General features: G+C 62.5%; 43 protein-coding genes and 1 pseudogene (1 of these 44 running past the window's edge). 14 read left to right on the top strand and 30 right to left on the bottom strand.

The window, feature by feature from the left end; translation table 11 throughout:
• Positions 1–256: the 3' end of a quinone oxidoreductase gene (locus tag BLS26_RS00220; protein ID WP_092507377.1), read on the top strand. Its footprint begins 719 nt before the window's first position; 256 of the gene's 975 nt are visible here — the last part of the coding sequence; the start codon falls outside the window, past its left edge; it ends in the stop codon at positions 254–256.
• Positions 257–354: 98 nt separating this feature from the next.
• Here the strand turns inward: BLS26_RS00220 and BLS26_RS00215 are convergent, their stop codons facing one another.
• From BLS26_RS00215 to BLS26_RS00200, 4 genes are all read right to left on the bottom strand, one after another.
• Positions 355–1551 carry an acetylornithine transaminase gene (locus tag BLS26_RS00215; RefSeq protein ID WP_092507375.1) on the bottom strand — a complete coding sequence of 399 codons (1197 nt, stop codon included), beginning with the start codon at positions 1549–1551 and terminating at the stop codon, positions 355–357.
• Positions 1552–1815: 264 nt separating this feature from the next.
• Positions 1816–2220: a PaaI family thioesterase gene (locus tag BLS26_RS00210; protein WP_092507373.1), complete on the bottom strand. Its 405-nt coding sequence runs from the start codon at positions 2218–2220 to the stop codon at positions 1816–1818.
• Positions 2221–2236: 16 nt separating this feature from the next.
• The gene (rimO, locus tag BLS26_RS00205; protein ID WP_092507371.1) at positions 2237–3562 is read right to left on the bottom strand and encodes a 30S ribosomal protein S12 methylthiotransferase RimO; all 1326 of its coding nucleotides are present in this window, start codon (positions 3560–3562) and stop codon (positions 2237–2239) included.
• A gap of 59 nt (positions 3563–3621) precedes the next feature.
• On the bottom strand, positions 3622–4521 hold the full coding sequence (locus BLS26_RS00200; RefSeq protein WP_092507369.1) for a DUF4238 domain-containing protein: 900 nt from the start codon (positions 4519–4521) through the stop codon (positions 3622–3624).
• Between the two features lie 180 nt (positions 4522–4701).
• Between BLS26_RS00200 and BLS26_RS00195 the strand changes: the two genes are divergently transcribed.
• The 5 genes from BLS26_RS00195 (at position 4702) to BLS26_RS00175 (ending at position 10571) form a co-directional block, all read left to right on the top strand.
• Positions 4702–5292, top strand: coding sequence for an ANTAR domain-containing response regulator (locus BLS26_RS00195; protein WP_092507367.1), 591 nt, complete (start codon positions 4702–4704; stop codon positions 5290–5292).
• Complete coding sequence (locus BLS26_RS00190; RefSeq protein ID WP_092507365.1) at positions 5289–6458, top strand: CmpA/NrtA family ABC transporter substrate-binding protein; 1170 nt, start codon at positions 5289–5291, stop codon at positions 6456–6458. Before BLS26_RS00195 ends, BLS26_RS00190 begins: the two co-directional genes overlap by 4 nt.
• Positions 6459–6817: 359 nt before the next feature.
• Positions 6818–8596, top strand: a complete 1779-nt coding sequence (locus tag BLS26_RS00185) for a NirA family protein (protein WP_092507363.1) — start codon at positions 6818–6820, stop codon at positions 8594–8596.
• Positions 8593–10188 (top strand): sulfite reductase subunit alpha, encoded by a 1596-nt coding sequence (locus tag BLS26_RS00180; protein ID WP_092507362.1) that lies wholly within the window; start codon positions 8593–8595, stop codon positions 10186–10188. Before BLS26_RS00185 ends, BLS26_RS00180 begins: the two co-directional genes overlap by 4 nt.
• Positions 10189–10418: 230 nt before the next feature.
• Positions 10419–10571, top strand: a complete 153-nt coding sequence (locus tag BLS26_RS00175; RefSeq protein WP_172804513.1) for a hypothetical protein — start codon at positions 10419–10421, stop codon at positions 10569–10571.
• A 65-nt stretch (positions 10572–10636) separates the two neighbouring features.
• Here BLS26_RS00175 and BLS26_RS00170 read toward each other — a convergent pair whose 3' ends face one another.
• From BLS26_RS00170 to pxpB, 3 genes are read right to left on the bottom strand one after another with little or no spacing between them, the layout of a single operon-like run.
• Entirely contained in the window at positions 10637–11407 is a 771-nt protein-coding gene (locus BLS26_RS00170; RefSeq protein WP_092507360.1) for a LamB/YcsF family protein, read from the bottom strand.
• Positions 11408–11445: 38 nt separating this feature from the next.
• Positions 11446–12489, bottom strand: a complete 1044-nt coding sequence (locus BLS26_RS00165) for a biotin-dependent carboxyltransferase family protein (protein ID WP_092507358.1) — start codon at positions 12487–12489, stop codon at positions 11446–11448.
• A complete protein-coding gene (gene pxpB, locus BLS26_RS00160) occupies positions 12486–13217 on the bottom strand; it encodes a 5-oxoprolinase subunit PxpB (protein WP_092507356.1) in 732 nt (243 codons plus the stop codon). The genes BLS26_RS00165 and pxpB overlap by 4 nt, the downstream gene beginning before the upstream one ends.
• A 228-nt stretch (positions 13218–13445) precedes the next feature.
• Between pxpB and BLS26_RS00155 the strand changes: the two genes are divergently transcribed.
• The 3 genes from BLS26_RS00155 to BLS26_RS00145 are packed head-to-tail and all read left to right on the top strand — an operon-like array spanning position 13446 to position 15058.
• A complete protein-coding gene (locus BLS26_RS00155; protein ID WP_092507354.1) occupies positions 13446–14144 on the top strand; it encodes a ribonuclease activity regulator RraA in 699 nt (232 codons plus the stop codon).
• 32 nt (positions 14145–14176) lie between these two features.
• Positions 14177–14581, top strand: coding sequence for a cupin domain-containing protein (locus BLS26_RS00150; protein ID WP_092507352.1), 405 nt, complete (start codon positions 14177–14179; stop codon positions 14579–14581).
• A gap of 30 nt (positions 14582–14611) precedes the next feature.
• Entirely contained in the window at positions 14612–15058 is a 447-nt protein-coding gene (locus tag BLS26_RS00145; protein WP_092507350.1) for a hypothetical protein, read from the top strand.
• Between the two features lie 14 nt (positions 15059–15072).
• On the opposite strand, the gene BLS26_RS00140 is transcribed toward BLS26_RS00145, so the two are convergent.
• The 3 genes from BLS26_RS00140 to BLS26_RS00130 form a co-directional block, all read right to left on the bottom strand.
• Positions 15073–15420, bottom strand: coding sequence for a hypothetical protein (locus tag BLS26_RS00140; RefSeq protein ID WP_092507348.1), 348 nt, complete (start codon positions 15418–15420; stop codon positions 15073–15075).
• Between the two features lie 190 nt (positions 15421–15610).
• Positions 15611–16456: a DUF2147 domain-containing protein gene (locus BLS26_RS00135; protein WP_092507346.1), complete on the bottom strand. Its 846-nt coding sequence runs from the start codon at positions 16454–16456 to the stop codon at positions 15611–15613.
• A 305-nt stretch (positions 16457–16761) separates the two neighbouring features.
• On the bottom strand, positions 16762–17544 hold the full coding sequence (locus BLS26_RS00130) for a transporter substrate-binding domain-containing protein (protein ID WP_172804512.1): 783 nt from the start codon (positions 17542–17544) through the stop codon (positions 16762–16764).
• Between the two features lie 89 nt (positions 17545–17633).
• Here BLS26_RS00130 and BLS26_RS00125 point away from each other — a divergent pair, with 89 nt between their 5' ends.
• Positions 17634–18146, top strand: a complete 513-nt coding sequence (locus BLS26_RS00125) for a DUF1993 family protein (RefSeq protein ID WP_092517443.1) — start codon at positions 17634–17636, stop codon at positions 18144–18146.
• A 17-nt stretch (positions 18147–18163) separates the two neighbouring features.
• Here the strand turns inward: BLS26_RS00125 and BLS26_RS00120 are convergent, their stop codons facing one another.
• From BLS26_RS00120 to BLS26_RS00090, 7 genes are all read right to left on the bottom strand, one after another.
• Complete coding sequence (locus tag BLS26_RS00120) at positions 18164–18628, bottom strand: hypothetical protein (RefSeq protein ID WP_092507342.1); 465 nt, start codon at positions 18626–18628, stop codon at positions 18164–18166.
• Between the two features lie 121 nt (positions 18629–18749).
• Positions 18750–20174, bottom strand: a complete 1425-nt coding sequence (locus tag BLS26_RS00115; RefSeq protein ID WP_092507340.1) for an amidase — start codon at positions 20172–20174, stop codon at positions 18750–18752.
• Positions 20175–20260: 86 nt separating this feature from the next.
• Positions 20261–21250 (bottom strand): hydroxyacid dehydrogenase, encoded by a 990-nt coding sequence (locus BLS26_RS00110; RefSeq protein ID WP_092507338.1) that lies wholly within the window; start codon positions 21248–21250, stop codon positions 20261–20263.
• 31 nt (positions 21251–21281) lie between these two features.
• Positions 21282–22382: an ABC transporter ATP-binding protein gene (locus BLS26_RS00105; RefSeq protein ID WP_092507336.1), complete on the bottom strand. Its 1101-nt coding sequence runs from the start codon at positions 22380–22382 to the stop codon at positions 21282–21284.
• Between the two features lie 21 nt (positions 22383–22403).
• Positions 22404–23315 (bottom strand): carbohydrate ABC transporter permease, encoded by a 912-nt coding sequence (locus tag BLS26_RS00100; protein ID WP_092507335.1) that lies wholly within the window; start codon positions 23313–23315, stop codon positions 22404–22406.
• Entirely contained in the window at positions 23315–24253 is a 939-nt protein-coding gene (locus BLS26_RS00095) for a carbohydrate ABC transporter permease (RefSeq protein WP_092507334.1), read from the bottom strand. Before BLS26_RS00095 ends, BLS26_RS00100 begins: the two co-directional genes overlap by 1 nt.
• Positions 24254–24431: 178 nt before the next feature.
• Positions 24432–25772 (bottom strand): ABC transporter substrate-binding protein, encoded by a 1341-nt coding sequence (locus tag BLS26_RS00090; RefSeq protein ID WP_092507333.1) that lies wholly within the window; start codon positions 25770–25772, stop codon positions 24432–24434.
• Between the two features lie 467 nt (positions 25773–26239).
• Between BLS26_RS00090 and BLS26_RS00085 the strand changes: the two genes are divergently transcribed.
• Entirely contained in the window at positions 26240–26974 is a 735-nt protein-coding gene (locus tag BLS26_RS00085; RefSeq protein WP_092507331.1) for a Spy/CpxP family protein refolding chaperone, read from the top strand.
• A 317-nt stretch (positions 26975–27291) separates the two neighbouring features.
• Here BLS26_RS00085 and BLS26_RS00080 read toward each other — a convergent pair whose 3' ends face one another.
• From BLS26_RS00080 to BLS26_RS00070, 3 genes are read right to left on the bottom strand one after another with little or no spacing between them, the layout of a single operon-like run.
• Complete coding sequence (locus BLS26_RS00080; RefSeq protein ID WP_092507329.1) at positions 27292–27693, bottom strand: VOC family protein; 402 nt, start codon at positions 27691–27693, stop codon at positions 27292–27294.
• A gap of 44 nt (positions 27694–27737) precedes the next feature.
• A complete protein-coding gene (locus tag BLS26_RS00075; protein WP_092507327.1) occupies positions 27738–28934 on the bottom strand; it encodes an acyl-CoA dehydrogenase family protein in 1197 nt (398 codons plus the stop codon).
• Positions 28935–28951: 17 nt separating this feature from the next.
• Entirely contained in the window at positions 28952–30355 is a 1404-nt protein-coding gene (locus BLS26_RS00070) for an MFS transporter (RefSeq protein ID WP_092507325.1), read from the bottom strand.
• 311 nt (positions 30356–30666) lie between these two features.
• Between BLS26_RS00070 and BLS26_RS00065 the strand changes: the two genes are divergently transcribed.
• Entirely contained in the window at positions 30667–30918 is a 252-nt protein-coding gene (locus BLS26_RS00065) for a PilZ domain-containing protein (RefSeq protein ID WP_092507323.1), read from the top strand.
• A 149-nt stretch (positions 30919–31067) separates the two neighbouring features.
• On the opposite strand, the gene BLS26_RS00060 is transcribed toward BLS26_RS00065, so the two are convergent.
• The 3 genes from BLS26_RS00060 to BLS26_RS00050 form a co-directional block, all read right to left on the bottom strand.
• Positions 31068–32036, bottom strand: coding sequence for a tripartite tricarboxylate transporter substrate binding protein (locus BLS26_RS00060; RefSeq protein WP_197681299.1), 969 nt, complete (start codon positions 32034–32036; stop codon positions 31068–31070).
• A gap of 100 nt (positions 32037–32136) precedes the next feature.
• Positions 32137–32793, bottom strand: a complete 657-nt coding sequence (locus BLS26_RS00055; protein WP_092507321.1) for a DsbA family protein — start codon at positions 32791–32793, stop codon at positions 32137–32139.
• Positions 32794–32876: 83 nt separating this feature from the next.
• Positions 32877–35123, bottom strand: coding sequence for a BTAD domain-containing putative transcriptional regulator (locus BLS26_RS00050; protein WP_092507319.1), 2247 nt, complete (start codon positions 35121–35123; stop codon positions 32877–32879).
• A gap of 263 nt (positions 35124–35386) precedes the next feature.
• On the opposite strand from BLS26_RS00050, the gene BLS26_RS00045 reads away from it, so the two are divergent.
• Entirely contained in the window at positions 35387–49417 is a 14031-nt protein-coding gene (locus BLS26_RS00045) for a VCBS domain-containing protein (RefSeq protein WP_092507317.1), read from the top strand.
• Between the two features lie 45 nt (positions 49418–49462).
• On the opposite strand, the gene BLS26_RS00040 is transcribed toward BLS26_RS00045, so the two are convergent.
• From BLS26_RS00040 to BLS26_RS00025, 4 genes are read right to left on the bottom strand one after another with little or no spacing between them, the layout of a single operon-like run.
• Entirely contained in the window at positions 49463–51097 is a 1635-nt protein-coding gene (locus BLS26_RS00040; RefSeq protein WP_092507315.1) for an ABC transporter ATP-binding protein, read from the bottom strand.
• A 1-nt stretch (position 51098) separates the two neighbouring features.
• Complete coding sequence (locus BLS26_RS00035) at positions 51099–51938, bottom strand: ABC transporter permease (protein ID WP_092507313.1); 840 nt, start codon at positions 51936–51938, stop codon at positions 51099–51101.
• Positions 51935–52906: an ABC transporter permease gene (locus BLS26_RS00030; protein WP_092507311.1), complete on the bottom strand. Its 972-nt coding sequence runs from the start codon at positions 52904–52906 to the stop codon at positions 51935–51937. The genes BLS26_RS00035 and BLS26_RS00030 overlap by 4 nt, the downstream gene beginning before the upstream one ends.
• A gap of 42 nt (positions 52907–52948) precedes the next feature.
• Positions 52949–54499, bottom strand: a complete 1551-nt coding sequence (locus tag BLS26_RS00025) for an ABC transporter substrate-binding protein (RefSeq protein WP_092507309.1) — start codon at positions 54497–54499, stop codon at positions 52949–52951.
• 270 nt (positions 54500–54769) lie between these two features.
• Here BLS26_RS00025 and BLS26_RS00020 point away from each other — a divergent pair, with 270 nt between their 5' ends.
• The gene (locus tag BLS26_RS00020; protein WP_092507307.1) at positions 54770–55795 is read left to right on the top strand and encodes a histone deacetylase family protein; all 1026 of its coding nucleotides are present in this window, start codon (positions 54770–54772) and stop codon (positions 55793–55795) included.
• An 86-nt stretch (positions 55796–55881) separates the two neighbouring features.
• On the opposite strand, the gene BLS26_RS00015 is transcribed toward BLS26_RS00020, so the two are convergent.
• From BLS26_RS00015 to BLS26_RS36595, 3 genes and pseudogenes are all read right to left on the bottom strand, one after another.
• Entirely contained in the window at positions 55882–56298 is a 417-nt protein-coding gene (locus BLS26_RS00015; RefSeq protein ID WP_157676236.1) for a hypothetical protein, read from the bottom strand.
• A gap of 115 nt (positions 56299–56413) precedes the next feature.
• Positions 56414–56636, bottom strand: a pseudogene (locus BLS26_RS36600) (integrase); the annotation flags it as partial.
• 755 nt (positions 56637–57391) lie between these two features.
• Positions 57392–57671: transposase (locus tag BLS26_RS36595; protein ID WP_244541797.1), on the bottom strand; the 280-nt coding region annotated here is incomplete at its 5' end.

Genomic DNA, 57671 nt, shown 5'->3' with positions numbered 1-57671 from the left:
GTCGGGCCCGGTGCCGCCGTTCGCGCTCGCCGAACTCAACAACCACGGTTCGCTGTTCGCGACGCGGCCGAAGCTCAACGACTATGTCGGCACCCGCAAGGAATTGCTCGAAGGCGCCGACACGCTGTTCGCCGCCGTCATCAACGGCAAGCTCCATGTGCCGATCAATCACGCCTACGCGCTGAAGGATGCGGCGAAGGCGCATATCGAGCTCGAGGGCAGGGCGACCACGGGGGCCGCGATTTTAAGGCCGTAGGTTTGGGCAGGTCATTCCGGGGCGATGCGTAGCATCGAACCCGGAATCTCGAACTTCCGGGTCTGGTCCTTCGGACCATCCCGGAATGACGAACTCAACTACGCCACCATCCGCGCCGCACCCGCCTTGGTCAGGATCGTATCCAGACATCCGATCATGTCCGCGATCTCCTCCTTGGAGACATTGAGCGCCGGCATGAAGCGCAGCGCATCCGGCTGAGGCGAGTTCAACAGCACGCCCTCCGCAAACGCTTGTGCCACGATCGAGGCGCCGATCGGCAGCTTGAGATCGAGTGCCAGCAACAGGCCGCGGCCACGCACTTCGCCGAGACCATGCCGCGCCGACAACTTTTGCAACTCGCTTTCCAGAAATAGCCCGGCTTCGACAGCCGATTTCAAGAACGCCGGCGCGGCGACATGTTCGAGCACCGCCAGTCCCGCCGCGCACATCAGCGGATTGCCGTTAAACGTGCCACCCTGGTCGCCATGTTCGAAACAGGACGCATATTCGGTGGCCAGCAACGCCGCCAGCGGCACGCCACCGCCGATGCCTTTGCCGAGCGTCATGATGTCGGGCTCGATGCCGGCATGTTCGTAGTGAAACAGCTTGCCGGTCCGGCCCATGCCGGTCTGGATCTCGTCGACGATCAGCAGCAAGCCGCGCTCCTGGGTCAGCGCGCGCAACTGCCGCAGGAATTGATCGGTCGCCGCCCAGACGCCGGCTTCGCCCTGGATCGGCTCCAGCATCACGGCCACCGTCTTGGTCGATATCAGTCGCTTGACGGACTCGATATCGTTGAGCTGCGCCTTCGGGAAGCCTGACACCTTGGGTTCGAACAGCGGTTCGAACGCCTTCTTGCCCGATGCCGACATGGTCGCCAGCGTACGGCCGTGGAAGCCACCGACAAAGGTGATGATTTCATGCGCGCCGCCCTTGTAAAGCGTACCGAATTTGCGCGCCAGCTTGATCGCGCCTTCATTAGCTTCGGCGCCGGAATTGGCAAAGAACACCTGGTCGAAACAGCTGTTGGCGACCAGCGCATTGGCGAGTTTCAGGCTCGGTCCGTTGAAGAAGGCCGGGCTGGGGGTCAGCAGTTGCTTCGCCTGCGCTGCCAGCGCGTCGGCGACGATGGCCGGCGAGTGGCCGAGGCAATTGACGGCCCACCCCTGCATGAAATCGAGATAGCGCTTGCCGCTATCGTCCCAGAGATAGGCGCCGTCTCCCTTGACGAAGACGGTCGGCGGTCGCGCGGTGATGTTCATCAGCGCGTCATACGGATGGATGGCGTTGGTCATGTTGGTCTCCTGTCGAGGTCTGGTGAAGAGGCGGGCTTGAACGCAAGAAGGCCGCACTTTTTGGGTGCGGCCTTCTCGAAAAGTTGCTGATCTAGTTAATCAGCTGTCTCGTCGGACACGGCGCAACCCATCATCGTCGCTGGAGCGACGACGGAAAGATGCGCGGCGGTTGGTCCGGTTGAGGTTCATGGGCGAGGGCCATACAGCCGAACGGCTGATGATGTCAAGCGGCTTTGCAAGGTGACGGATCGTTTCGGGCTGATGTCAGGATACCTTGCGCTCGCGAAGGCGCAATTCGGCGCGGGCGGTTGCGACGACGATGCCGTTGCCGTCGGTGAGTTCACCCTGCACCTCGGCGTTGCGTTCGTCCTGGCGAATGAGGCGCGCGGTCGCCGTGATCGGGCCGAGCGCAGCCGGCTTCAGAAACTGCGTGTCGAGGCGGGTCGTGACCGCCGTCAAATGCGACGGTAATCTCGCCATCATCGCATTGCCGGTCGCGGAATCCAGCATCGCCGCCAGCATGCCACCTTGCACGGTGCCGTGGCGGTTGGCGAATTCCTCTTTCGCCGTGAATCGCAGTGTCACCTCGCCGGATTGTGGATCGACCGAAATGATTTCCCGACCGAGCAACTGGGCTGCGGGCGGAATTTCTTTCAGGTGATCGGACATCTGGATGAGACTACTTTCAGAATCCCGCGACGCTGCCGTGCAGATCGTATTGGTCGGCGCGTTCGATCTTGGCAGTGACGATTTCGCCGACTTTGAGTGGGCGACGGCTCGACAGATAGACCGAACCGTCGATCTGCGGCGCATCGGCCTTGGAGCGGCCTTTCGAGACGGTCGGACCGACCTCGTCGATGATGACCTGCTGCCGCGTGCCGACCTTGCGCTTGAGGCGCCGCGCGGAGATTTTCTGCTGCCGCGCCATCAGCGCGTTCCAGCGCTCCTGCTTGAGTTCGTCAGGCACCGGATTGCCGATCGCATTCGACGGCGCGCCCGCGACCGGCTCATACTTGAAGCAACCGAGACGATCGATCTCGGCCTCTTCCAGCCAGTCGAGAAGATACGCAAAATCGGAATCGGTCTCGCCGGGAAAACCGACGATGAAGGTCGAGCGCAGCGTCAGGTCGGGGCATTCCTCGCGCCACTTCTTGATCCGCGCCAGCGTCTTTTCCTGCGCGGCGGGGCGCTTCATCGCTTTCAGAACTTCCGGGCTCGCATGCTGGAACGGAATGTCGAGGTAGGGCAGAACCTTGCCTTCGGTCATCAGGCCGATGACCTCGTCGACATGCGGGTAGGGGTAGACATATTGCAGCCGTACCCAGGCGCCGAGCTCGCCGAGCTCCTTGGCGAGATCGAAGAATTTGGCGCGGACCTGGCGGTCTTTCCACGGGCTCTCGGCATATTTGATATCGACGCCGTAGGCCGAGGTATCCTGCGAGATAACGAGCAGTTCCTTGACGCCGGCGGTGACCAGCTTTTCCGCTTCGCGCAGCACGTCACCCGCCGGGCGTGACACCAGGTCGCCGCGCAGTTTCGGAATGATGCAGAAGCTGCAGCGGTTGTTGCAGCCCTCGGAAATCTTCAAATAGGCGTAGTGCCTGGGCGTCAGCTTGATGCCCTGCGGCGGCACCAGGTCGAGATGCGGGTTGTGGACCGGCGGCAGCGCGCGGTGCACGGCCTCCAGCACGCTCTCATATTGCTGCGGACCCGTGATCGAGAGCACGCCGGGATAGGCCGCCTCGATCTGCTCGGGTTCGGCGCCCATGCAGCCGGTGACGATGACCTTGCCGTTCTCGGCCATGGCCTCGCCGATGGCGCCGAGCGATTCCTGCTTGGCGCTGTCGAGGAAGCCGCAGGTGTTGACGATGACGATGTCGGCGCCGTCATGCTTGCGTGCGAGCTCATAGCCTTCGGCGCGCAGCCGCGTGATGATGCGCTCGGAATCCACCAGCGCCTTGGGGCATCCCAGCGATACAAAGCTGACTTTGGGCGCGGCGGCCTGTTGCATGTCACATCTGCCTGATTGATAGGCACGAGCTAGTCCTATTTTCTCGCAATTACAAGGCTTTATCCCTTCATCAGGCTCTCCATCAGCCTTGGCTGCGGCGCTTTTCCGAAATGATTCTGCACAAAGCGAAATTGTTTGTCGTCGACACCGTAGACAAACCTAGTGGCGCTCTCGACAATTTGCCGGTTAACCTCTTTCACTAGCTTTAGCTGGCCTACTTTAAGGAGCTGCTTTAGGAAATCGGTGTCGGCTGACGCAATGAAGAGCAGCCTTGGACCTATAGGAAGAGCAATATGCCCCTCGGGCCTTTTGAGGTTCCTGGTTCGCATGATGGGGCGGTCTGAGGTCAGCAATGTCGGGGCGTCGGCCGGTGTCTGCAGCACGCGCCAATACATGTTGTTCATTTCTTGGCCGATTTCCCCATGGTCGATCAGCTTGAGCAGAACCTTGAATTGATACCGCTCTTTCAAACTCAATGGCTGACGATCGAGGAATTCTGCAAACGTGTCTGGGTCGCCGTCTTTCCGCGCACCTCGATACTTCGCCTCGGCAGCTTCATCGGTTTGACCAAAATCTCCGTGCCACCGTTCCCGAAACAGAGCGATATCTTCGGGGCAACGCAGTAGCAGTGAAAGGATGAAGCGCGTCCATGCGGATCGACTGTCGGCGTCCCAAGGAGCGTTGTGGCCATAGCGCTCGAGCATATCGAGCGCGTTAGATGCCCAAGTGTCGAGAGGCTTGAAGAAGCTTTCCTCGATCTGCTGTGCAAGCTCTGGCTCGTAGCCCTTCAGCTCATACAGCCTTTCTTGATAACCAGTCCTCTCGGGTACGATCGGCTTAACGACGATGTCGTGATACGGCTTGGTGAATTCGATTACCTTGCCATCAGAACCAAGCCAACGCCTCAAGTAGAAGGCAGGGATGTAATGATGCTTGGTTGGAGGATTTGCAGCGTTCATGCTGGGAATATATTGGCCGGCCGCGCGCTAAGAGCATCCTAGGTGAGAAAGTTGTGCGTTGGACGTTTGCGACTTGCGGGAAGCAGGTTTCCCCGAGCTAGTCCCAATTGCTCATAATTACAAGGCTTTGCGGCCGGCCTTGACGTGCTATGGATGCCCGACCGGGTAAAGAGTTGATCGATGAGCGCTGAGTCGTCACCGAAGATCGTCATAGTCGACGAAAGCCCGATCCGCGCGGCCATCCTGGAAGAGGGGTTGCGGGAGGCGGGCTTTACCGGCGTCGTCCATATCCGCGAAATGCAGAGCCTTTTGGCGCGCATTTACGCGCTCGATCCTGATGTCATCCTGATCGACCTCGAAAACCCCAGCCGCGACGTTCTGGAACAGATGTTCCAGGTCAGCCGCGCGGTTCGGCGGCCGATTGCCATGTTCGTCGACCAGAGCGATGCGGCCTCGATCCAGGCCTCCGTCGATGCCGGCGTTTCCGCCTATATCGTCGACGGCCTGAAGAAGGAGCGGATCAAGCCGATCCTCGACCTCTGCATCTCCCGCTTCAATGCGTTCTCGAAGCTGCAGGACGAACTCGACCGCACCAAATCCGCGCTCGAGGAACGCAAGGTGATCGATCGCGCCAAGGGAATCCTGATGAAGGTGAAGGGCCTCACCGAGGACGAGGCCTATGTGCTGATGCGCTCCACCGCGATGCGCGAGAAAAAGAAGATCGGCGAGATCGCGCAGTCGATCCTGACCGCGTCGGAGTTGCTGAAATGACCACACCGCTCCACATCGGCTTCATTCCGCTGGTTGACGCCTCCGCGCTGATTATCGCCGTCGACAAGGGGTTTGCCGCGGCCGAAGGGCTCGATGTCACGTTGGTGCGGGAAGTGTCGTGGTCCAACGTCCGCGACAAGCTCAACATCGGCCTGTTCGATGCCGCGCATCTGCTGGCGCCGGTGGCGATTGCCTCGAGCCTCGGGCTCGGGCACGTCAAGGTTCCCATTGTGGCGCCGTTCAATCTCGGGCTGAACGGCAATGCCATTACGGTATCGCCGGCGCTGCACGCGGCGATCATGGGCGAACTCGAGGGTGAGGCCACAAATCCGATGGCGACCGCGCTGGCGCTGTCCCGGGTCGTCGCCAAACGGCGCGCCAGCGGTGCGGAGCCGCTGACCTTCGGCATGACATTCCCGTTCTCCACCCATAACTACCAGCTTCGTTTCTGGATGGCCGCGGGCGGGGTCGATCCCGATGAGGACGTTCGCCTCGTGGTGCTGCCGCCGCCCTACATGGTGGACAGCCTCGCCAATGGACATGTCGACGCGTTCTGCGTCGGCGCGCCCTGGAACTCGGTCGCCGTCGATCTCGGCATCGGTCACATCCTGCATTTTGTGTCCGATATCCTGCAGCGTGCCGTGGAGAAGGTGCTCGCGGTTCGGCAGAGCTGGTCGGAAAAGAATCCGGAGGTGCTGGCAGCCCTGATCCGGGCGGCCGCGCGCGCCGCTGTATTCATCGAGCAGCCTGAAAACCGCGCCGAGGCCGCGCGCATCCTGGCGCAGCCGGAGCGGATTGGGGTCGATGCGGAAGTGATCCAACGGACCCTCGACGGCCGCCTGAAGGTTTCGCCCGACGGCGCGCGGCGCGAGAGCAGCCGTTATCTCCTGGTCGGACGCGAGGGCGCGGCCCGGCCGGATCCGGTGCAGGCTGCCTGGCTCTACGCCCAGATGGTGCGATGGGGGCAGACCGCGATGCGCCCGGAGGCGCTGAAGACCGCGATGGACGTGTTCCGGCCGGATCTCTACGACACCGCCATGGGGCAGCAACAGGCGAAAGCGGCCGGCCCCTCGGACGCTGTCGGCGCGTTTGCCGGGCCTGCCTTTGACCCGGCCGACATCGCCGGGCATCTGGCGGCGTTCAAGATCGGCCACTGGAAGCCGTAACGCCTGATCTCTTCTTCTGATAAGAAATTGGGCGTCGAGCATAGTTGCCTAATTTATGCGCATATTGCTTGCATACAGCAATGAATTTGTCTTCATTGTTTCCCAAGCCATCCCATAACCATCTGAAATAACTGCGTATTCAAATCGACTCAGTGTGGCACGCAACTTGTATGTTGCAGTGCAGCCAGACGTCGGAGAAGCCGGCTGGCCTACGTCCAAGATGGATTTTCGCAGCAACGAAGCTGGTCGGATCGTCTCCCGGAAATGGCCCAGCGTAACCGCTGAGCCGGGTTCGAAGCGGTCGCCCCACCAACTTCGTTCTGCCACCGATCGTGGCCGCAGGAGCTTCGTCGCGCACCATGAAAATCGAAACACTTTCAGTCGACTTTTCGGACGAGCAGAAGCGCTATCTCGAAGGCTTCACCACGGGCTTGCAGATCAGCCGCGTTGGGCGTGGTCTCGGCGGCGGCAGCAAGGCGAACGCCGAGCCGACCGGACCGGAAGCCGCGCATATCAAGGCCCAGGACAAGGTCGTTGCAGCGGGCAAGAAGCTCGCCGACATGGAGAAGGTAAAGCGCGAAGAGCATCCGTTCGATGCCTATCCGCGGTTACGGCAGCAGGCGCTCGACGACAAGCCGCCGTCGCCTGCGGATAATTTTCGCTGGCGCTATTACGGCCTGTTCTACGTCGCGCCGGCGCAAGACTCCTACATGTGCCGGTTGCGGATTCCGAACGGGATCGTGAAGCACTGGCAGTTCGCGGGCCTCGCCGATCTCGCCGAACAGCTTTGCGGGCCGTTCTGTCACGTCACCACGCGCGCCAATTTGCAGGTGCGCGAGATACCCTTCAAGAATTCGGCGGCGTTGATCGAGGGTATTCAGGACCTCGGCCTGTGCTCGCGCGGCTCCGGCGCCGACAACATCCGCAACGTCACGGGCACGCCGACGGCGGGGATCGATCCGCAGGAAATACTCGACACCCGCGCCTATGCCCGCGAGTGGCACTACCACATCCTCAACGATCGCTCGCTGACGGGATTGCCGCGCAAGTTCAATGTCGCCTTCGACGGCGCCGGCAAGATCGCGGTGCTGGAAGACACCAACGACATCGCGTTTTCGGCTGTCGAGGTGAAGGACGGTTTCGGCGTCGAGCCCGGCGTCTGGTTTCGCCTCGGCCTCGGCGGCATCACCGGTCACCGCGATTTCGCCAAATACGGCGACATCATCGTCAAGCCGGCCGACGCAACCAAAGTGTCGGACGCGATCGTCCGCGCCTATATCGACACCGGCGACCGCACCAACCGGCAGAAGTCGCGCCTGAAGTATGTCCTCGACGCGATGGGGCACGACAAGTTTCTCGAACTGGTCGAAGCGCGGCTCGGGCAGGCCTTTACGCGGGTGCCGGCGGAAGCGTTGGCGCCGCGACCGGCGTTCGACCGCATGGCCCATATCGGCGTTCACATGCAGAAGCAGCAAGGCCTGAACTGGATCGGCGTCGCGCTGCCGCTCGGCAAGGTTACCTGCGAGCAGATGCGCGGATTGGCCAAGATTGCGCAGGACCTCGGCGACGGCGATATCCGTCTGACGGTCTGGCAGAACCTGCTGATCCCTGGCGTGCGCGACGAAAATGTCGAACTCGCGATCGCGGCGATCAAGGCGGTTGGTTTGGCGGTCGAGGCCTCGCAGATTCGTGCCGGCCTGATCGCCTGCACCGGCAATGCCGGCTGCAAGTTCGCGGCGTCCAATACCAAGCTGCACGCCGCCGCAATCGGCGACTGGTGCGAGCCGCGGGTCAATATCGAGACGCCGCTCAACATCCATCTCACCGGTTGCCACCATTCCTGCGCCCAGCACTACATCAGCGATATCGGGTTGATCGGGGCGCGGGTGCCAGTCGGCGAGGAGGACACCGTCGAAGGGTATCATCTGTTCGCAGGCGGCGGCTTCGGTCCCAACGCGGATGTCGGGCAGGAGGTCTTCCACGATCTCAAGGCCGAGGATGCGCCGCAGGCGGTCGAGCGGCTGCTGAAAGCGTATCTCGCACATCGCTCATCGCCCGATGAAACCTTCCTTTCGTTTGCGCGCCGCCATGACGGCGAGACGCTGCGCAGGCTCGCCGATGCCGAGGTGTCCTCATGAACCAGATCACGCCCCCGCCGAAGATCGAGATCATTCCGGGCAGCGCGCCGTTTTCGGAAGCGCAGCGGTCATGGCTGAACGGCTTCTTTGCCGGCCTGTTGTCGGACGCACCGACGCCGTTGTCGGCCGAAGAGGGTGCCGCCGTCATGGCCGGCGGCGATGGCGACGACGGCGAAGCGCCCTGGCACGACCAGACCATGCCGATCGCCGATCGCATGAAGCTCGCCGAAGGCCGCCCGTTGCGACGAAAGTTCATGGCGGCGATGGCGCAGCAGGATTGCGGCCAGTGCGGCTACGACTGCCATAACTATTCCGAAGCGATCGCCAGCAAGAGCGAAGCGCGCCTCAATCTCTGCGTCCCCGGCGGCAAGGAAACCGCGCGGATGCTGAAGTCGCTCTATGAGGAGATCGACAAAGCGCCACCATCGCCGTCGTCGGCAACGGCAGCCGCGCCCGTGGCACCGGCCGTGGTCGCGGAAGCGGGACGCTCGCGAGACAATCCGGCGCCGGCAAAATTCCTGTCGCGCCGGTTGCTGAACGGCAAGGGTTCGGAAAAGGAAACCTGGCATATTGAATTTGACTTGTCCGGCTGCGGACTCGATTACGTCGTCGGAGATTCCTTCGGCATCTTTGCCCGCAACGATCTCGGCCTGGTGGACCAGGTCATCGCGCTGCTCGGCGCGTCGCATACCACGGCGGTGAGGGGCAAGACATTGCGCGAGGTCTTGCTCGACGATGTCTCGTTGTCTCCGGCGCCGGACTCGCTGTTCGAGCTGATCTCGTACCTCACCGGCGGCGCGCTGCGCGAGAAGGCGCGCGCGCTGGCGCAAGGCGAAGACCCCGATGGCGACGCCGCCACGCTGGACGTGATGGCGGTGTTGCAGAAGTTTTCGCGCGTCCGTCCGCACCCCGAGGCCTTTGTCGAGGCGCTGGAACCTCTGCAGCCCAGGCTTTATTCGATCTCGTCGTCGCACAATGCGACACCGGGAAAGCTGTCGCTGACGGTCGACTGCGTGCGTTACGTGATCAACAAGCGCCAGCGTCTCGGACTTGCATCGACATTCCTTTCGGAGCGGATCAATCCGGGCGACGAACTCAAGGTCTACGTCCAGAAGGCCCATGGCTTCGCGCTGCCGGAAGATACGAAGACGCCGATCATCATGGTCGGTCCGGGCACCGGCATTGCGCCGTTCCGCGCCTTCCTGCACGACCGCCGCGCCACCGGGGCGCCCGGCAAGAACTGGTTGTTCTTCGGCCACCAGCGCAGCGACTGCGATTTCTTCTATGCCGACGAACTGAATGGGATGAAGACCTCAGGTCTATTGACCCGATTGTCGCTGGCGTGGTCGCGCGACGGCGACAAGAAGTTCTACGTCCAGGATCGCATGCGCGAGGTCGGCCGCGAGGTCTGGACGTGGCTCGCCGAAGGCGCCCACGTCTACATCTGCGGCGATGCCAAGCGGATGGCCAAGGACGTCGAGCGGGCGCTGGTCGACATCGTCGCCCAGTTCGGCGCACGCTCGACCGACGAGGCCATCCTGTTTGTCGCGGACCTGAAGAAGAGGGGCCGGTTCCAGCAGGACGTGTACTAGCGCGTAGCGCTTTCGGGCGAAGCGGTCCCCATTCACCCGCCAAAATAGTAAATTCGGGTTCCGATTAGCTCAAATCGGCCCGAATAAAATTCTCACGGGAATCCCGACCGGAGAATTTTCATCCGAAAAGCGAGTCCGGGGAAGCATCCGCATCGCTATTTTTCCGGCCGGCTTGAATCCGGGCGCAAACGATATTCCATATGCATCCCATGCTGCGTTGGAGATCCACCATGCGCGAAATATCGGCGGAAGCCCGCCTGCACCTGTATGCGCGCTCGCTGTCGCGAAAGACCGGAACCGGATTTCACACCGCCGCGCTGTACAGCGCGCTTGCGGTCATCGCAGCCGTCGTGTTCGGCACGTTTTCGGTACATCCGTTCTAGGGATTGGTGGTCTATATCTGACGCGTTTTCTTTGCGCGGACCGGATCCAACTTCGCTCGAAAACGCTACGCGCCCGTCCTGAACGGCGCCACCTTGATCCCGGCTTTATCCAATGCCTGACGAACCCCGCGGGCGATCTCGACCGCGGTCGGGTTGTCGCCATGGATGCAGACCGTGTCGGTGCGCATCTTGATGACCTTGCCGGTAACCGAGACCACGGCACCGTCCTGCACCATCCGCACCACCCGATCGGCAATTTCCCTGGCGTCGTGCAGCACGGCGCCGGGCTTCTTGCGCGAGACCAGATTGCCGTTGTCCTCGTAGGCGCGGTCGGCGAATACCTCGTGCACCATCGGCAGATTGGCCGCTTCGCCGGCCGTCACCAGTTTTGAGTTGGCCAGCACCACGAAGATCAGATTGGGATCGACCGCCTTGATGGCGTTGGCGATGGCCCGTGCCGTCATGTCGTCCTCGCAGGCGACGTTGGAGATGGCGCCGTGCGCCTTGACGTGGGTCACCTTGTGGCCGGCCGCGGTTGCGATCGCCTGCAAGGCGCCGATCTGGTAGGCGATCAGGTTCTCGATCTCGGACGACGTCAGACCCGGCACCGGTCGCCGGCCGAAACCATGCAGATCGCGATAGCCGGGGTGCGCGCCGACGCTGACGCCGCGCGCTTTCGCCAGTTCGACCGTTTTGCGCATGATGTCGGCATCGCCGGCATGAAAGCCGCAGGCGACGTTGACCGATGTCGCGAGTTCGATCATGGCGGCATCATTGCCCATTTCCCACGGGCCAAAGCTTTCGCCGAGATCGCAATTGAGGTCGATCGTTGTCATGATGTCCGTCCGCTTTTCTTCTCTGGATGCTGTGGCGGCTAGTCCGGCCCCGTTATCTCGGCCTGCCAGGTACCGGCGTCGATCGCGCTGACGGCATAGCCTGCGACATTGGCATCGTGCAGCGCGTCGAGGTTGAGATCAACGCTTTCGATGGCACGCAGCCGGTCCGGCAGGGAGCGCAGCAGCTCGGCAAACCTGCGCGCTTCGGCGTGGGCCTCGGCCATGCTGACCGCCTGGAAGCGAAACGGCCGCCCGGCCGGGGTCTGCGCGAACCGGCCGAAATCGGCTGATATCACGGTCGCGATCTTGGGATAGCCGCCGCTGGTGCCGCGGTCCGGCATCAGCACGATCGGCTGGCCATTGCCGGGCACCTGCAGGCTGCCGTTCACGGTGCCGTCGGAAACGATGTTGTGGCCGTGCAGATGTTTGAGAACAGGGCCTTCGAGCCGGTAACCCATGCGGTCGCTGGTAGCCGATATCTTCCACTCGCTGTCGACGAACAGCTTCTTGGTGTCGTCGGCGAATTCGTCGTCCTGCGGTCCCCACACCACCCGGATCGGCGCGTCCGATGTGGCCGGCAGTTCGATCCGCCGCTCGGCCGCGCCGCTGGCGGCCTTGGTCTGCAATTCGTCGCCCGACTGCAGCGGACGCGGATAGGGGCTGCCGAGGCCGGCGCGCGCGTTGACGGCAAGACTGCCGAAGGTCGGCTCGCCGGCAATGCTGCCTTCGATGGCGAGGTAGCTGAACGAACCGCTGCGGGCAAAGCCGAGCGTCAGCGTTTCGCCATCGGCCAGCGTCGCGGACGTATCCGGCGCCACCGGGCGCCCGGCGATATCGGCATTTCGTGAGGCACCGGCGAGTGCGATCCGGACCGCGCTGCCGCGCGCCGTAAGCGCCGCCCCGAACGGGCCGATTTCGACGCAGGCGGCAAATGGCGCGTTTCCGACCAGCGTATTCGCCGTCGCCAGCGCCAGGCGATCCATCGCGCCGCTCGGCACCAGGCCATAGCGCTGGGAGCCGGGACGTCCGTTGTCCTGGATCGAGCTTGCCGGACCGATCGATGCGATGACGAGCTTGCTCATGAGGCCAATAACTCGGCAATGAATTCGCCGGCATCAGCAGCGCGATCCTGCTCCGCGAAGGTTTTGGCGTCGACAGCGGCAAAGGTAATTTGGTCGCCCGGCTCCAAGAGGAAGATCGGATCGCGGTGGAGCTGATAGGTGCGGACCGCGGTTTGTCCGAGCAGATGCCAGCCGCTGGGCCCGGCGAGGCATTGCACGCCGGTTTGCACGCCGCCGATGGAAATCGTGCCGGCGGGGGTGAGCAGCCGCGGGTTCTGACGTCGCGGCAGGTGCAGGAAATCCGCCAGCCCGCTGAGGTAGGACCAGCCCGGCGTAAAGCCGATCATCGCGACGCGGTAGTGGCCGGCCGTGTGCCGTGCCACGATGTCGTCGGGCGTGGTGTCGAGGGTTTTTGCAACATCCTCGAGGTCGATGCCATGCTCGCCGCCATAGACGACGGGAATGCGCCAGCGTCGGGCCGCCGCTGTCTCCGGAACAGGCCGTTGTGCGAGCGCCAGAAGTTTTTCGCCGAGATCGTCGAAACCGACCTGCAGGGGATCGTAATGCACCAGCAGCGACCGGTAGGTCGGCACGGCCTCGGTCACGCCGGCGATCGGCTCGGCTGCCAACGCGCGGTCGAGCGCCAGCACCCGCTGGTTGGCGGCATCGTCGATGGTGCGGCTGAATTCCACCGTGATGGCGCTGTCGCCACTGGGCAAAAGGCGGGGCGGGGATAGCGGCGCGGCCATGGCCTCGTAACTGCCTCGTAGCTTCTGGGCGAGAGCCAACCTGTAGCGTGTTTTGCGGCGAAGTGGAATTCGCTTCGTGCGAAATCAGCCTGCAAGTTCAATAAATTAATCTGCATTGCGTCGATAAGATGTTGTGATCGGCGCATATCCAGCAGACCCTTGACGCGATGCTCGCGCCCCGCAAGATGCGCTGCCTTCATCAATTCCCTCCCGGAGCCCGCATTCCAGATGTCCCTGTCCCCCGAAGCCGTCGCAACCCTGTCCAAAGTCTCCACCGGCACCATCACCACCGTTCTGCTCAAGAAGGGCCTGCGGAACGTCTGGATGCGCGGCGCCAAACCGCTGCGCCCGGGATTGCCGCGGCTGGTCGGACCGGCCTTTACGCTGCGCTTCGTGCCCGCGCGCGAAGACCTGGCGACACCCGAGTCATGGTCGTCACCGATTTCGACCCGCACCGCGATCGAAGCGATGCCGGCAGGCTGCATCTGCGTCACCGACGCCATGGGCATCACCGACGCCGGCATCTTCGGCGACATTCTCTGCGCCCGCATGGTCAAGCGCGGGGTGGCCGCGCTGATCACCGACGGCGTGGTGCGCGACGTCGAAGGCGTGCTCGGCACCAACCTTCCGGTCTGGTGCGACGGTTTTGCGGCGCCGCCGTCGGTGGCGGGCCTTACCTTCGTCGGTTGGGGCGAGCCGATCGGCTGCGGCGGCGTGGCCGTATTTCCCAACGACATCGTGGTCGCGGACCAGGACGGCGCGGTGCTGATCCCGCAGGCGCTGCTCGACCACGTGCTGGCCGAGGGGCCGGAGCAGGAGCGGATGGAAGCCTGGATCGTCAACGAGGTGAATAACGGCGCGGCATTGCCGGGCCTTTATCCGATGAACGCCGAGACCAAGGCGCGCTACGCGGCGAGCAAGAAGTAACAAGAACAAAGATCAACGAAGAGAGGTAACCCATGGATTTCCATCCCGCCGGCTCGCGGCCAACCCGCGTCGCGCCGCCTGAATATTTCACCGGCAACGTGATGCAGGACCCGATCATCGCGACCTCCGCCCCGGCGCGGCTGGTGGCGAATTCCGTCTCGTTCCAGGCGGGCGCCCGCACCGCATGGCACACGCATCCGCTCGGCCAGACGCTTTATGTGATCGCAGGGCTCGGCCGGATCCAGGCCAAGGGCGGACCGATCCGCGAACTTCGCCCCGGCGACGTGGTCTGGATTCCGCCGGGTGAAAAGCACTGGCACGGCGCTTCGCCAACCAACGGCATGACGCATCTGGCGATGCAGGAAGCGCAAGACGGCAATGCCGTGACCTGGATGGAAAAGGTCACGGACGAGGAATATTCGGCCAAGGTCGGCTAACCCCTGTCACAGGAAAACCATCCGATCCCGGTGGGCACGATCATTCTGATCGTGCTCGCGTCGGCGCTTTACGTCGCGATGCTCTCCACCGTCTCTTTTTCGGCAGGCGGTGGCGATGCTGCGATGGGCGAGGCGATCGCGAGCTTCATGTTCACGGTCGCGCTCTGGATCGTGCTGGCACTGCTGGTCGCCGTTGCCGCGATGATGGGCGAAATGCCGCGCCGGATCGTGGTGATCAGCGCCTTGCTGGTACCGCTCGCCGGCGTGACAACCTTTGTCGCCATCGACGCGTGCTCACGCCATATCAAATGGGCTGTCATCGGACCGGTTTTGCTGCCGCTGCTGGTGGTGTCCATTGCAGCGGTGGCGCGTTTTCCAAAACTCCAGGCGGCATTTCCCGGCGATCGTGTCAACATTGCGATCTGCAGTTCGGTCGCCGTCTTGTCGCTGGTGCTTCTGGTGGCAGCAGCAATGTGATCAGGGGACGCGGTCTAAATCCGCTGTGCGGTCCAGGTGCCCGAGCACAGCGCGGCACGCCAGGTACCCGATCCGGAGGTGCCGTTGAGGCGACCCGAACCGACCGCGCGTTTGATGCCGCTAGCCAGCGTCACCTGAATGGCGCCGGCTTCGGCGACGCGGCCGGACGCCGTCACGACCGCATTGGTCGAGGCGACCTGGCCGTTGCTGATCCCGATCGAAACCGACGTGCCGTTGGTGCAGGCGGCGTTCGACGAGGCGATCTGCACATTCCATTCGCCATCGAAGGTCGCGGCGGTAGCTGGTGTTGCGAGCGCAGCAATCACGATCGCGGCGATAGTTGAATTCTGAAATTGTCCCATGACGAGCCCCCTGGTTTGAACATGACCAAGCTCACACGGTGGATCGGGGGCGACTGTGACTGACATCACGCCGGTAACGGCCGAACGTGAACCCCAATGACGTCCAGTGCGACGAGAAGCCGGCACGCCCCCCAAACAAAAGCCCCGCCGATCAGGCGAGGCTTTCGTCAAGTGCCTGATGGCGGGTGCGTCAGTTGACGCGGGTCCAGGTCTGGCCGCCGCAGAACACGCCGCCGAAGGCGCAACCCTGGACGCGCAGGCTGTCGGAGCCCTTCAGCGCGATCGTCGAATCATAGGTGCTGCCGGTGTTCGGATCGAGGATCCGGCCGCTCCATTTGGCGTCCTTGGCAGGCTTCATGTTGATCAGAACCTGTTCGCCGTTCTGGTTCGATTTCTTGTCGACCGAATAGCCGCAGAGATTGGCGCCGCATTGCTCGATCCTGACCTTGCCTTCCTTCTCTTCCGTCAGCCACAGGCCAAGCGGTGAGTTGGCGGCCTGAACCGCTGCCGGCGCCGGAGCAGGGGCTGCTGCAGGCGGCGCGGCGGCGACGACCGGTGCGGGTGCGGGTTTTGCGACCGGAGCCGCTTCCTGCTGAACCGGTGGGGCCGGCGGCGCGGGCGGAGTTGCGGTTGCGCTATCCGCAGGCGTTGCGGCTGCTGTTGTGGTCGATGGTTCAGGCGTCGTTGCTGCCGCAGGCGCGGTCGGCGCTGGAGCCGCGGGAACGGGAGCGGTCGCTGCAGGCGCCGCGGCCTGGTCGGATGGCGCCGGCGTCGTGGCGGCTGGCGCCGGAGCGTCGGGAGCGGGCGGCTGCGGATCGGTCTTGGCCTGTTGCGGCGATTGCTTGCGCGAACGGTCGCTGTCTTCATTCCGCGAACGCTTGGCCTTGCGGCCGGTATTGTCGTAGACGCCGGGAATCGAGACGGTCCCGCGGTCGGGATCGACGCGAATGGTGCGGCCGCCATATTCGAAGGAGTACTGGGCCTGAGCCGCGGTGCTTGCGAGCAACAGGGCAGCAATAGCCAGAAGCTTCTTCATAACGACCTCCTGAACAGGGAATCCCAGTCCCCGAAGCTACGCGTCGGCAGCTTCACGCAACGTGATCCAGATCACTTTCAAACTATGAGTCGTATACTAGCGGCTTTGGTTCAAAGATGGTCCGGCCAGTCTAATTTGCGGCCGATCAGCGGTCAATTTCCCGGGAAAATCGATTCCAGAGCCTTGTCGGTTCTGATGATTCAGAACCGGGCTCTGGTTTTTCGTTTTGACGCGTTTTCTTCACGCGAACCGGCATCCACCCACGGATCAAGTCCGAGGGCATGCTTCGCTCGAAAACGCTATGTTCAATCGAACCAGGCGGCGTAGATCTTCCGGTAGCTGCCGTCCTCGGTGGCGATGTGCAGCCACTGATCGACGAACGCTTTCAATGCGACATCGCGTTGCAGCCAGTAGGCCTTCTCGGCGAAGTCGAACGGCTTGTCCGGATGCACTGCGCAGAGCACGCCAGCGTGCTGCTTCTGCTGGTAGCGGGTCTCGGCGGCATCGGTCATCATCAGGTCGGCATTGCCCTTGGCGATTTCGTCGAAGATGGTGACGTTGTCGTTCCAGACCTTGATCTCGGCGCTCTTGATATTGGCCTTGGCGAAGCGCTCATTGGTGCCGCCAGGATTGACGATCACGCGGGTGCCGGCCTTGTCGATATCGGCAATGGTTTCAAATTTGCCCTTGTCGGCGCAGCGCGCGATCGGGGTCTTGCCCTCACGCATGATCGGCGTCGAGAACATTCCCTTTTTCTGCCGGTCGAGCGTGATCGAGACGCCGCCCATCGCGACGTCGAAATTGTCGGCTTCAAAATCCTTCATCATTTGCGGCCATGCGGTCTGAACGAACTCGACCTTGACGCCGAGCGCCTTGCCGAGCGCTTCGGCCATGTCGACGTCGAAGCCGCGGAATTTGGCGGTCGCCTTGTCGAAATAGGTGAACGGCAGATAGTCGCCGGTCATGCCGACACGCAGCGTGCCGCGCTTGATGATGTCGTCGAGGCGCGAGGAGGCCGCGGGCTGCTGGGCTGACGCTGATACGATCCACAGAGCAGCCATGACGAGGCCGGCCAGCATTCGAAACATCACGTCTTCTCCCCGGGCGAATTCTATTGCACTTTGGCGCCGGATTTAGACCAGATGCCCGCGCAGTGCCAGCCGGAGAAACCGAAATCGTGACCATCCCGCTTTACGACGCCTCCGTCGGCGTTTTCGTCCCCTATCTCGGCAATCTGTCAGCGCTTCTCGACCACGCCGCAGCCCATGCCAAGACCCGCAACATCGATCCCGCAGTGCTGCTCAACATGCGGCTCTATCCCAACATGTACAGCCTGAAACAGCAGGTCGGCGAGGCCAACCGCCATGCGGTCGTTGCCGGCGCGCTGCTGGCCGGTCACGCGCCTCACGTCTTTCCAACGACGGACCCTGACATCCCAGAGCTCAAGTTGCGGATTTCAGCGGCGATCGATTTCGTGCAGGGCTTGCCGCGTGCGGCGATCGATACCGCAGCGGACAAGGAAGTCGTGTTCACCTTCAAGAGCGGCGCGACGCGTGCCTTCACCGGAAAGTCACTGCTGCTGACGTTCAGCGTTCCGCAGTTCTTCTTTCACATCACGACGGCCTACGACATCCTGCGTCACGCTGGCGTCGATCTCGTCAAGAAGGATTTTCTGGGGCCGCCGCGATAGACGCAAAAGTCGGCGGACTATGCTTCGCCGCCGTCCCGGCGGACCAGGTTGGCGGCGGCGCCGCGACCGGTCATCTCGCTCTTCAACTGCTCGAAGCGGCGGTGCGCTTCGGCTTCGCGGTCGTGAACCATCTGGACTGCGGCATCCCGGCTCATCGGGCCGGAGACGACGGGATTTGAATTCTCGCCGATGGTCTCATCGACATAGTACTCGCCATTGTCGGCGCGGACGGTCCACCGGAAGCGGATTGCAGCCATCGGCCCGGGTCCGACCCTGGAGTAGCCGTGCGCCTCGATCGGCGCGCGGACCTCCGCGGATGCGAGGGGCTGGATCGGGGCTTGCACCTCAGAGGCAGGCAGCGGCGGAGGCGTAACCGGCCGCTCGTCAGCCGCCGGCCGGACCGGCTCGCGATGGGTTTCCGGTTGATCGAGAATGCTGGCGATCGCCGCCAGCGCATTATCGGTCGGGTCGCCTTGACTCACGATTCAGCCTCCGGATCGAACTCCGTCTGCGGAAGCGGTGGTCCCGTTGCCGCCCGGATTGCTGTCCTCGTCTCCGATTAAGGCTGAGTTTTGTCTTTGCCCAGCGTTTTCGAGCCTGACCTTAAGCGGATACCGGCGGCAGTTTGCTTCGCCACGGCCGCGCTTGTTCAAGCTGGCCCGCGACACGGAATAAGGTTCCTTCGTCGCCGAACTTGGCCGAGAACATCATGCCGAGCGGTAAACCGGCCTTGTTCCATGCCAGCGGCACCGACATCGCCGGCTGGCCGGACATGTTGAACATCGCGGTCGCGGGCATGTAGCGGCGCAGGATCGGCGCGATATGCGACAGATCGCTCGACATCGTGTTGAGTTCGCCGATCCGCAGCGGCGGTGAGCACAGCGTCGGACACAGGAAGACGTCGCAGGTCTCGAAGAAGTCCGCCAGCGCGCGTGAGATCTGGAATGCCGCGAGCTGGGCGGCGACGTAATCGGTCGCGCTTGTATTTTTCGCGTTGTGGGAGCTCGCCAACGTCAGGATCTCGAGATCGTTGTCGGTCATCTCGCGGCCGATCCGCTGCTCGATCAGCCGCACCGTCAGCGCGGTATTGCCGCCCACGATGGTTGCCATGACGGCGGCCGGATCGGCGGCCAGCTTGGGCGCGCGTTCGTCGACATGATGGCCGAGCCCCGCCAGCAGGCCGGCGATGTCGCGCACCGCCGCGGCGATTTCCGGATCGATGGCGTCGCCATAGGGCGACCGGTCGGTGAAGGCGATACGAAGCTTGCCGGGGTCGCGGCCGACCTCCTGCGAAAAAGGCCGCGCCGGGAGCGGCGCGACATAGGGGCTCGACGGTTCAGGACCATGGACCGCGTCCAACATCACGGCGCTGTCGCGGACGCTGATGCTGACGACATGGCCGCAGGAAAACCCGCCCCAGCCTTCGCCGCGATCGGGACCGAGCGGATTGCGCGCCCGGCTTGGTTTCAGACCGAACACGCCGGAGGCCGAAGCCGGGATCCGGATCGAACCGCCGCCATCGCTGGCATGGGCCACGGGAAGAATGCGGGCAGCAACCGCCGCTGCCGCGCCGCCGGATGATCCGCCGGAGGAGTGCGCGAGATTCCAGGGATTGCGGGTCGGCCCGTGCAGGCGGGATTCCGTCGTCGGCATCAGGCCGAATTCGGGGCTGGAGCTCTTGCCGAAGATCGAGACACCGGTATCGAGGAAACGCTGCGCCAGCGTGCCGGTGTGGTCGGCGACGAAATCCTTCAGGATTGTCGCTCCCGATGTCGTGCGGGTGCCCTGCAGAAGATCGAGATCCTTCAGGAGGAACGGGACGCCGGTGAACGGACCGTCCGGAAGACCGCGATCGATCTGCTGCTCGGCATAGTCGTAATGCTTGACGACAACAGCGTTGATGTGCGGATCGACCTTGGTCGTGCGGGCAATCGCCTCGTCGAGTAGCTCGCGCCGCGTGACCTGCTTGTTCCGCACCAGTTCGGCCAAACCGACCGCATCGAAATTGCCGTATTCCTTGAAGGCCATATCCGCCACCTCATTGAGCGGGCCGATCGACGATCGGCCCGACAGCCCGGGATCATTGGGTGATTTGGGTCATCGTTTCCGGCTTCTCAGCCGAAGACGTCCTGGTTGATCACGTTCTGGCGTAGCGGTTCGCCGTCCAGCACGCTCAAAATATTGCGCGCGGTCTGCTCGCTCATGCGATCGACGGCTTCCCGCGTCACGCCGGCGACGTGCGGCGCCATGATGACGTTGGGAAGTGCGAACAGCTTGTGGCCGGCCAGCGGCGGCTCCTGCTCGAACACGTCGAGGCCGGCACCGGCAAGTTTGCCAGACACCAGTGCGTCATGCAGTGCCGCCTCGTCGACGATGCCGCCACGGGCGGTGTTGATCAGGTAAGCGGTCGGCTTCATCAGCTTCAGCCGCGCCGCATTGAACATGCCGACGGTCTCGGGGTTCTTCGGGCAATGGATGCTGACGAAATCGGCGCGCGGCAGCGCCGCGTCGAGGTTGGAGACCGGCTCGCAACCGGCGGCCTTGATATCGGCCGCGGGCTTGTAGGGATCGAAAATCAGGACGTTCATTTCCATCGCCAGGCATCGCTTGGCGGTCCGGGTGCCGATACGGCCGAAGCCTATGATCAGCACCGTCTTGCCGAAGAGATCATAGGGCAGCATGCCGAGCCGGCTCGGCCATTTGTCGTCGCGGACGATCGCATGCATTTCCACCGCGCGCTTGGCCAGCGTCAGCATCATGAACAGCGCCTGTTCGGCGACCGAAGGCGAATTCGCCGTGCCCGCCACCATCAGCGGAACCTTGCGGCGGCTCAGCGCGGGGACGTCGACGGCATCGAATCCGACACCGATCCGCGTCACCACCAGCATGTCCTTGGAGGCCTCGAGTTCGGTCTCGCCGAAGCGCGTTCCGCCGAGGGCAACGCCATGAACCGGCGCGTGCTCCTTCAGCTTGGCTTCGAAATCCCTGGCCGAAATCATGTTGGGAAATTCGACGAGTTCGATGTCGTCCCGCGCGTGGAGCAGTGCGCGGCCTTGGTTTGACATCGATTCCGTGACGAAGATTTTCTTCTTGTTGGTAGCCATTTCCTGCCCTTGGTCGCTGTTTTTTACGCCGTCATAGGACGGCGCCGGTCACCTCGTTTAGCAGGTGCATATTGTTGAGGTCCACTGCCAATCGGAGCGGGGCGCCATCCTGCGCGCCGGCATTCGGATTGACCCGGCCGCAGACCTGCGCGCCTTCCAGCGTGAAATAGATCAGGGTCTCCATTCCCATCGGCTCGGTGACGTCGAGCACGGCGTCGAAGGCTTCGATACCCGGCTCCGGGTGGGCCTTGGCCTCGGTAATGTGCTCGGGCCGGATACCGAGCAGCAGTTTGTCGGTCCGCGGAATGGCGTTGTATCGCGCGGCGCGCGCGGATGGTAGCGGGAAGGAGATACGGTCGGTGATGCGGATGTTGAGCTTGCCGCCGACATCCTCGAGCCGGCACGGAATGAAATTCATCGCCGGCGAGCCGATGAAGCTCGCGACGAATTTCGTTGCCGGCTTGTGGTAGAGCTCGTTCGGGGTCCCGATCTGTTCGATGCGGCCGTGGTTCATCACCACCACGCGGTCGGCAAGCGTCATCGCCTCGACCTGGTCGTGGGTCACGTAGACCGTGGTGGTGCGGACTTTCTGGTGCACCTTCTTGATCTCGATCCGCATCTGGACGCGCAGCTTGGCGTCGAGATTGGACAGCGGCTCGTCGAACAGAAACACTTTCGGGTTACGCACGATGGCGCGGCCCATCGCGACGCGCTGGCGCTGGCCGCCGGACAGTTGCTTCGGCTTGCGGTCGACCAGTTCCACGATGTCGAGCATGCGCGCGGCCTCGTCGATCCGACTTTTGATCTCAGCTTTGGGATAGCGCTTCAGCCGCAGTCCGAACGACATGTTTTCGGCGACCGTCATGTGCGGATAGAGCGCGTAGTTCTGGAACACCATCGCGATATCGCGGTCCTTGGGCGGAACGTCGTTGACGACGTCACCGCCGATCATGATGTCTCCGCCGGAGATGTCCTCCAGCCCCGCGATCATCCGCAGCGTGGTCGACTTGCCGCAGCCGGATGGCCCGACCAGCACGACAAACTCATGGTCGGCGATGTCGAGATCGATGCCGCGCACCGCTTCGACGTCGTCATAGCGCTTGATAACCTTACGCAACGTCACGTCAGCCATGAGTTCTACCCTTTGTCGCGTTCAACCCTTTGTCGCACCGGCGGTCAGGCCGGCAATGTAGTAGTCCATCAGGAAGGCGTAGATGATCAGCGGCGGCGCGGCGCCGAGCAGGGCGCCGGTCATGATCTGACCCCAGTTGAACACGTCGCCCTTGATCAGGGTGGTGATGATGCCGACCGGCAGCACCAGCTGATCGGTCGAGGTGGTGAACACCAAGGGATAAAGGAACTGCGCCCACGAGACGGTGAAGGCGAAGATGGTGGCGGCGATCAGGCCGGGCAGGGCGACCGGAATGAAGATCCGGGTCAGGGTCTGGAACCAGGAGGCGCCGTCGATGATGGCGGCTTCGTCGAGCTCCTTCGGGATCGAGGCGAAATAGCCGATCATGATCCAGGTGCAGAATGGCACCGTCAGCGTCGGGTAGATGAACAGCAGCACGTACCAGCGATTGATCAGCTGGATGCCGGTCCAGTCGCCGAACATGGCGAACACCTTGAACAGCGGAATGAACAGCAGGCTGTCCGGGATCAAATAGGTCAGGAACACGCCGGTCGCGAGTGTCGCCGAACCCCAGAATCGCATCCGCGCCAGCGCGAACGCCGCCGGCACGCTGATCAGCATGGTAATGGTCACCACGAAGATCGAAACCATCGCGGAATTCAGGAAGAAGCGCAGGAACTGGTTCGACGTCAGCAGGCCGACGTAGTTTTCAAGGGTGGGATGAAAGACCCACCAGGGATTGGTGGCTGCTGAAATTTCCGCGCTGCTCTTGAGCGAGGTGATCAGCATGTAGATCGGCGGCACCAGCGAAAAGATCGCAAACAAGGTGAGAAAAAAATAGGACCAGCGCAGCGCCCAGGTCCGGTCGCGGCTCATGCTGCCGTATTTGACGTTACGCGTCGGCGCGGCCTTGTCGATGGTTACAGTGCTCATCAGGCTTCATTCCCGCGCTTGTTGACATCCCGCAGGATGAAGATCGCCGCGACCGCAAGGATCGGCACCATGAACAGCGAGACGCTGGCGCCGAGCGGAATGTCGCTGCCCTCGATGCCGATCCGGAACGCCCAGGTCGCGAAGATGTGGGTGTGATCGAGCGGGCCGCCGGCGGTCAGAATTCGCACGATGTCGAAATTGGCGAAGGTGACGATCAGCGAGAACAGCGTCGTGATCGCGATGATGTTGCGCATCATCGGCAGCGTGATGTACCAGATCCGCTGCCACCAGTTGGCGCCGTCGATGGCGGCGGCTTCATAGAGCTGGTCCGGCACCGACTTCAGCGAAGCCAGGTACATGATCATGAAGAACGGCGCGCCGTACCAGACGTTGACCAGAATGACCGAGAAGCGCGCCCAGTCCGCGTCTCCTGTCCACGGGATCGGGCCGATGCCGAAGAACGACAGGGTGTAATTGAAAGCGCTGTAGGAGGGGTCGAACAGCCACAACCACGCCAGCGTGCTCATCGCCGGCGGGATCACCCAAGGCACCAGCAGCATGCCGCGCCACTTGCGCTGACCTTTGGCGGGAATGTTGTGAACGAAGTGCGCGACGATGAAACCGATCAGCGCTTTGAAAATGACGGCCGAGATCGCGAAGATACAGGACTGCTTGACCACCAGCCAGAAGGTATCGCGCTTGAACAGGAACTCGAAATTGCCGAGGCCGATAAATCGCTGCATCGACTTGTTCAATGTCGCCAGGTGGATCGAATAGATCGCCGGATACAGCACCAGCAGCACGATGAGAATGATCAGCGGCAACGTCATCAGGAACGCCGCGGTCGATTTGCGTTTCAGTGCCTTCTGCAAACTCGAACGTTTGCGCGCAGGCGGCGCAGCGGTGGCGCTGTTCGGCTGAAATGCGACATCAACCATGATGGATATTCCTCGCGCGATTCATCTCAAAGGCCAAAGATAACGGCTCTTGAAGCGAGCTCTTGTCGTGAAGCAGTACTGGAACCGGCGTTCACGCCGATTGCAGATGAAGCGATATGGCGGCGGATATGCCGCGGCGGCCCGCCATCCGGCAGGCCGCCGCAAGATATCTCGCATCCTAGCTCCGCATGAAGCCTTCGCACTCGCCTTCCGCCCAGGCGAGCGTCTTTTCCATCGCTTCGCCCTGGTGATAGCGCAGGCACATCTTGGTCAGTGTAGCCTGTGCGTAGATCTGCTGTGCGATCTTCGGCGGTGCCGGCGACGCTGCGATCGACAGGATCTGATGTTTGTAGGGGTTAGGATAGTGATAGAGCGTGCCCTTCGGCGGCCCTTCCTCCTGCCAAACCTTCAAGGTCGTCAGCTTCTCGTAGGCGGGCAGGTCGTAGCCGCCTGACGCCGTCACCATCTTCTCGATCGCAGCCGGCTTCGACAACGCTACCAGGAGGTTCTTGGCGGCTTCCTTGTTCTTGGAGAAATTCCAGATGCTCCAGAAATAAGGCAGGTACGGTGCGAAGCGACCTTTTGGCCCGGCGGGGAAGCCGTGGGTCCAGCATTGTTCGGCAACCTGCGGCGCGTCGCGCTTGGCCACCGCCCAGGCGCTCGGCGGATTCATGATCAGCGCGCCTCTGCCGGAAACCAGCCACTTGTTGTTGGACGCGTCATCCCAGGCCGCGGCATCCGGCGGCAGGAAGGCGATCAGCCTCTTGTAGTACTCAAGCGCCTGGCGGACGGCGTCGGTCTTGACGGTGAGATTGCCCTTCGCGTCCACCAGCGCAGCACCGTACGAGAGGAAGATTGCGCCTGCGGTATCGACATTGTCGGTGGTCTCGCCAAGACCGATACCAAACGGGAATCCTCCCTTGTGGCAGGCCTCGGCCGCTTTCAGGAACGTATCGAGCGTCCAATTGTCAGCCTTCGGTTCCGAACCGGCCGGGTACATGGCCTGCACGTCGATGCCGGCATGCTTCTTCATCAGGTCGATGCGCGAGCAGGGGCCCTTGATCTGGCTGCCGACGCAGGCGGGAACGCCGAGCCACTTGCCATCCAACTGGCCGAGATACTTGGCCGTGCCGTTGACTTCGCCGTTCTCGGCGACGATCGGCCCCATGATGTCGTTGACGGGCTCGAGCTGCTCCGAGTTGGCGTGCGCCCACCAGGTCGGCATCGCGATGATATCGTGGCCGGACTTCGCCTGCCCCTCGGCGGCGATGGTCAGGAGGTTCTTGTTACCCTGGCTCGGGATATAGTCGACCGTAACCTCGACCTTGGCCTTTTCGGCCCATTCATTGACCAGATCGGTCGAGGCCTTATTGGCGCCCGGCACCCAGTGATCCCAGAAACCAATCGTAAGTTTGCCGGCGGCGTGGGCGCCGCGAATGTACGGTGCAGTGATCAGTGCAGCAGAGGATAGCGCGGTAGCAGCAACAAATTGTCGGCGAGAAAGCGTCTTGCGTGACATGGTGTTTCCCCTTTGTTGAGCCGGATTTTGCTTCCTTTTTTATTTTCCGTCACTTGCCACGCCGGATGAGAACGACGCGTCAGCGGATATTTTGTAGTGAGATCAGAGCAGAATTGTTTGCATCTGTCGAGAAAACACGTCGGTCGCATGTATTGAACTAACGTTGCGTACGGACTCCCGGTGTCAGCGGCGGCGTTTCGACGCAGAGAGGATCGTCAATAATCGGATCGTCCCTATTGCGCTGCACACTTCTCGTTCCGGTATCGCTGTAACGGGATGCGATTGTGCCACAGTCAATATGCTACGTGCGTAACTCCTTCGCACGAAAGCTGTTTCGCTGTCGTGGACAGGTCAGCGCAACGGTGGACGGGCTCGGGGCGAAAACGATAGTTTAGACACCGCAGGATTCACGCACCCCTAAGACATTGCCCTCGCCAAATCTCGCGATCGACTATGGAGCCTAAATAATGACCAGTCCTACAAAGCTTGCGCGCCCGCGGTCGCGGTTGCGTGTCGCACTCGGCGCCATGGTTCTGCTTGCGCTCGGCGTATCCGCAAGCGTGGATGCGCAGGTGGTTCAAGGAGTCGAGAAAGGCGCGCGCGAGGGCAACAAGGCGGCCGGCCCGGTCGGTGGCGTGCTGGGTGGCGCGATCGGCGGCGTTGTTGGCGTGGTGACTGGCGTCACCGGCGTTCTAACGGGCGGCGCCAAGGGTGGGCAGCAGCAGGGCCAGCAGCCGGCGGCGAAGGATGCCAAACAGGGCGACGCTGCGAAAACCGCGAAGGCCGCCAAGGGGGCGAAAGGCACCAAGCAGGCGGCCGTCCTCACCCAGAACGGTGCGCCGACGCTGACCGCCGAACAGATCGTCGCCAACAGCGACGCCAATATCGAACGGATCAAGAAATCATTGAACCTCACGCCCGAGCAGGAGAAGAACTGGGCCGGATTCAATAGTGCAATGCACTATCTCGGACATAACGGTGCCGATCGCCTCAATCTGCGCATCGCGCGCGCGAAACGCGATCCGCCGGACGACATCATCGAACAGATGCGCAACGAAGCCCAGTTCCTCAACGACCGTGCCGTCGATCAGCGCAACGTGGCCGATGCTGCCGAGCCGTTGTTTGCCAGCCTGGACGACAACCAAAAGACGATCTTCATCCTCGAGATGGTCAATCTCAGCCACGAGCGCGGGCTGGACTGATGCCGGCCGAATAGCCGGGTACGCATGCCCTGGGGTAGGGTTGAAGGCGCGGCACCCGGCTATCCTGCCGCAGCGGCGCGGCCCTTCCAATCGTCATGCAATGATGTGCAAACCCTGACCGACTCGTGCCGTAGTGATGGCTGACTGGCGGCCTTGTCGGGAACCCGGTCTTTAACGGCCGGGTGTTGCGCGGCCACATCACTCATGAATCCACGCTGGCATCGCAAAAACGAATCCGGCCAGCGGAGGGCTGGCCGAATTGATGTCGAACACCGGGCAAGACTGCGGCGTCGCGCCCGGAGTTTATGGCTTCGAAGTTATGGCTTGGGGAAATTCAGTTCCACGCCGACGCCGTCGGGATCGTAGAGAAAGAACTGGGTGTCGCCGGTGCGCGGCACGATGCTCTCGCGGAACTTGACGCCTTTGGACTGCAGGCGCTTGCGCATGCCGTCCACATCTTCAGCCGCAAAGGCGATGTGGTCGAGCCGCCCGGTGTCCTCGTATTTCTTCTCGGTTCCCCGCACCACAATGCCTTCGCGCGGCTTGCGGGTGCCCATCAGATGTACCGTGGCGGTGCCGCCCGAATAGAGCCAGTAGCCGGCGAAGTCGAGCGGCGGGCGATCGCCGTTCTCGAGGCCAAGCACGTCGCAATAGAAGTCCTTGGTGCGCTCGAGGTCGGAGGGTTCAATGGTGTAATGCTGAAGTCCGCCAAGTCCCATAATTGTTCTCCTTATTGGGTAGATGGGTTCAAACGCAGAGAGGTTTATACAAAAGTGAGGTCGGCGTCGGCGCCCAGCATCCAGGCGCCGACGGTTTCAAAATGCCTGATCTGTCCCTGCAGCTGCTGGGTGACCGTGTGCATGTCGCGGAAGCGGCGCTCCAGCGGATGATCCTCGAAGATTGCGGTAGCGCCGGCGGCGTTGTAGGCGAAATCGACCGCCTCGCGCGCCTTGTGAATGGCGTTGGTGGAGGCCATCCGCATATTGATGCGCTGGGCAACGGTGATGGTTGCGCCCGCGGTGAGATCTTTCCAGGTGTCGGCCATCGACTGCAGCACATAGCCGCGCGCGGCGCGGAGATTGACCTCGGCCTGCGCGAGATTGCACTGGACCACCGCGTTGTCGCGCAACAGGCCCCTGGCGCCGCGCGGCACCTTGTTGCGCATGGTTTCGACAAAGGTGTCGAGCGCGATCCGCGCAATGCCGCAGGCGACGCCGGCAAAGCCCACCTGATAGCAGGTGCCCGCGCCCATGCGGTAGAGCGGGCCGCTCTCGCGGCACTCGCGGTCGAATTCGCGGGTCATCGAGTGATCGGAGCGGACGAAATAATCCTTCAGCGCGAACTGGTCGCTGGCGGTGCCGCGCAGGCCGACCGTGTTCCAGATGTCGGTCCATTCGACATCCTCGGTGCGCACCAACATGGTGCGTTCCAGCGGCGCGCCGTTGGCTTCGTGTCTTGGCGAACCGTCGGCCGCATAGATCGGACAATGCGCGCCGAGCCAGGTCGCGTGACGGCCGCCGGAGGCAAACGCCCACACGCCGGTGACGCGGTAGCCGCCCTCGCATTCGATCGCCTTGACCTTGGGACCGGGACCCCAGGCCAGCACCGCGCGGGGATCGCCGAAAATGGCCTGCGCCACCGGCAGGTCGAGATAGGCCGCCGACATCGCGCAGCCGCCGGCCTGGCTCAGACACCAGGCTGTGGAAGCATCGGCCTTGGCGATGGTTTCGATGACGTGAAAGAAAGTAACGGGGTCGGTCTCGATCCCGCTGGACGAGCGCGGCAACAGTAGCCGGAACAGCTGCGCCTCGTGCAGCCTGTCCAGCAGCGCCGGCGGCAGCCGGCGCGAGGTCTCGATGGCGTTGGAAGCCGCCGCAACGTGTGGCCGCACGGCTTCAGCCCGGGCGATCACGGTCGGATCGCCCGCAAGCTCGGCAGTGGTTGCGATCGCTGTATCCAAGACTTGTGTAATCAAGACTAGGCCTGACGAACCTGAGCGGTCGAAAGTTCGAGCCCATCGGCCAGTTCCCTGTCGATCTGTTCGATCGACTTGCCCCTGGTCTCAAAGCCGATGAAATAATACACGATCCCGGCCATCAGGAACCAGCAACCGAGATAGATAAAGGCTGTCGGAATCTGGGTCAGCGGCACGTCGGGTTTGAGGTAGTTGTTGGAGCCGACGATCAGGGCAAGCCCTACGGGTCCGATGATCTTGCCGATGCCGCCGAAGCCGTAGGCCGATCCCATGCCGGTGGTCCGAAGATGGGACGGCCAAACCTCCGCTGCATAGGGCCCGACGATGGCAAAGCCGCCATCGGCAAAGAAGAAGGTCACCGCCAGGATCAGCCAGAACGCCGACAGGCCGAACAGCGTCGTATCGTAATTGTATCCGGCGACGATGGTCAGGATGCCTGCGCCAAGGCCAAGTAATCCGCCGGCGGTACGCCGCCCCATAAGCTCCGAGAAATAGGAGAAGGAGAGGCGGCCGATGAAGCCGGAGACGCTGAGCAGGATCATCATCTTGGCGGCTTCCTGCGGCGTCACCTTCAACAGCAGCACGAACAGCGATGGCGCCCACAACGTGATGCCGTAGACACCGGTCTGGGCGCCGGCATTGCCGAGCCACGAAACCAGCAGGCTGCGCGGATATTTGAACAGATCGAACCAGCTCGTCTTGATGACCGGACCCGCATCGGCCGCGGTCGGCATCGGCAGCGCCGACGGCTCCATCTGCAAGGCCCAGGCGAGCGACTTGCGCGCGTCCGCGTAACGGCCCTGGCGGCACAGCCACCGCGGCGACTCCGGAACCCAGAGCCGCACGAGCAGGACGAGAAAGGCCGGCAACACGCCGATCGCGAACAGCAATCGCCATTCACCACTGCCGATCATGGCGCCCATGACGGCGCCGAGACCAACACCGAGCGGGATCACGCAGGTCACGAGGCCGCCGACCCAGCCACGCTTCGAGGAGGGCATGAATTCCTGCACCAGCGGCAGGTCCACGCAATACAGGCCGCCGACACCGGTTCCGACGAAGAAGCGCATGATCGCCAGATAGACCCAGCCGTTTTCCGGCGTGAAATAGAGCAGACCGGTCGCGATCGAGAAATTCAGCACGGTCCCGATAAACACCACGCGGCGGCCGATGCGGTCGGCGAGCCAGCCCCAGACATAGGCGCCGATGATGGCGCCGATGCCGGAACTCATCAGCACGGTAGCCGATTGGCCAAACGTGAGTTTCCAGGGGCCGATCAGGAAGGCGAGCACGAAGCCGATCAGGAAGTAATCGAAGAATTCGAGGGCGTCACCGATGATGGCGGCTGCAAGGATCTTGATCTGGTTGCCGGTCAGACTCGTCCGGCGGTCGAGTATCTCGAACATGGCGTTCCCCCACGGCGCCTGTTCATTTTGTCTCAGCGGGCGTCGCGCCTGCGCACCGCATCTGCCGAAAGGCTATCGTGCTACCGGCGCGATCGGCAAGCCTGCGCTGACGCGGGGCACATCTGCGTGCGAACAATAGAGCCCCTCGTACTGCCCTGCACAAAAACAATTGCGCAGGCGGCTTGAATCGGGTGCAACCATCCTGCAGGTCTCCATGTTGCTATCAGCCGGTACTGCTGCAGCGCACGCGGCCATTGTTTAATGTTTTGCCGATATCATCGTCGATTGAGCGACATCCGGGACCAAGCGGGATGGAAGAGAAACGAAGATATCCACGAACCGAAACCGACGAGCCGGCCTTTGTGTCGTCAGGCGGCTCGGTGATGCGCTGCGTGGTACGGAATGTTTCACTCGAAGGCGCGGCGATCGACGTGGAGAACGCGGCCTTCGTCCCGCAACGCTTCCGTCTGGTGATGGCGAACGACTCGTCGATCGTTCATGAGTGCCGGGTTGCCTGGATCCAGAAGAACCGGATCGGCCTGACTTTCATCGATTCAAAGTGAGCCGCGAGATAGGCGAGGACGGCACACCACAAGGCCGAGACTCAAAATCGCGAAAACAACCCCATGCAAAGTAGAAAATGGGTCGGCGGCGCGCCGCGATGGCGATCAGGCCATGTGTCGCTGCCTCACGGCGCTATTGGCGTCCGCATCTACTCGATCCGCAGCTTGGCGTCCCGCACCACCTTGCCCCACTTGTCGATCTCCAGCCTGATGCGGGCGCCGAATTCGTCAGGTGTATTGGCGACCGGGTCGAAGCCGAGCGTGGTAAGACGTTCTTTTACATCCGGCTGGGAAACGGCCTTCGCGATCTCGCGATAGAGCAGGTCGACGATTTCTTTCGGGGTTCCCGCCGGCGCTACGATACCGGTCAGGGTTTCGGCATCCTGATCCTTGATGCCCTGTTCGGCAAAGGTCGGCACGTCGGGCATCCCCGCAGCGCGTTTGCTGGCCGCAATGCCGAGCGCACGCAGTTGGCCCGCCTGGACTGCCGAGAGCGACGGCGGCAGTGCGGTGAACGCGATCGGGGTATGGCCGCCGACGGTGGCTTGGACCGCCGGACCCGCGCCGGCGAACGGCACGTGCACGAGATCGAGATTGAATGCCAGGCGGAACAGTTCGCCGCCGAGATGCGGCGTCGAGCCGACACCGGGTCCGGCAAAGCTATACTTGCCGGGATTGTCGCGAATGAGCTGCACCAGGTCGGGCAGCGTTTTAGCCGGGACCGAGGGATTGACCACGACGACATTGGGCGAGACCGCGACCAACGTCACCGGAGCAAAGTCCTTGATCGGGTCGTACGGCACCTTGGCGTAAAGGGTGGGATTGACGACGAAGCCGGTACTGATCGCCATGATGGTGTAGCCATCAGGCGTGGCGCGTGCCACCTGGCCCGCCGCCGTGTTGCCGCCGGCGCCACCGATATTCTCGACGACGAACTGCTGACCGAGGCTGTCGGAAAGTTTTTGCGCCACGATCCGCGCAATGGCGTCGGTCGGCCCGCCCGCGGTAAACCCGACCACGATGCGGACCGGCTTGTTGGGATAACCTTGCGCCGTCGCCGCTGCGACGGCGGACCCTAGCCACATGGCCGCGAACAATACGCGCAAGATGGCGGCCATGGCGACTTCCCCCGATATATGTTTGTTGGCGCCATCATCGGCGAGGGCGCCGCGCCGGACAAGGGGAAACCGCGTGGGCCGGCCTTGACTATTGCCCCGGCTATTTCCGCAGCATCGGCTTGAGCCGCTCTTCGAGTTCCTCGTACGACATCGAGCCCTGAAGCTTGACGCCGTTCAGGAAGAAGGTCGGTGTCGAAACCACGTTCAACTGTTTCAGCGCATATTGCTGGTCGGCGGCGAGCCGGTCGAGCTGGGCCTGATCCTTGACGCACCCCTCGACTTCCGGCTCGCTCATTCCCTTCATCTTGCCGACAAAGAACAGCGTCTCCTTTGTGTGCGCCACCAGCTGCTCCTGCAGCCTGAACAGGGTCTCGACCGCATCGAGGTATTTTTCGGAATCATCCTTGGCGATGCAGCGGGCCAGCATCGAGGCCGCCGCGGCCTTGGGGTCGAGCGGGAACTCGCGAAACACGAAGCGCACCTTGCCGGTGTCGATGAATTTCGACCGCAGCATCGGAAACACATTCTCGCCGAAGGCGGCGCAATGCGGGCAGCTCATCGAGGCGTATTCAGTGATGGTCAGGGGTGCCTTCGCCGAGCCGATCACGATGTCGGGCAGCGATACCGGCTTGGCGACGGCCACGGCAACGGCGCTTTGCGCGTTGGCGGGAGCGGTGCAGGCGAGGGCTGCGAAAGCGAGCAGAACGACGAAAATGGTACGGCGACGAACGGTCAACGGGGTACTCCGGAGCAACATTGGTGGGGTCGATGCCCCCATCATTCCCCGCGGAACCGGTTTACCTTCTACAGCTCTCGAAGGCAAAACCCGGGTCGTGGGGGCTATCGTTCCGGCGAGCCGAAGGCCAGCATCAGGCCTTCGTGCAGCTTGGAGTTCTCGCTGCGACCGAATTGCCGGGGCATATCGTCGTTTTCCAGGTTCGGCGCGAAGGTCTTGAGTTGGGCGGCAAAGCGCCGGGCCTCAGCGGGTTCGTTGGCCAGCGCGTAGGCGGCGACAAGGCCCGCCCAGCTTCTGGGATAGCCGGGATTGATCGCGATCGAGCGATCGAACAAGGCAATCGCCTCGCGGTAGTCGCCGAGCTCCAGTTCCGCATTGCCTGCGAACTCGAGCCAGACCGGCATGATCGGGTCGCGCGGAGACAGCAACATCGCATAGCGGACGTGTTCGAGGCCTTCGGAAACTTTCCCGGAACGGATCAGACCGTTGCCGATCTGGGCGTGGGCACTGGCGTCGCTGGGATCGATCCTGATCGCCCGTTCCAGATGTTGCAGGGCTTCAGGCAATGTCGGCAACCGGTTGAGCGCGAGCGCCAGATAGAAATGCGCCTGGCTCGACTCGGGATCACGTACCAGCACCTGGCGCAGGATGGCTTCCGCCTTGTTGCGATGGCCGGCCGGATCGGTATCCAGAACCTGTGCGCCCATCCGGGCGTGATAGGCGCCGATGCCAACCTGTGCCGACAAGGTATTCGGATCGCGCTCCAGCGCCTTGTTGAACAGTGCAAGCGCCTGCTTGTAACCTTCGAGATTGACCTGGGACAGCGCAGCCCAGCCGCGATAGGCCAGCGCATCGGCGTCGAAATCGTTCGACAACCGCTGGCTTTCGATCGGAAGCACTTCAAACTGAAGCTCTCGCGCCAACCGGCTGACGATTTCGTCGCGGACGCCCTGGCGGTCGGCGCCGCGACGCTCGACACGGCCGCTCCACACCGACAGGCGGGTGACCGGATTGATCAGTTCGACGTTGACCCGAAGATTGTCATCCTGAAGCCGGACGCTGCCTTCCAGCACATATCTTACCTGCAGTTCGGTGCCGAGCTTGGCGACGTCGATGGCCTGGTTCTGGTAGCTGTGCGCCGTTTGGCGCGAAATCACCCTGAACGAGGGAATGCGTGACAATGTATTGGTCAGATCATCCGTCAGCATGTCGGCGATCAACTGACCCGGTTCGTCGTTTCCGCCGAGACTTGCGAACGGCAGCACCACAATAGGGGTAATGCCCTTCGGCAGTTGCGCCTCGTGGGCGACCGCCGGCGACCGCCATGGGTCGGGCAGGGCGCCGAGCGCCGCGGGCGATTGGAACGAAGACGCCGGGCCGAGTCTCAAAATCGTATGGAGAGACTCGGAAGCGAAAGTTCCCGCGGCCACCAGAATCCCGGCCAACGCCAGCGCCGCCAAAGTCATTCCATCGAGGCGCGGTGTCAGAAAATTCCGTCGAGGCGCGGCGACGGGTGTCGTGGCCGGAGCGAATGCCGAGGCATCAGGGTTGCTTTCGGCGGGCGACAGGTTGGTGCTGTGCTGAGCGTCTTGCAATGGCCCATTGACCCAATCCGCGACATCGGCGCTGCGAAGATTTTCCAGCATCATCCGGGTTTCGCGTTCGGGGGTGACCCCGAGTTCACGCTGAAGCAAACCGGCAAAGGCGCTGGCGCGCGACAACGCTTCGTTCTTGCCGCGATAGCGGGCGTACAAGGCGATCGCGAGGCGATGCCAATCTTCCCGGAGCGGATCGAGCGCCATCAACTGGTCGATGGCCGCCAACGCCTGGTTCGGGTCAATCACCAGATCCGGGCGCCGCACGAAGGTTTCGCAGAGCTGCGCGGCGGCGTGCTGCAGGTGCGTTCGTTGTCCGCCGACCCACTCCTCGAACGCTTCTTCCTCGAGGATGAAGCCGGAGAGAAAATCGCCGGTGAAGAAACGCGCCGCACGCGCGAGTTCCTCGGCGCTCTGCGCACAGGCAAAGGTCGCAAACTCGCGGGCATCGATCGACCACGACGCGGGATCGAGCCGCACGATCTTGGTGTCGGTGATGAACACGTCCGGCGCGAGTTCCTTGCGCAACAAAGCCAGTGCTTGTCGCAAACTCTGCCGCGCCTGCTGATCGGTACAGCCGCCCCAGAGCAATGCCGCCAGTTCCTCGCGGCTTGCCGCGTAATCGCGGCTCATGCCGAGATAGGCCAACACGGCCCCGGTCTTCCTGGTCGGAAGCTGAATCGACGTGGATTCGCTATCCGGAGCGGTAACGCCAAACCGGCCGAGCAAACGCAGACGCATCACAGGCAATGTCATGGGTGACTTTGCATCAAAGATGACTTCGGAACTTCAAACCTGGCTGTGTATCAAAATGATGAATGATTTTTTTGGGTCGGTTCGTCGTTTTTGACGGCCCGCCAGAAATATTCGAATTGATCCTACGAAGTGTGTCTGCCGGAGCAAGCTTATATTTAATAAATGGTTATCGATTTCACGTTTTTTTTGCGCTCCTGTAACGCAGCGTCAGCAGAGTCGCTCCCGATTTTGAATTTCAGAATTCATTTGGGGAAGCGAAAATCATGGCAAATTCGGCAGCAATTATTGGCGCACCGACGGTCAGCGACGTCACCGAAGACACGAATTTGCAGGTTTTGATCGCTGCCGGGCTGATTTCCATCAGTGATTCCGATCCCGGCCAGTCCGCGTTCAGGACGACGGTCATCTCCGCATCCGGCAATCTCGGCTCGTTAACGATCGCCGCCAACGGGTCCTATAGTTACTCGGTCGCCGACAGCGCCGTACAATATTTGGGAGCGGGCGACACCAAAATCGACACCTTCACGGTGACGTCGGTCGACGGCACAACCAAAAAGGTAAGTTTCACCATCCACGGCGTCAACGATGCGGCTGTAATCGGCAACGCGACGGTGCACGACGTCACCGAGGATGCGACCAAGCCGAACCTGATCGCGGCGGGTTCCATTTCGATTTCGGACGTGGACCAGGGTGAAGCAACGTTCAAGACGTCGGTGATTTCGGCCGGCGGCAATCTCGGAACCCTGACGCTCTCGAGCAACGGGTCGTACCGCTATTCAGTCGCCGACAGCGCCGTGCAGTATCTCGGCGCCGGCGACACCAAAGTCGACACCTTCACGGTGACGTCGACCGACGGCACAACCAAACAGATCAGTTTTACCATCCACGGCGCTAACGACGCGGCAGTGATCGGCACGCCGACCGTTCACGACGTGACCGAAGATGCCACCCAGCCGCTTTTGACCGCCAACGGCACGATCTCGATCACGGATGTCGATCAGGGCCAGGCCGCGTTCCAGTCCACCGTGGTTTCTGCCGCCAGCAATTTGGGAACGCTGACGCTGGCCGCGAACGGCAGCTACAGCTATTCTGTCGCCGACAGCGCCGTGCAATATCTCGGCGCCGGCGACACCAAGGTCGACACCTTCACGGTGACGTCGCTCGACGGCACCACCAAGCAGGTGAGTTTTACGATTCACGGCGTCAACGACGCGGCGGTGATCGGCGCGCCGACCGTGCACGACGTGACGGAGGATGCGACCAAGCCGTCCTTGACGGCGAGTGGCGCGATCTCGATTTCGGACGTTGATCAGGGCGAGGCATCATTCAAGACATCGGTCATTTCGGCCGCCGGCAATCTGGGCCACCTCACGCTCGCGACGAACGGGTCGTACAGCTATTCGGTTTCTGACCACGCGGTGCAATATCTCGGCGCCAGCGACACAAAAGTCGACACATTCACGGTGACGTCGACCGACGGCACAACAAAACAGATCAGCTTTACCATCCACGGCGTCAACGACGTAGCCGTGATCGGCACGCCGACCGTCCACGACGTGACCGAAGATACCACCCAGCCGCTTTTGACCGCGAGCGGCACGATCTCAATCACGGATGCCGATCAGGGCCAGGCCGCGTTCCAGACCTCGGTGATTTCAGCCGCCGATAGTCTCGGGAACCTGACGATTGCGGCCGACGGCTCGTACAGCTATTCGGTCGCTGACAGCGCGGTGCAGTATTTGGGAAGAGGCGACACCAAGGTCGACACCTTTACGGTGACATCGCTCGACGGCACCACCAAGCAGGTGAGCTTTACGATCCACGGCGTCAACGATGCCGCCGTGATCGGCAATCCGACGGTCCACGACGTCACTGCCGATCCGAGCAAAGTGACACTGACGGCGACCGGTTCGATCTCGATCACCGATGTCGACCAGGGACAGGCGTCCTTCAAGACGTCGGTGATATCGGCATCGGGCAATCTCGGCCACCTCACGCTCGCCAGCAATGGCACCTATTCCTATTCCGTGGCGGAAAGCGCCGCGGCGCAACTTGGCACCGGCGGCACCAAGGTCGACACCTTTACGGTCACCTCGTTCGACGGCACCACCAAACAGATTACCTTTACAGTCCACGGCGCAGGCGCGGTCAATCACCCGGCGACGATCGGCGATCCGACCGTCCACGATGTGACGGAGGATGCGTCCGTCAACAGCGCCGGAAACCTGACGGCGGTCGGCACTATTTCGATCTCGGATCCCGACGTGGGGCAGGCCGCCTTCCAGACCACGACGACGTCAGCCAGCGGAAATCTCGGCTCACTCGTCCTCGCCAGCAACGGCAACTATACCTATGCGGTCGCCGACAGCGCCGTGCAGTATCTCGGCACGGGCGATACCAAGGTCGATACCTTTACCATCACGTCGGTGGACGGCACGACCAAGCAGGTCTCCTTCACCATTCACGGCGTCAACGATGCCGCCGTTATCACCGGCACCAGCACGGTCAACCTGACCGAAACCAACGCCGTGCTGACCACCGGCGGCACGCTGGCCGCGACCGACGTCGACAGTCCCAACACGTTCGTGGCGCAGAACAACGTCGCCGGCAGCAACGGCTATGGTCACTTTACCATCGGCGCCAACGGGGTCTGGACCTATACCACCACCAGCGCGCATGACGAGTTCGTCGGTGGCACCACCTATACCGATACCCTGACGGTAACGACCGCGGACGGCACCCCGCAGGTGCTGACCGTCAACATCACAGGCACCAACGATGCGGCCGTCATCACCGGCACCAGTACGGTCAATCTGGCCGAAACCAACGCCGTGCTGACCACCGGCGGCACGCTGACCGCGACCGACGTCGACAGCTCCAACACTTTCGTGGCGCAGAACAACGTCGCCGGCAGCAACGGCTATGGTCACTTCAATATCGGCACCAACGGGGTCTGGACCTACAGCACCGACACGGCGCATGACGAGTTCGTCGGCGGCACGACCTATACCGATACCCTGACGGTAACGACCGCGGACGGCACCCCGCAGGTGCTGACCGTCAACATCACAGGCACCAACGATGCCGCCGTCATTACCGGCACCAGCACGGTCAATCTGACCGAAACCAACGCCGTGCTGACCACCGGCGGCACGCTGGCCGCGACCGACGTCGACAGCCCCAACACGTTCGTGGCGCAGAACAACGTCGCCGGCAGCAACGGCTATGGTCACTTCAATATCGGCACCAACGGGGTCTGGACCTACAGCACCGACACGGCGCATGACGAGTTCGTCGGCGGCACGACCTATACCGATACCCTGACGGTAACGACCGCGGACGGCACCCCGCAGGTGCTGACCGTCAACATCACAGGCACCAACGATGCCGCCGTCATTACCGGCACCAGCACGGTCAATCTGACCGAAACCAACGCCGTGCTGTCCACCGGCGGCACGCTGACCGCGGCCGACGTCGACAGCTCGAACGCCTTTGTCGCGCAGAACAACGTCGCTGGCAGCAACGGCTATGGTCACTTCACCATTGGTACCAACGGCGTCTGGACTTATGCCACTACCAGCGCGCATGACGAGTTCGTCGGCGGCACCACCTATACCGATACCCTGACGGTAACGACCGCGGACGGCACCCCGCAGGTGCTGACCGTCAACATCACAGGCACCAACGATGCCGCCGTCATCACCGGCACCAGCACGGTCAATCTGACAGAGACCAACGCGGTGCTGACCACCGGCGGCACGCTGGCCGCGACCGACGTCGACAGCCCGAACACGTTCGTGGCGCAGAACAACGTCGCCGGTAGCAACGCCTATGGTCACTTCAATATCGGCACCAACGGCGTCTGGACCTACAGCACCGACACGGCGCACAACGAGTTCGTCAGCGGCACGACCTATACCGATACCCTGACGGTAACGACCGCGGACGGCACCCCGCAAGTGCTGACCGTCAACATCACAGGCACCAACGATGCCGCCGTGATCGGCCAGCCATCCGTGGCCGACGTCACCGAAGATGTCTCCGTCAACGGTGCCGGGACTCTGGTCGCATCTGGCTCGATCTCGATCTCGGATGTCGATAGCACGGCCGCGTTCCAGGCTGGCGTCAACGGCGCGGTTGGAAATCTCGGTTCTCTCGCACTTGCCGCCAACGGCACCTACACCTACACGGTCGCCGACAGCCTCACACAGTATCTCGGCGCCAACGACACCAAGACCGATACCTTCACGGTGACGGCGGTGGACGGCACCAGCAAGCAGGTCAGTTTCAACATTCACGGGACGCAGGATGCCCCGACCTTGTCCGTCGGAACATCGGCGACCGGCGCGGATAACGCCAATATTTCGCTGGCCGTGACCGCCGGGCTGATCGACACCAGCAATGCGCTGTCGATCGCCATCCAGAACGTTCCGTCGGGTTACACGTTGAATCACGGCACGCTGTCGGACGACGGATCGACGTATGTCCTGAGCTCGACAGACCTGACCGGATTGGCCCTGCAGCCCGTTGGTGGCCTTGCCAAGCCCGGAAACTTCAGCCTCCACGTCGTGGCATCTTCGGGCGACGGCACGCACACCGCCTCGACCAGCGCGGATATCGCCGTCACTGTCACGGCAAATCCGAACGAGTTCAACGGCTTTGCACTGGACGGTTACGTTGCCGGCGCCACCGTGTTCGCCGACGCGAACAATAACGGCATTCTCGATGCCGGCGAGGCGCACACGACCACCAATGCCGACGGCAGCTTTACGCTGAACGGAGGAAGCGGTCCGCTCGTGATGTTCGGCGGCACGGATATTTCCACCAATCTGACCTTTAATGGCGTGTTGAAGGCGCCGGAGGGATCGACCGTCGTCACGCCGTTGACGACGCTGATCGTGGCGATCACCACGGCCAATCCCACCGTTTCGACCGCCGATGCCGCAACCCAGGTCTCGACGGCGTTCGGCCTCGATCCCTCCAAGGATCTGACGACCTTCGATCCGGTCGCTGCCGCCGTTTCAGGCGGCGCGGACGCTGCCTCGGCAAGCGCCATTCTCTCGGCGGGAATCCAGGTTCAGAGCACGGTCGCCCAGGTTTCCGCGGTCGGAGGCTCGGCCGACCAGGTCTTCACCGCGATTGCCAGCACCGTCACGACCAGCGTGAGCAGTTCCACCACGGTTGACCTCAGCGCGTCGTCCACGGTCCACGACATCGTTTCGAATTCGGGCGTCAGTGCAGACGCGGCTTCGGCCGTGGCGGACGTCGTGTCGGCCGCGAACGGCAGCATCCAGTCCGCGGGCGCCGATGTAACTGCGCTGGCGCAGGCCGCCGTCGTGGCCCAGGGTGCGGCGACCACGCAGTTGGCAAATACCGACTTCAGCAACTCGGCGCAGGTGGACGCGCTTCATCAAACTTACGTCACCGATCTCGGCACCCAGGTCACCAATGCGGTGGTCGGCGTCACCGGTCTGGCGCTCGTCGGCACGCTGGGAGCGGACGTCCTGACCGGCGGGCCCGGCAACGATGCCATCGACGGGTTGGACGGCAACGATACGCTCATCGGCGGCGCCGGCAACGATCAGCTCTACGGCAATCTCGGCAATGACACCCTGACGGGCGGCGCCGGCGACGACCGCCTCGATGGCGGCCCCGGTTTCGATCGTGCCACCTACGCAGATGCGACGGGCGGCATCACCGTCGACCTTGCGGCCGGAACCGCCTCCGGCCCCGGCGTTGGCAATGACACGCTGGTGTCGATCGAAGCCGTCAGCGGCAGCGACTTTGCCGATACCTACAGTGCCGTAGGCTTTACGGGCTCAACCCAGCTCCCCGGGCGTCCTGCGGGCTTCAACGAGTTCGAGGGCCGGGGTGGCGACGACATTATCCATGGAACCGTCAACGCGTCCGGCGAAATTCTGACGCGCATTTCCTATGTCAGCGCTGCGGCAGCCGTCACGGTGGACATCGCGGCCGGTACGGGGCATGGGACCGCGGCGGGCGACGTCGCAGGGGTCGGCAACGATACGTTCGACCACGTCAACGCCATCGTCGGGTCGGCCTATGACGACACGCTGCTCGGCAGCAACAATCCGAACGGCACCTATGAGCAGTTCGACGGCCGTGCCGGCAACGACTACATCGACGGCCGGGGCGGCTACGACTTCGCGGTCTACAACCTCGACCCCAACACGACCACCGGCATTACCGTGCATCTCGCGGCCGGCATCGTTACCGGCGATGCGACGATCGGCACCGATACGTTGCGTTCGGTCGAGGCCGTGCGCGGCACCAATTTCGCCGACGTCTACGATGCCACCGGATTCAGCGGCACCAGCACCAATGCGGGCTCGTCCGGCACCTTCAACAACTTCGACGGCGAGGGCGGCAACGACACCATCATTGGTAACGGCAATACGCGAATTCAGTATTCGCAGTCGCTCGCTGCCGTGACCGTTGACCTGGCCGCCGGCACCGCGCACGGCACGGCGCCAGGCGACATCGCCAACGTCGGCACCGACACCTTCACCGGCGTCAACGCCGTGATGGGCTCGATGTTCGACGACACCCTGTTGGGCAGCGCCGTCAACGACACCTTCCAGGGCCTCGCCGGAAACGACTATATCGACGGCCGCGGCGGCTTCGACACCGCCCAGTACAACAACCTCACCTATGTTACCGGCGCCATCAGCGTCGACATGGCGTCCGGCGTCGTGATCGGCGATGCCTCCAACGGCACCGATACCCTGCGCTCGATCGAAGGCATCCAGGGCACGTTCTTCAACGATACCTATGTGGCGACCGGTTACGGCCAGGCAGGTGCGCTCAACGTCGGCAACAACGGCACCTTCAACCAGTTCGAAGGTATGGGCGGCAACGATACTATCACCGGAAACGGCAATACGCGCCTCGGCTATTTCAACGCGACAGCGGGTGTGACCGTCAATATTGCGACCGGCATTGCGACCGGCGACACCTCGGTCGGGACGGACACCTTCACCGGCGTCAACAGCGTCACCGGTTCGGCCTTTAACGACACCATCATCGGTGACGGCAACAGCAACACCCTGACCGGCGGCGGCGGCAACGACACCATCGATGGCGGTGGCGGCGCCGATCTTGCCTTGTATACCGGCGCGAGGGGCGGCTACACGATTTCGTTCAACACGCCGTCAGCCGGTCAGGTCCAGGTTCAGGACAACACGGCGGGGCGTGACGGCACGGATACCCTCACCAACATCGAGGTGCTGCAATTCAGCGACCAGTCGGACCTGATCGCATCGGGCAGCGCGGGCTCCCCGATCGACCTTTCCGACAACCGGCTGTTCTTCGGCGCGACCGCCAATCCGTTCAATGTGCTGACCGGGTCCAACAACGACTTCGTCAAGATCGGCTTCAGCCTTTCCGGCCACCTCATCAATCTGGGGGCAGGAACCGGCGATACCGTCATTCTCGGCCAGACCGGATTCTACAACCTCAACCTCGTGAACGTCGAAAATCTCGTCGGCAGCGCCGGCAACGATACCGCGAACTTCACGACCAATCTCAACGGGCTCAACGTCGATCTCGGCGCCGGCAATGACTTCGTCAATCTCGCCAACGGCGCCAATACGCTGAGCGTGACCAATGTCGAGAACATCAATGCGACCGATTTCTCCGGTACCGCATCGAACGACACGCTGACGCTGTCCAACAATGTCAGCGGCCTCAGCGTGAACCTGGCGCAGGGCAACAACACGCTGAACCTGGCGGCCGGCCCCAACTCCTTCACCAACATCTTCAACGTTCAGCACGTCAACGGCACCGCCGGCGACGACACGCTGTCGATATCGAACGGATTCTTCGAACCCGGCAACAATCCGGTCGTCGATCTCGGCGCCGGCAACAACACCCTCAACTTCGGCATGCAGGGACTGACCCTGACCGCGCTGAATATCCAGCACCTGAACGGCAATGCGCTCGATAACTTCGTCAACATCAACAACAATGTCAGCGGCATTGCGATCGATCTCGGCCTCGGCAACGACAACCTCAACCTGGCCAACGGCGTCAATTCGCTCAGCGTGACCAACGTCGAAAATATCCAGTCGAGCGATTTCAGCGGACCCGCGTCCAACGACACGCTGACCCTGACTAACAATGTCAGCGGTCTGAGCGTCAATCTCCAGCAAGGCTTCAACACCTTGAACCTCGCTGCTGCCGGAAACAACCAGCTCGACAACCTCTTCAACGTCGATGTCGTCAACGGCAGCGCCGGCGACGACACCTTGTCGCTCGGGATGGGCATCTATACGCCCAACAACGATCTCGTGATCGATCTCGGCGGCGGCAACAACACGCTGAATATCGCCGGCAACAACGCGAGCTTGAGCCTGCTCAACACCGCGCATCTCAACGGCAGTTCGCTGGATAACTTCATTTCCCTGAACAACGACGTCACCGGTCTTGCGGTCGACCTCGGCCTCGGCAACGACACCCTGAATCTGGCGAGCGGCACCAATTCCGTGAGCCTGTCCAACGTCGAGAACGTCAACTCGGCGGACTATTTCGGCGGCCCCGCCGCGGCATCGGACGACACGCTGACGCTGCTCAACGACGTCAGCGGCATCACCATCAACCTGCAGCAGGGCAACAACACGCTCGATCTCGCGGCGGGAACCAATTCGCTGACCGCCTATAATGTGCAGACCATCAACGGCAGCGCGTCAGACGACACGCTGACGCTGCAGAACCAGATCTTCAGCACGACGATCGACCTCGGCGGCGGCAACAATTCGCTGAACCTAGCGGACGGCGGCAACAACGTCACCGTTGCCAACGTCGCAAACGTGACCGGCGGCAACGGCAACGACGGTATCGTCGTGACCGGCGCCGGGACCACCACCGTGACCGGCGGCCTCGGTCAGGACAGCATCACCGCAGGCTCGGCGCCGCTCAACGTCCGCTTCACCAGCGCCGCGGATTCGTATGCCAACGGGGGCGGGGATACCGTCAACAATTTCAACGCCGCCAACGACACCTTCATATTCGATCACGTCGGCGGACTGGCCAGCGGCATTCACTTCGTCGGTAGCGCCGGCTTCGACGGGGCCGGGGCGGAAGCCCGGCTGACCGGGAACTACCTGCAGATCGACGTCAACGGCGACGGCCAGTTCGGCGCCGGGGACATGGAGCTCAACCTCAACGGCCTGATCGGCACGCTGAGTGACGCCAATTTCGTGGCTGTGGGCATCGACCATGCCCCGACGGACATCCTGCTGTCCGCAGCCACCGTGGCGGAAAACAGTGCCAACGGGACTGTGGTCGGCGCGCTGTCGGCGATCGACCCGGATACCGGCGATACCGCGACTTTCAGCCTGGTCAACGATGCCGGCGGCCTGTTTGCGATTTCGAACGGCAATCTCGTCGTCAATGGTCCGCTCAACTACGAAGCCGCGTCCTCGGAGCAGGTGACGATCCGTGTCACCGACTCCGGCGGGCTGACCCATGACAAGAATTTCACCATCGCCGTCACCGACGTCAACGAAGCGCCGACGGCCGTGGTGCTGTCGAACCAGGTCACTTCAACCGCGGAAAATGGCGGCGACGTCAAGGTCGCCGATATCGCCGTCACCGACGATGCGCTCGGCACCAACACGCTGTCGCTGTCCGGAGCCGATGCGAGCTCGTTCTCGATCGTGGCCGGCGCCGGCGGACCTGAGCTGCACTTCATTGGTTCGGCCAACTTCGAGGCGAAAGCCTCTTACAACGTCACCGTTAACGCCAACGATGCCTCGGCCAGCAATCACGTCGCACCCGACGCCTCGCAGGCCTTCCATCTCATCATTACCGACGTCAACGAGGCGCCGACGATCACCTCGGGCACGACCGCCAGCGTGGCGGAGAATGCGCCGACCAGCACGGTCGTGTACCAGGCTGTCGCCAGCGATCCGGATACGACCGCGCCGAACAATGTCATTACCTGGAGTCTGACCGGAACCGATGCAGCAGCCTTCAGCATCGACGCCGGCGGCAATGTCACCTTGAACAGCCCGGCGAACTTCGAGGCCAAGAACTCCTACAGCATCAATGTCGTCGCAACCGACGGCGGAGCTCTGTTCGACAGCAAGGCCGTGACCGTCAGCATCATCGACGTCAACGAGGCGCCGACGGCCGTTGCGCTCAACAACCAGGTGACTGCCACGGCGGAGAACGGCGGCGACGTCAAGGTCGCCGACATCGCCATCACCGACGACGCGCTCGGTACCAACGTGCTGTCGCTGTCCGGCGCCGATGCGGCCTCGTTCGCGATCGAAAACAGCACTGAACTGCACTTCCTCGGCGGCGCGAATTTCGAGGCCAAGACGTCCTACGACGTGACGGTCAACGTCAACGACGTCACCGCCAGCAATCACGTCGCTCCCGACGCGTCGCAGAACTTCCATCTCGCCATCACCAACGTCAACGAAGCCCCGACCGACATCTCGCTGTCCAACAGCACGATCGGGCAGAGCACGGCCAACAATACTGTCATCGGCGTCCTGTCGGCCGTCGATCCCGACGCCGGCGATACGGCGACGTTCTCGCTGGTCGACAACGCCGGCGGCCAATTCGCGGTCAGCGGCAACAATCTCGTGGTCGCAGGATCGTTGACGGCCGGAGCCCAACAGATTGTCGTGCGTGACACCGACTCGGGCGGCTTGACCTTCGACAAGACCCTTACGATCAACGTGAGCAGCGGTGCGACAATCGTCGGCGATGCGACCAACAACACACTGGTCGGCACTGCGGGCGACGACCTGATCCAGGGCCTCGCCGGTAACGACCGGCTTCAGGGTCTGGCCGGCAACGACACGCTCGACGGCGGTATCGGGTTCGATCGGGCCATCTATACGGATGCGACTGCCGGCATTTCCTTCAATCTGGCGTCCGGCACGGTCAACGGTAGCGCTGCCGGCGTCGGCACCGACACCCTGATCGGGATCGAAGGCATCGTCGGCACCAACTTTGCCGATACTTACGATGCCACCGGTTTTGCCGGCGATACCAGCGTTGCCGGAACCAACGTCGGCTTCAACGAGTTCGAGGGCAAGGGCGGCAACGATACGATCACGGGGGCCTTCAACAGCCAGGGCGCTCCGTTGACGCGAATTTCCTATGTCAGCGCCACCGGAAGCGTCACGGTCGACCTGCAGGCGCACACGGCAACTGGCGACTCCTCGGTCGGAACGGACACGCTGGTCGGCTCGGGATTTGCGGGCGTAGTTGGGTCCGCAGGTGCCGACACCTTGCTCGGCTCCAACAATCCATCCGGAACCGTCGAGGTGTTCGAGGGCCGGGGTGGCAATGACACCATCAACGGCAGGGGTGGCTTCGATCGGGCGGACTACGCGCTCGATCCGACAACGACGTCGGGCATCACCGTGAACATGGCCGCCGGCCAAGTGGTCGGTGATGCCACGGTCGGCACCGATACCCTTCTTTCGGTCGAATCCGTGCGTGGTACCAACTTCGCCGATAGCTACACCGCGACCGGTTTTTCGGGAACCAGCACCAATGCTGGCTCCAACGGCACCTTCAACGAATTCAACGGTATGGGCGGCAACGACACCATTGTCGGCAACGGCAATACCCGCATTTCCTACATCAATGCGACCGGCGGGGTCACCGTCGACATGCAGACCGGCTCCACGCCGGGCACCGGCACCGCCACGGGCGACGCCTCGACCGGCACCGATAGCTTCAGCGGCGTCAATGCCGTCCAGGGGTCGATGTTCGACGACACGATACACGGCAGCAACAACGCCACTGGCACTGAAACCTTCTATGGCGGGGCCGGTAACGACTTTATCGACGGCCGCGGCGGCTTCGATCTTGCGACCTACAACAACATCTACTTCTCGACCGGGCCGGTCACCGTGAACATGGGGGCGGGTACGGCAACGGGTGATGCTTCGATCGGCAACGACACGCTGCGGTCGATCGAGGCGATCCAGGGCACCAACTTCAACGACGTGTACGATGCCAGCACCTACGGCACCGCCGGTGCCCTCAACATCGGCAACAACGGCACGTTCAATCAGTTCGAGGGTCTTGGCGGCAACGACACGATTACCGGCAACGGCAACACCCGGTTGATCTACAGCTCCGCGACCGGCGGCGTGAACGTCAACATGCTGGCCGGCACCGTGACTGGTGACGCATCCGTCGGAACCGACACGTTCAACGGCGTCAACAGCGTATTCGGAAGCAACCTTGCCGACACCTACGTCGCCACCGGATTTGCCATCGATACCGGACCGTTCGGCAGCGGGAACTTCAACCTGTTCGAAGGCCAGGGAGGCAACGACACCATTACCGGCAACGGCAATACCCGCATCACCTATACCAACGCTGCCGCGGCGGTCACGGTCGACTTGTCGCTCGGCACCGCGCACGGCACGGCCGGCGGTGATGTTGCCAACGTCGGCACGGACACGATCACCGGCGGCGTCAACAGCGTACAGGGCTCGAACTTCAACGACACCCTGATCGGCAGCGCCGCCAACGAATCCTTCTTCGGTGGCTCCGGCAACGACAGCATCAGCGCGGGAGGCGGCAACGACACCATTACCGGCGGCGCAGGCAACGACATCATCGATGGCGGCGCCGGCACCGATATGGCGATCTACACCGGTCCGTCCGCAAGCTACACCATCAACCTCGTGGCCGGAACGGTGGCTGACAACCGGTCAGGAACGCCTGATGGCACCGATACGCTGACCAATGTCGAGGTGCTTCAGTTCAGCGACAAATACATGATGATCGCTTCGGGTTCTGCAGGAAGCCCGATCGATATTTCGGGTCAGAACCTGTTCGGCAACACCAATACAATAACGGGAACCGGAAGTGACGACTACCTCGTGATTGGAAACAACGCCTTCGGCCACCCGATCGACCTTGGGGCAGGGAACGATACCGTTATTGTCGCTGCCAACGCCGGCTTCGTGCAGTTGAACCTGCTTAACGTCGAGCACGTCATCGGCAGCAGCGGCGACGACACTGTCAACCTTACCAATGATGCCACCGGGTTGTCGGTCGATCTCGGTAGCGGCCATGACACGCTCAACCTCGCCAACGGCTTCAATACGTTGACGCTCAACAACGTCGAGCAGATCTTCGGCACCGATTTCAGCGGAAGTTCCGACGACACCTTGACGCTGCTCAACGACGTCACGGGGCTGTCGGTCAATCTCGGCAATGGCACCAACACCCTGAATCTGGCGGCGGGAGCCAATACCCTGGGCGATGTCTTCGATGTCCAGCATATCAACGGCAGCGCCGGAGACGACGTGCTGACGATAACGGGGAACCTTGGCGCTCCGACCGGCGTGACCATCGATCTCGGCGCCGGTGACAATACCGTCGATGCCTACACGGCCAATCTCTCAGCGAGCCTGGTCAATGTCGAGCATCTCAACGGCAACGCGTCGGACAACTTCGTCACGCTGCAGAGCGACGTGACCGGCCTGTCGGTCGACCTCGGAGGCGGAAACAATTCGCTCGCGCTCGCCAACGGGACCAATTCGATTGGTCTTGCGAACGTAACGAATATCTACGGCAGCGACTTTACCGGTGGTGTTAACCCCAGTGACGACACACTCACCTTGCTCAACGATGTCAGCGGCGTCACCGTCAATCTCGGCGACGGCAACAACACGCTGAACCTCGCTGCCGGCAGCAACTCGTTCGACAATCTCTTCAACATCAATCACGTCAACGGCACGTCGTCGGACGACACCTTGACGATCCAGGGCAACACCGGTGGTACGATCGATCTCGGCGGCGGCAACGACACGTTGAACCTGAATGGAGGGTCGTTCGGCCTCACGGTCGCTAACACTGAAACGATCAACGGCAGCGCTAATTTCGACACCATCACGATCAGCAACGCCGTTACCGGCAGCACCACGATCACCGCCGGCGCCGGTGCCGATAACATCACGGCCAGCGCCGGCCAGGACAATTTCCGCTTCACCAGCGTGGCGGATTCCACCATCAACGGCCAGTCCGACACGATCACGAACTTCGATGCCGGCCATGACACGTTCACCTTCGCCGGCATCACGGTCGCAGGCGGTTCGATCGACTACGTCGGGGCAGGCGCTTTCGAAGGCGCAGGTCACGCCTCGGCGGTGCTGCAGAACTTCGGCCCGGGCAACGACGTGCTGAATATCGATATCAACGGCGATGGCGTGATGGACTCTGCCGATATGGTCGTCAACCTCGCCAACCTGACGGGAACGCTGCACAGTTCCAACTTCCTGCTGGCGTAGGCGAGCAGGGGATGCCCCGGGAGAGCCGCACCGTCAGGTGCGGCCTCAGGCACTTGCGGCGCGAGGCGTCGCTACGGGCGCTCCTTGCCCGGGGACGGCAGCAAGCAGTTCGCGCGTGTAGGGATGTTCGGGCGCTGCGAACAGCGCCGCGGTCGATTTCAACTCGACAATCACGCCACGCTGCATGACGGCGATGCGGTCGCAGATCTGGGCGGCGACGCGCAGGTCGTGGGTAATGAACAGCATCGAGAGACCAAGCCGCGCCTTCAGGTCTTCCAGCAGCGCCAGCACCTGCGCCTGCACGGATACGTCGAGCGCGGAGACGGCCTCATCCGCCACGATGACCTCGGGATCGAGCGCGAGCGCGCGGGCAATGCCGATACGCTGGCGCTGGCCGCCGGAGAATTCATGCGGGTAGCGTTCCATCGCACCGGCGTCGAGGCCGACCAGCGCAAGCAGCTCGCGGGTACGCTGCCGTGCCGCATCGGGCGCTGTGCCCTTGGCAATCGGCCCATCGCTGATGATGGCGCCGACCTTGCGGCGCGGATTGAGCGACGCGAAAGGATCCTGGAAGATCATCTGGATCCGGTGCCGCTGCTGGCGCAGCGCCCGTGAGCCGAGACGCATCAGGTCGACGTCGCCGAGCCGGACGGTGCCGCGGTCGGACTCGATCAGCCGCATCACCAGTCGGGCGACCGAGGACTTGCCCGATCCGGATTCGCCGACCAGACCCAGGGTTTCACCCTTGAGAATATCGAAGCTGACCGCGTTGGCGGCTTGCACCTTGCGATCGGGCCGGAACCAGCCGCCTGACGTGACGTAGGTCTTGTCGAGACCTACGACCTCGACCGCCTTGGCGCGGTCGCCCAGCGGCGCGCGAGCGGGAGGATGGATGGACGGCACCGCCGCGAGCAAGGCCTTGGTGTAGGTATGCTGCGGCCGGCCGAGCACTTCTGCTGCCGTGCCCTGTTCGACCACCTGTCCATGGCGCAGCACCACGACGCGGTCGGCGATGTCGGCGACCACGCCGAAATCGTGGGTGATGAACATGACCGCCATGTTGCGGCGGCGCTGCAGGTCGCGGATCAGCTTGAGGATCTGCGCCTGCGTCGTGACATCGAGCGCGGTGGTCGGTTCATCCGCCACCAGCACGGCCGGCTCCAGCGCCAGCGCCATCGCGATCATCGCGCGTTGACGTTGGCCGCCGGACAGTTGGTGGGGGTAGGCGCGCACGATGCGCTCGGGCTCGGGCAGGCCGACCTCGCGGGCGAGTCCGAGCGCCTTGTCGCGGCGCTCGCGCGGCGTCAGCAGGCCGTGGGCCTCGAACATTTCCATCATCTGGTCGCCGATCCGCATCAGCGGATTGAGCGCCGTCATCGGCTCCTGAAACACCATGGCGATGCGTCGGCCGCGGATGTCGTGCCAGTCGTCTTCACTGCAGGCGAGCAGGTTGCGGCCTTCGAACGCGATCTCACCGCTCTCGGTCGCGACCGTATCGGGGAGCAATCCCATCAGGGCATGGGCACACATCGATTTGCCCGAACCGGACTCGCCGACCACGCAGACGATCTCGCCGGCAACCAGATCGAGCGAAACCCCGTCGACGGCGTAGGGGCGTTCGCTGCCTGGCGGCAGCGCGATCTTCAGGTTTTTGATCGATACGGATGCAGTGCCGGACATCTCAGCGCCCGCCTTTGGCAAGTCGCGGGTTGAGCGCGTCGTTAAGGCCTTCGCCGATCAGGTTCAGGCCAAGGACCGACAGCAGGATGGCGAAGCCGGGAAATACCGTGATCCACCAGGCCTGCCGCACCACGGTTCGCCCGGCACCGATCATGTAGCCCCAGGAGATCAGGTTGGGATCGCCCAGCCCCAGGAACGACAGCGAGGATTCGAGCAGGATCGCGGTTGCCACCATCAGCGAGGCCAGCACGATGACGGGCGACAGCGCATTGGGCAGGATCTCGCGCCAGATGATCCATGAACGGGTCTGCCCGGTGACGATGGCGGCCTGGACATATTCGCGCGTGCGCAGCGACAACACCTCGCCGCGCACCAGCCGCGCCACCGGAGGCCAACTGACGATCGCGATCGAGCCGACGATCGAATAGATCGACGGTTGCAGGATCGCGACCAGCACGATGGCCAGCGCAAAACTCGGGATGGTCTGGAAGAACTCGGTGAACCGCATCAAGGCATCGTCGATCTTGCCGCCGAAATAGCCGGCGACGGCGCCGAGGGGAACGCCGACGGCCAAGGCGACGAGCGTCGACACCAGGCCGACCAGCAGCGAGACGCGGGCGCCGTAGATGATGCCGGCAAACACGTCGCGTCCGAGCGCGTCGGTGCCGAGCGGCACCTTGGCCAGCGTAAAGGGCGGCAGGAACGGCCGCTGCACCATGCGCCAGGGCGAATTCGGGAATACCCACGGCCCGAACAGCGCGACCAAAACGGCAATCACGAGAATGACCAGGCCGATCATTCCGCCGGGATTGCGCAACATGGTTTTCCAGAACTGCTTCATGCGGAAAACTCGATGCGCGGGTCGACCAGGCGATAGACCAGGTCGGTCACGAGGTTGAAGATCAAGACCATCGCCGAACAGACCACGAAGACGCCGAGCAGCAGGTTATAGTCCCGCTGCAACAGCGCTTCGTACATCAGCCGGCCGATTCCGGGCCAGGCGAACACGGTTTCGGTCAGCACCGCGCCGCCGATCAGCGTGCCGGAATGGACGCCGGCCAAGGTCACCACCGGCAGCAAGGCGTTGCGCAGCACATGGCGGCGCTGGATCAGGTTGTTGGTGAGGCCCTTGGCGCGGGCGGTCTTGACGAAATCGAGCCGGTTTACCTCCAGCATCGAGGCGCGGGTCATGCGGGCATAGGTCGCCATGAAGAACAGGCCGATGGTCGCCGCCGGCATGATCAGGTGTGCGCCGACGTCGAGGATGTGCGCAAGGCCGGTGTAATTGGCGCCGACGGTCTCATAGCCAAAACTCGGCAGCCAATCCATCACCACCGAAAACAGCAGGATCGCCATCAGCGCAATCCAGGGCAGCGGCGTGGCGTAGAACACCAGCGCCAGCACGGTGATGGCGGTATCGGCCCAGGTTCCGGCGAAGCGCGCCGCGAGCACGCCGAACAGAATGCCGAACAGCAACGAGATCGCAAACGCCGTCATCGTCAACAGCAAGGTGGCGGGGAGGCGGTCGATGATGAGCCTGGACACCGGCATCTGCTGCCGAAACGAGAAGCCGAGATCGAAGCTGGCAATGCCTTTGACGTAGCGGAATAGCTGCTCCGGCAGCGGACGATCGAGCCCGAACTTCTCCCGGAGCTGGGCCACGAAGATCTGATCGCTGGCACCGGCTTCACCCGCCATCACCATGGCGGGATCGCCCGGCGCGAGCCGGATCAGGAAGAAGTTCAGCACGATGATCGCAAACAGCACGATCACGCCCTTGACGATCCTCTGGCCAATGAACGACAGCATCAGAGGCTCATCTCTTCCGGCCTGGCGCGTGCACCAAACGCCTCACTTGTCGATCCAGGCTTCGCGAAAGCCGTCATTGACGCCGATCGCGGTCGTGATCAGGTTCTTGATCTTGCAGCGGGTGATGGTCGGAAATTGTAGCTCCAACATCCAGGCCACCGGCACGTCCTCGACCAGGATTTTTTGCGCCTTGTCGTAGAGCTCCTTGCGCCTGGAATCCGGCGTCGCGACCGCGCCTTCGGCAAACAGTTGGTCGATCTCCGGGTTCGAATATCCCTCGACGTTGTTGAACTGCTGGCCCTTGACGATCTGGCTGGAGACGTAGTTGCGGCCGACGCCGAGCGCGGGATCGCCGTATTGGTAGAGATAGGTGAAGGCGATATCGTAGTCCCAGTCGCCGATCTTCTGGTTCGAGCCCGGCACGTCGGTGGCGATGGTCTCGATGTTGAAACCGACGTCGACCAGATTCTGCTTCACGGCTTCGCCCCAGCGCTGCCAGGTTTCACCATAGGGCAGGGGCATCAGGCGCACCTTCTCGCCATTGTAGCCGGCTTCCTTCAGCAGCGCCTTGGCCTTGGCCGGATCGAACGGATATTTCGGCACGTCATCGGTGTAGAACTTGATGGTGGACGCCGAAGGACCGGTGGCGACCTTGCCGAGCCCGTTCCAGATCACGTCCTTGGCAAAATCGCGGTCGACCGCGTACATGATGGCCTGGCGGATCTTCTTGTTCGCGGTCGGGCCGGAACGGTTGTTGAGCCACATCCAGGCCAGCGGGCTGAAGAATTCCCAGCCCGCGCCGGTGACGCAGGTGTCCTTCAACTTGCTGATGCGCGGCACGTCGAAATTTTCCACCGAGCCTCCGGGCAGCACATCCACCTTGCCGGTCTCATACGCTACCGAGCGCGCCGCGGCGTCCGGAATGATCTGCCAGTAGATGCCATCGATAAAGGGCATACCTTTAACGTGATAGTTCGGGTTCTTCACGAGGTGAATGAACGAACCCTTCTGCCATTCCTTGAACATGAACGGGCCGGTACCGATGGGCGCGTTGTTGTTCGGATTGGTCTTGAAGTCGGTGCCTTCATAGAGATGCTTTGGGATCATTGGCATCGAGCCGACTTCGAAGATGCCGAGGAACGGCCCGAACGGCTGCTTCAGCGTGAAGACGACGGTGAGGTCGTCAGGCGCCTCGATCTTTTCGACCTGCACCATATTGTTGCGCGCGCGCGGGTGCGTCTGTTTCAGCATCTCGATCGAGAACAGAACGTCGGCGGAGGTGAATGGTTTGCCGTCGTGCCACAGCACACCCGGCTTGAGTTTGAAGATGTAGGTCTTGGCGTCCTCGCTGACGGTCCAGCTCTCGGCCAGCCCCGGCAGCGGCTCGAGTTTCGGGCTGTAGCGCAGCAGGCCCTCGAAGATATTGCCTGACACCATCTGGGTCGGACCGTTCTGGACCATCGCCATCATCAGGCCCGGTGGCTCGGGCTGGATCACGGCATTGATAACGCCGCCGGTCCTCGGCTCCTGCGCGAGCGCGGCGGCAGATGCGCCACAGACCAGAACCAAACCGACCAACACTCGCTTCAACATGATTTTTCTTTCCGATTCGAGGCGCGTAACGGCACATTATTGCGTGGCTTTACCTGTGTAATGGCTTGCAAAAAGGATGCCGGGCAGAGACCCGAATGGGCATTGGGCAATTTCGACAAGGTCCCGCTGTTCCGCGATGAAATGAACGACATTCGACGCTCAATTTATGCACAGCCCGTGCCTCATCCCCGAAGTGCGCGCAGTCCGGATTGCTAGGCCGCGCGGATGTTGATCTAGTTCGGCTTCCAAACGTGTCCTTGAGGTATTGAAGTGAAAGCGGTCTACACCGAGCGGCATCGCAGCCATGATCCGCAATTCTTTCTGGTGCGCGGCGTTATCAAGCGCACCACCGAACAGCCCGAGCGGGCCGACCGGTTGCTGAAGGGTCTTGCCGCCGGATCGCATGACATCATCGAACCCACCGCATTCGGTCAGGGACCGCGCGCGCGGGTGCACAGCGCGGAATATCTGCGCTTTCTGGCCGACGCCTGGAACGAGTGGTCGGCGCTTGGCGACGCCGGGCCGGAGATGATCGCCAACATCCATCCGGTGCGGCAGGCCGCGACCTATCCGACCAGCATTGTCGGCAAGCTCGGCTGGCACACCGCCGACACGGCGTGCCCAATCGGCCCGGGCACCTGGGCCGGCGCCTGTGCGGCCAGCGACGTCGCGGTCACGGCGGCGCAGCTCGTATTGGACGGCGAAGATGCCAGCTACGCGCTGTGCCGTCCGCCGGGCCATCACGCCTATGCCGACATGGCCGGCGGCTTCTGCTTCCTCAACAACACCGCGATTGCCGCAGCCCACCTGCGGCTCCGGCACGAGCGCGTGGCGATCCTCGATGTCGACGTGCATCACGGCAATGGCACGCAGGGCATTTTCTATGCGCGGCCGGACGTGCTGACGGTTTCCATCCACGCCGACCCCTCCGATTTTTATCCGTTCGTGTGGGGCTACGCGCACGAGCGCGGCGAGGGCGCCGGCCTCGGCGCCAATTTCAACATCCCGCTGCCGATCGGCACCGGCGACGATACCTATCTGACAGCGCTGGCGGACGCGAAAAAGACCATCGAGGCGTTTGCGCCGGGCGCGCTGGTCGTGGCGCTGGGTCTCGACGCCTCCGAACATGATCCGCTCAAGGGCATGTCGATCACCACCAGCGGTTTCAGCCGGATCGGCGACGTCATCGCGCGGATCGGCCTGCCGACGGTCATCGTTCAGGAGGGCGGGTATCTGTCCGATGTGCTCGGCGATAATCTCACGGCGTTCCTGGGTGGTTTTGAGGGAGCGAGGTAGGTCTCTCCCCGTCATTGCGAGCGCAGCGAAGCAATCCAGTCTGTAGGACGGGTGGTGGACGCACTAACGCCCGCTCGATGGAAGGGCTAGATGACCGCATACGAGGTAGCGTCATCTTTGTCTTCGATTTCCACACAACGGCCGTTCCCGAAGCGAAATACAACTTTGCTTCCCTTAAGCGTGGGCAGCATCTCATACGATACCAAAGGCTGACCGAGCACTCCGGCAAGTGCGCCTACGTCGGTGTGCGCGTAGGCCCATGTTTCTTCTTTGACTTCCCTTGGCTTTGGCTCATCAGTGAACGGGCGCCAGAAGACAAGGCGGAACTCAAAGTAGAGACGAAACCAGCCGCTACCGAACTTGAGGTACGTGACGTTGGCCGACGCCACACGTTCACCCTCGAACGTGTACGACTCGCAAATGAAGCCTTGGCATGCGCGGCCCACAATCTCCGGCGGCGTACCGTTTACTTCGAGCGTGAGATCGGGGGACTGATGGGGCATGTAACGTTGAGATTATAGCTATCTGGCGGAAGGGGTGTCTTGTCAACCACATTGATTTTATTTGTTTTTCCGAGCTCAAGATGGCCAAACCCACGGTCTCGCCTACGGCATTGAGCGGCGATATCCTCGACCCGGATAGCGACGACATCACAGCCACGAAGTTTGCTGTCGATTGCCAGATTGAACATGGCCAGGTCGCGAGCGCGACCCTCGATCTGGAGCTTTGTCCGAATGGACCATACGTGTTTGGGGCGCAGCGGGGGCTTTGCCCCGGTCATCTTTCCCTTGTTCCACGGCGCTCGCTTAGGCGCAGAGGTCGCAATCACTTGATCCTGCATGTTCATACTCCTCGGCTCGGTTACAGAGTCGAGAAGCATGAGCCACCGGATGGGCCATTGGAATCGGGTCGGTTTTCGGATCAAAGCGGACTCCGGGGTCAGGCTTGTCGATAAACCACTTGTAGCGTTTGACCCCAAACCGACATCGGGCGGGATCACGAAGGCTCCATGCTGGCTTCATCACCGCCCCTTCGGTATCTACCGGTGACTGAGAGTTCTGTAACGCTCCCGCCTGAACCCAAGGCGAAGCATCATGATCATCCGACCACGTTGCCCCGTATCGTCGTCGCAAACAAAGCCCGATGGATCAAAAAGCCTGTGGCCGTCCTTAACATCAAAAAAGTAGCGGGGCATCGCGAACCTCCAGATTGCCAAGCTCCTGCAGACAGCATTGTTCCGACACAGGCCGCCCCAGTTGGCGGCCTCTTGCAGTCATGTCGCCTCTTGGCACCAAACGGACCAGCCAGCACGGGGCCGGGATGTCCTCTGTGGATGGCTCCCGCGTTGCAAGGGCTAAATTGACGCAGTGGCATTGGTCGGGTGCAGTCTTCTGTCCGGCCTGTTGATGCAGTCGGTTGAGACTGCTGGCCCTGATGGAGTCCGCGAACAAGGTCCCATTCTGTTGTTCAGGCTATGACGCCTTGGACATCACTTGGGTTGTCCCCGTTCCCGGTCTGACCGGTCTGCCATCACATCGCATCGCGCTCGCAACCTCGTGAAGCTGATCTCCTCTTCAGCTAAATCGTGTATCCTTGTTATGCGGCCAGTGCAGGCCGGTGGCCTGGACGATAGATTTCGCCGCGTGCCATGATCGCCCAGACAATCCGTGCGGTCTTGTTCGCCATCGCGACCGTGGCGACCCTTGTGGGCTTTCGCGCAAGCAGATCTGCCAGCCGTGGATCGCCTTCGGGATTTTGCTTTGCACGGCGCACAAGCGCCGTCATGCCGACAATGAGCAGCTTGCGCAGGTATTTGTCGCCCATCTTGCTGATACGACCGAGCCGCTCTTTGCCACCGCTCGACTTCTGAAGTGGC

Origin of the sequence: Afipia sp. GAS231, from assembly GCF_900103365.1 — a bacterium.
In the GTDB taxonomy this organism is placed as follows: domain Bacteria; phylum Pseudomonadota; class Alphaproteobacteria; order Rhizobiales; family Xanthobacteraceae; genus Bradyrhizobium.
The sequence above is the reverse complement of the archived record's forward strand: the minus strand, read 5'-3'. Positions and strand labels throughout refer to the sequence as shown.

What these genes read in the sequence shown, in the direction of transcription:
- BLS26_RS00070 (WP_092507325.1), bottom strand. Translation starts at nt 30,355, where the DNA reads ATGTTCGAGATACTCGACCGCCGGACGAGTCTGACCGGCAACCAGATC.
- BLS26_RS00195 (WP_092507367.1), top strand. Translation starts at nt 4,702, where the DNA reads ATGAGCGCTGAGTCGTCACCGAAGATCGTCATAGTCGACGAAAGCCCG.
- BLS26_RS00095 (WP_092507334.1), bottom strand. Translation starts at nt 24,253, where the DNA reads ATGGTTGATGTCGCATTTCAGCCGAACAGCGCCACCGCTGCGCCGCCT.
- BLS26_RS00190 (WP_092507365.1), top strand. Translation starts at nt 5,289, where the DNA reads ATGACCACACCGCTCCACATCGGCTTCATTCCGCTGGTTGACGCCTCC.
- BLS26_RS00200 (WP_092507369.1), bottom strand. Translation starts at nt 4,521, where the DNA reads ATGAACGCTGCAAATCCTCCAACCAAGCATCATTACATCCCTGCCTTC.
- BLS26_RS00045 (WP_092507317.1), top strand. Translation starts at nt 35,387, where the DNA reads ATGGCAAATTCGGCAGCAATTATTGGCGCACCGACGGTCAGCGACGTC.
- BLS26_RS00165 (WP_092507358.1), bottom strand. Translation starts at nt 12,489, where the DNA reads ATGAGCAAGCTCGTCATCGCATCGATCGGTCCGGCAAGCTCGATCCAG.
- BLS26_RS00140 (WP_092507348.1), bottom strand. Translation starts at nt 15,420, where the DNA reads ATGGGACAATTTCAGAATTCAACTATCGCCGCGATCGTGATTGCTGCG.
- BLS26_RS00130 (WP_172804512.1), bottom strand. Translation starts at nt 17,544, where the DNA reads ATGTTTCGAATGCTGGCCGGCCTCGTCATGGCTGCTCTGTGGATCGTA.
- BLS26_RS00150 (WP_092507352.1), top strand. Translation starts at nt 14,177, where the DNA reads ATGGATTTCCATCCCGCCGGCTCGCGGCCAACCCGCGTCGCGCCGCCT.
- BLS26_RS00040 (WP_092507315.1), bottom strand. Translation starts at nt 51,097, where the DNA reads ATGTCCGGCACTGCATCCGTATCGATCAAAAACCTGAAGATCGCGCTG.
- BLS26_RS00080 (WP_092507329.1), bottom strand. Translation starts at nt 27,693, where the DNA reads ATGGGACTTGGCGGACTTCAGCATTACACCATTGAACCCTCCGACCTC.
- BLS26_RS00090 (WP_092507333.1), bottom strand. Translation starts at nt 25,772, where the DNA reads ATGTCACGCAAGACGCTTTCTCGCCGACAATTTGTTGCTGCTACCGCG.
- BLS26_RS00185 (WP_092507363.1), top strand. Translation starts at nt 6,818, where the DNA reads ATGAAAATCGAAACACTTTCAGTCGACTTTTCGGACGAGCAGAAGCGC.
- BLS26_RS00085 (WP_092507331.1), top strand. Translation starts at nt 26,240, where the DNA reads ATGACCAGTCCTACAAAGCTTGCGCGCCCGCGGTCGCGGTTGCGTGTC.
- BLS26_RS00050 (WP_092507319.1), bottom strand. Translation starts at nt 35,123, where the DNA reads ATGACATTGCCTGTGATGCGTCTGCGTTTGCTCGGCCGGTTTGGCGTT.
- BLS26_RS00180 (WP_092507362.1), top strand. Translation starts at nt 8,593, where the DNA reads ATGAACCAGATCACGCCCCCGCCGAAGATCGAGATCATTCCGGGCAGC.
- pxpB (WP_092507356.1), bottom strand. Translation starts at nt 13,217, where the DNA reads ATGGCCGCGCCGCTATCCCCGCCCCGCCTTTTGCCCAGTGGCGACAGC.
- BLS26_RS00055 (WP_092507321.1), bottom strand. Translation starts at nt 32,793, where the DNA reads ATGTTGCTCCGGAGTACCCCGTTGACCGTTCGTCGCCGTACCATTTTC.
- BLS26_RS00115 (WP_092507340.1), bottom strand. Translation starts at nt 20,174, where the DNA reads ATGGCCTTCAAGGAATACGGCAATTTCGATGCGGTCGGTTTGGCCGAA.
- BLS26_RS00100 (WP_092507335.1), bottom strand. Translation starts at nt 23,315, where the DNA reads ATGAGCACTGTAACCATCGACAAGGCCGCGCCGACGCGTAACGTCAAA.
- BLS26_RS00135 (WP_092507346.1), bottom strand. Translation starts at nt 16,456, where the DNA reads ATGAAGAAGCTTCTGGCTATTGCTGCCCTGTTGCTCGCAAGCACCGCG.
- BLS26_RS00110 (WP_092507338.1), bottom strand. Translation starts at nt 21,250, where the DNA reads ATGGCTACCAACAAGAAGAAAATCTTCGTCACGGAATCGATGTCAAAC.
- BLS26_RS00175 (WP_172804513.1), top strand. Translation starts at nt 10,419, where the DNA reads ATGCGCGAAATATCGGCGGAAGCCCGCCTGCACCTGTATGCGCGCTCG.
- BLS26_RS00035 (WP_092507313.1), bottom strand. Translation starts at nt 51,938, where the DNA reads ATGAAGCAGTTCTGGAAAACCATGTTGCGCAATCCCGGCGGAATGATC.
- BLS26_RS00065 (WP_092507323.1), top strand. Translation starts at nt 30,667, where the DNA reads ATGGAAGAGAAACGAAGATATCCACGAACCGAAACCGACGAGCCGGCC.
- BLS26_RS00015 (WP_157676236.1), bottom strand. Translation starts at nt 56,298, where the DNA reads ATGCCCCATCAGTCCCCCGATCTCACGCTCGAAGTAAACGGTACGCCG.
- BLS26_RS00060 (WP_197681299.1), bottom strand. Translation starts at nt 32,036, where the DNA reads ATGGCCGCCATCTTGCGCGTATTGTTCGCGGCCATGTGGCTAGGGTCC.
- rimO (WP_092507371.1), bottom strand. Translation starts at nt 3,562, where the DNA reads ATGCAACAGGCCGCCGCGCCCAAAGTCAGCTTTGTATCGCTGGGATGC.
- BLS26_RS00030 (WP_092507311.1), bottom strand. Translation starts at nt 52,906, where the DNA reads ATGCTGTCGTTCATTGGCCAGAGGATCGTCAAGGGCGTGATCGTGCTG.
- BLS26_RS00215 (WP_092507375.1), bottom strand. Translation starts at nt 1,551, where the DNA reads ATGACCAACGCCATCCATCCGTATGACGCGCTGATGAACATCACCGCG.
- BLS26_RS00155 (WP_092507354.1), top strand. Translation starts at nt 13,446, where the DNA reads ATGTCCCTGTCCCCCGAAGCCGTCGCAACCCTGTCCAAAGTCTCCACC.
- BLS26_RS00170 (WP_092507360.1), bottom strand. Translation starts at nt 11,407, where the DNA reads ATGACAACGATCGACCTCAATTGCGATCTCGGCGAAAGCTTTGGCCCG.
- BLS26_RS00105 (WP_092507336.1), bottom strand. Translation starts at nt 22,382, where the DNA reads ATGGCTGACGTGACGTTGCGTAAGGTTATCAAGCGCTATGACGACGTC.
- BLS26_RS00025 (WP_092507309.1), bottom strand. Translation starts at nt 54,499, where the DNA reads ATGTTGAAGCGAGTGTTGGTCGGTTTGGTTCTGGTCTGTGGCGCATCT.
- BLS26_RS00210 (WP_092507373.1), bottom strand. Translation starts at nt 2,220, where the DNA reads ATGTCCGATCACCTGAAAGAAATTCCGCCCGCAGCCCAGTTGCTCGGT.